The organism is Pseudomonas sp. NPDC087804, assembly GCF_044742965.1.
GTDB classification, from domain to species: Bacteria; Pseudomonadota; Gammaproteobacteria; order Pseudomonadales; family Pseudomonadaceae; genus Aquipseudomonas; species Aquipseudomonas rustica.
This window is the reverse complement of the sequence record NZ_JBIUVN010000013.1, coordinates 70798-125606: the sequence shown is the minus strand read 5'-3', so window position 1 is coordinate 125606 and position 54809 is coordinate 70798. Positions and strand designations below refer to the sequence as shown.

Annotated in this window: 53 protein-coding genes; 30 read left to right on the top strand and 23 right to left on the bottom strand. The window is 57.9% G+C overall.

Translation table 11 applies throughout. The annotated features are described in order from the left end of the window. A partial coding sequence (locus ACIOMO_RS17610; protein ID WP_401242422.1) for an ABC transporter ATP-binding protein occupies positions 1–616 on the top strand: 616 nt, incomplete at its 5' end. A gap of 224 nt (positions 617–840) precedes the next feature. Here ACIOMO_RS17610 and ACIOMO_RS17605 read toward each other — a convergent pair. Then, the gene (locus ACIOMO_RS17605; protein ID WP_053117967.1) at positions 841–1077 is read right to left on the bottom strand and encodes an acyl carrier protein; all 237 of its coding nucleotides are present in this window, start codon (positions 1075–1077) and stop codon (positions 841–843) included. Between the two features lie 347 nt (positions 1078–1424). On the opposite strand from ACIOMO_RS17605, the gene ACIOMO_RS17600 reads away from it, so the two are divergent. Genes ACIOMO_RS17600 through ACIOMO_RS17585 form a run of 4 tightly spaced genes read left to right on the top strand, consistent with a single transcriptional unit; the run spans position 1425 to position 3868 of the window. Continuing rightward, positions 1425–1727, top strand: a complete 303-nt coding sequence (locus ACIOMO_RS17600; protein WP_053117837.1) for a DUF2282 domain-containing protein — start codon at positions 1425–1427, stop codon at positions 1725–1727. Positions 1728–1752: 25 nt separating this feature from the next. Then, positions 1753–2640 carry a DUF692 domain-containing protein gene (locus tag ACIOMO_RS17595; protein WP_401242419.1) on the top strand — a complete coding sequence of 296 codons (888 nt, stop codon included), beginning with the start codon at positions 1753–1755 and terminating at the stop codon, positions 2638–2640. Further along, positions 2637–3395 (top strand): DUF2063 domain-containing protein, encoded by a 759-nt coding sequence (locus tag ACIOMO_RS17590; RefSeq protein WP_401242416.1) that lies wholly within the window; start codon positions 2637–2639, stop codon positions 3393–3395. The genes ACIOMO_RS17595 and ACIOMO_RS17590 overlap by 4 nt, the downstream gene beginning before the upstream one ends. Further along, entirely contained in the window at positions 3392–3868 is a 477-nt protein-coding gene (locus ACIOMO_RS17585) for a DoxX family protein (protein WP_400753879.1), read from the top strand. The genes ACIOMO_RS17590 and ACIOMO_RS17585 overlap by 4 nt, the downstream gene beginning before the upstream one ends. Positions 3869–3969: 101 nt before the next feature. On the opposite strand, the gene ACIOMO_RS17580 is transcribed toward ACIOMO_RS17585, so the two are convergent. Then, positions 3970–4884, bottom strand: coding sequence for a LysR family transcriptional regulator (locus tag ACIOMO_RS17580; protein WP_282354731.1), 915 nt, complete (start codon positions 4882–4884; stop codon positions 3970–3972). A gap of 104 nt (positions 4885–4988) precedes the next feature. Between ACIOMO_RS17580 and ACIOMO_RS17575 the strand changes: the two genes are divergently transcribed. The 3 genes from ACIOMO_RS17575 to ACIOMO_RS17565 all read left to right on the top strand — a co-directional run bounded on the left by ACIOMO_RS17575 (position 4989) and on the right by ACIOMO_RS17565 (position 8125). Further along, on the top strand, positions 4989–5588 hold the full coding sequence (locus ACIOMO_RS17575; protein ID WP_053117827.1) for a short chain dehydrogenase: 600 nt from the start codon (positions 4989–4991) through the stop codon (positions 5586–5588). A gap of 172 nt (positions 5589–5760) precedes the next feature. Next, positions 5761–6414, top strand: coding sequence for a COG3650 family protein (locus ACIOMO_RS17570; RefSeq protein ID WP_401242412.1), 654 nt, complete (start codon positions 5761–5763; stop codon positions 6412–6414). A gap of 97 nt (positions 6415–6511) precedes the next feature. Then, entirely contained in the window at positions 6512–8125 is a 1614-nt protein-coding gene (locus ACIOMO_RS17565) for an NAD(P)/FAD-dependent oxidoreductase (RefSeq protein WP_212545285.1), read from the top strand. Between the two features lie 110 nt (positions 8126–8235). On the opposite strand, the gene ACIOMO_RS17560 is transcribed toward ACIOMO_RS17565, so the two are convergent. Next, a complete protein-coding gene (locus ACIOMO_RS17560; protein ID WP_401242410.1) occupies positions 8236–9330 on the bottom strand; it encodes a PLP-dependent cysteine synthase family protein in 1095 nt (364 codons plus the stop codon). A gap of 251 nt (positions 9331–9581) precedes the next feature. Between ACIOMO_RS17560 and nhaA the strand changes: the two genes are divergently transcribed. The 3 genes from nhaA to ACIOMO_RS17545 all read left to right on the top strand — a co-directional run bounded on the left by nhaA (position 9582) and on the right by ACIOMO_RS17545 (position 12467). Continuing rightward, on the top strand, positions 9582–10772 hold the full coding sequence (gene nhaA / locus ACIOMO_RS17555; RefSeq protein WP_053117820.1) for a Na+/H+ antiporter NhaA: 1191 nt from the start codon (positions 9582–9584) through the stop codon (positions 10770–10772). Positions 10773–11008: 236 nt separating this feature from the next. Further along, positions 11009–12196 (top strand): S-type pyocin domain-containing protein, encoded by a 1188-nt coding sequence (locus tag ACIOMO_RS17550; RefSeq protein ID WP_401242407.1) that lies wholly within the window; start codon positions 11009–11011, stop codon positions 12194–12196. Between the two features lie 19 nt (positions 12197–12215). Next, positions 12216–12467, top strand: coding sequence for a pyocin S6 family toxin immunity protein (locus ACIOMO_RS17545; RefSeq protein WP_401242404.1), 252 nt, complete (start codon positions 12216–12218; stop codon positions 12465–12467). 71 nt (positions 12468–12538) lie between these two features. Here the strand turns inward: ACIOMO_RS17545 and ACIOMO_RS17540 are convergent, their stop codons facing one another. Then, positions 12539–13003, bottom strand: coding sequence for a glycine zipper 2TM domain-containing protein (locus ACIOMO_RS17540; RefSeq protein ID WP_401242402.1), 465 nt, complete (start codon positions 13001–13003; stop codon positions 12539–12541). A gap of 177 nt (positions 13004–13180) precedes the next feature. On the opposite strand from ACIOMO_RS17540, the gene ACIOMO_RS17535 reads away from it, so the two are divergent. Beyond that, on the top strand, positions 13181–13417 hold the full coding sequence (locus ACIOMO_RS17535; protein ID WP_401242399.1) for a hypothetical protein: 237 nt from the start codon (positions 13181–13183) through the stop codon (positions 13415–13417). A gap of 5 nt (positions 13418–13422) precedes the next feature. Here ACIOMO_RS17535 and pdxH read toward each other — a convergent pair whose 3' ends face one another. From pdxH to dinG, 5 genes are all read right to left on the bottom strand, one after another. After that, entirely contained in the window at positions 13423–14070 is a 648-nt protein-coding gene (pdxH, locus tag ACIOMO_RS17530) for a pyridoxamine 5'-phosphate oxidase (RefSeq protein WP_053117812.1), read from the bottom strand. 23 nt (positions 14071–14093) lie between these two features. Next, a complete protein-coding gene (locus ACIOMO_RS17525; protein ID WP_212550626.1) occupies positions 14094–15197 on the bottom strand; it encodes an OmpA family protein in 1104 nt (367 codons plus the stop codon). 113 nt (positions 15198–15310) lie between these two features. Further along, positions 15311–16456: a serine hydrolase domain-containing protein gene (locus ACIOMO_RS17520; protein ID WP_401242395.1), complete on the bottom strand. Its 1146-nt coding sequence runs from the start codon at positions 16454–16456 to the stop codon at positions 15311–15313. 191 nt (positions 16457–16647) lie between these two features. Beyond that, the gene (locus ACIOMO_RS17515) at positions 16648–19119 is read right to left on the bottom strand and encodes a beta-galactosidase (RefSeq protein WP_401242392.1); all 2472 of its coding nucleotides are present in this window, start codon (positions 19117–19119) and stop codon (positions 16648–16650) included. A gap of 95 nt (positions 19120–19214) precedes the next feature. After that, positions 19215–21359, bottom strand: coding sequence for an ATP-dependent DNA helicase DinG (gene dinG / locus ACIOMO_RS17510; protein ID WP_008085357.1), 2145 nt, complete (start codon positions 21357–21359; stop codon positions 19215–19217). 99 nt (positions 21360–21458) lie between these two features. Between dinG and ACIOMO_RS17505 the strand changes: the two genes are divergently transcribed. Continuing rightward, the gene (locus ACIOMO_RS17505) at positions 21459–21917 is read left to right on the top strand and encodes a CopD family protein (RefSeq protein WP_401242389.1); all 459 of its coding nucleotides are present in this window, start codon (positions 21459–21461) and stop codon (positions 21915–21917) included. A 143-nt stretch (positions 21918–22060) separates the two neighbouring features. On the opposite strand, the gene ACIOMO_RS17500 is transcribed toward ACIOMO_RS17505, so the two are convergent. The 4 genes from ACIOMO_RS17500 to ACIOMO_RS17485 form a co-directional block, all read right to left on the bottom strand. After that, positions 22061–22819, bottom strand: coding sequence for a collagen-like protein (locus tag ACIOMO_RS17500; RefSeq protein ID WP_282354794.1), 759 nt, complete (start codon positions 22817–22819; stop codon positions 22061–22063). Beyond that, entirely contained in the window at positions 22812–23093 is a 282-nt protein-coding gene (locus ACIOMO_RS17495; RefSeq protein WP_053117797.1) for a DUF1145 domain-containing protein, read from the bottom strand. The genes ACIOMO_RS17500 and ACIOMO_RS17495 overlap by 8 nt, the downstream gene beginning before the upstream one ends. 162 nt (positions 23094–23255) lie before the next feature. After that, the gene (locus ACIOMO_RS17490; RefSeq protein WP_053117796.1) at positions 23256–23978 is read right to left on the bottom strand and encodes an OmpA family protein; all 723 of its coding nucleotides are present in this window, start codon (positions 23976–23978) and stop codon (positions 23256–23258) included. 88 nt (positions 23979–24066) lie between these two features. After that, entirely contained in the window at positions 24067–24762 is a 696-nt protein-coding gene (locus ACIOMO_RS17485; RefSeq protein WP_053117794.1) for an OmpA family protein, read from the bottom strand. A gap of 199 nt (positions 24763–24961) precedes the next feature. Between ACIOMO_RS17485 and ACIOMO_RS17480 the strand changes: the two genes are divergently transcribed. The 4 genes from ACIOMO_RS17480 (at position 24962) to ACIOMO_RS17465 (ending at position 28983) form a co-directional block, all read left to right on the top strand. After that, the gene (locus ACIOMO_RS17480; RefSeq protein ID WP_401242384.1) at positions 24962–25459 is read left to right on the top strand and encodes a DUF6231 family protein; all 498 of its coding nucleotides are present in this window, start codon (positions 24962–24964) and stop codon (positions 25457–25459) included. 4 nt (positions 25460–25463) lie between these two features. After that, positions 25464–25943, top strand: coding sequence for a YchJ family protein (locus ACIOMO_RS17475; protein ID WP_401242381.1), 480 nt, complete (start codon positions 25464–25466; stop codon positions 25941–25943). A gap of 16 nt (positions 25944–25959) precedes the next feature. Continuing rightward, positions 25960–27627 (top strand): recombinase family protein, encoded by a 1668-nt coding sequence (locus tag ACIOMO_RS17470; RefSeq protein ID WP_401242378.1) that lies wholly within the window; start codon positions 25960–25962, stop codon positions 27625–27627. Between the two features lie 984 nt (positions 27628–28611). Then, positions 28612–28983 carry a Rap1a/Tai family immunity protein gene (locus ACIOMO_RS17465; RefSeq protein WP_401242375.1) on the top strand — a complete coding sequence of 124 codons (372 nt, stop codon included), beginning with the start codon at positions 28612–28614 and terminating at the stop codon, positions 28981–28983. Positions 28984–29266: 283 nt separating this feature from the next. Here ACIOMO_RS17465 and ACIOMO_RS17460 read toward each other — a convergent pair whose 3' ends face one another. The 7 genes from ACIOMO_RS17460 to ACIOMO_RS17430 all read right to left on the bottom strand — a co-directional run bounded on the left by ACIOMO_RS17460 (position 29267) and on the right by ACIOMO_RS17430 (position 36536). Beyond that, positions 29267–29842, bottom strand: coding sequence for a recombinase family protein (locus tag ACIOMO_RS17460; protein ID WP_401242372.1), 576 nt, complete (start codon positions 29840–29842; stop codon positions 29267–29269). A 130-nt stretch (positions 29843–29972) separates the two neighbouring features. Then, positions 29973–30191 (bottom strand): hypothetical protein, encoded by a 219-nt coding sequence (locus tag ACIOMO_RS17455; protein ID WP_401242370.1) that lies wholly within the window; start codon positions 30189–30191, stop codon positions 29973–29975. Positions 30192–31265: 1074 nt separating this feature from the next. Continuing rightward, positions 31266–32243 (bottom strand): hypothetical protein, encoded by a 978-nt coding sequence (locus ACIOMO_RS17450; protein WP_401242367.1) that lies wholly within the window; start codon positions 32241–32243, stop codon positions 31266–31268. A gap of 476 nt (positions 32244–32719) precedes the next feature. After that, complete coding sequence (locus ACIOMO_RS17445) at positions 32720–32998, bottom strand: hypothetical protein (protein WP_401242364.1); 279 nt, start codon at positions 32996–32998, stop codon at positions 32720–32722. After that, on the bottom strand, positions 32995–35226 hold the full coding sequence (locus tag ACIOMO_RS17440; protein ID WP_401242361.1) for a hypothetical protein: 2232 nt from the start codon (positions 35224–35226) through the stop codon (positions 32995–32997). The genes ACIOMO_RS17445 and ACIOMO_RS17440 overlap by 4 nt, the downstream gene beginning before the upstream one ends. A 351-nt stretch (positions 35227–35577) precedes the next feature. Then, positions 35578–35961, bottom strand: a complete 384-nt coding sequence (locus tag ACIOMO_RS17435) for a hypothetical protein (RefSeq protein WP_401242358.1) — start codon at positions 35959–35961, stop codon at positions 35578–35580. Continuing rightward, on the bottom strand, positions 35958–36536 hold the full coding sequence (locus tag ACIOMO_RS17430) for a hypothetical protein (RefSeq protein WP_401242355.1): 579 nt from the start codon (positions 36534–36536) through the stop codon (positions 35958–35960). Before ACIOMO_RS17430 ends, ACIOMO_RS17435 begins: the two co-directional genes overlap by 4 nt. A 1220-nt stretch (positions 36537–37756) precedes the next feature. On the opposite strand from ACIOMO_RS17430, the gene ACIOMO_RS17425 reads away from it, so the two are divergent. Next, positions 37757–38251 carry an LEA type 2 family protein gene (locus ACIOMO_RS17425; RefSeq protein ID WP_159815011.1) on the top strand — a complete coding sequence of 165 codons (495 nt, stop codon included), beginning with the start codon at positions 37757–37759 and terminating at the stop codon, positions 38249–38251. Further along, a complete protein-coding gene (locus tag ACIOMO_RS17420; RefSeq protein WP_008083915.1) occupies positions 38248–38457 on the top strand; it encodes an SEC-C metal-binding domain-containing protein in 210 nt (69 codons plus the stop codon). Before ACIOMO_RS17425 ends, ACIOMO_RS17420 begins: the two co-directional genes overlap by 4 nt. Positions 38458–38727: 270 nt before the next feature. Here ACIOMO_RS17420 and ACIOMO_RS17415 read toward each other — a convergent pair whose 3' ends face one another. Next, positions 38728–39285 carry a cysteine hydrolase family protein gene (locus ACIOMO_RS17415; protein WP_401242445.1) on the bottom strand — a complete coding sequence of 186 codons (558 nt, stop codon included), beginning with the start codon at positions 39283–39285 and terminating at the stop codon, positions 38728–38730. Positions 39286–39432: 147 nt separating this feature from the next. On the opposite strand from ACIOMO_RS17415, the gene ACIOMO_RS17410 reads away from it, so the two are divergent. The 11 genes from ACIOMO_RS17410 (at position 39433) to pdeM (ending at position 53501) form a co-directional block, all read left to right on the top strand. Then, positions 39433–40077 (top strand): glutathione binding-like protein, encoded by a 645-nt coding sequence (locus ACIOMO_RS17410; protein WP_053117786.1) that lies wholly within the window; start codon positions 39433–39435, stop codon positions 40075–40077. A 191-nt stretch (positions 40078–40268) separates the two neighbouring features. Further along, on the top strand, positions 40269–42719 hold the full coding sequence (locus ACIOMO_RS17405; protein WP_401242351.1) for a penicillin acylase family protein: 2451 nt from the start codon (positions 40269–40271) through the stop codon (positions 42717–42719). A gap of 161 nt (positions 42720–42880) precedes the next feature. Next, the gene (locus tag ACIOMO_RS17400) at positions 42881–43915 is read left to right on the top strand and encodes a ligase-associated DNA damage response exonuclease (protein WP_212549559.1); all 1035 of its coding nucleotides are present in this window, start codon (positions 42881–42883) and stop codon (positions 43913–43915) included. Continuing rightward, entirely contained in the window at positions 43912–45600 is a 1689-nt protein-coding gene (locus ACIOMO_RS17395) for an ATP-dependent DNA ligase (RefSeq protein ID WP_401242348.1), read from the top strand. Before ACIOMO_RS17400 ends, ACIOMO_RS17395 begins: the two co-directional genes overlap by 4 nt. 365 nt (positions 45601–45965) lie before the next feature. Then, the gene (locus ACIOMO_RS17390) at positions 45966–46748 is read left to right on the top strand and encodes a transporter substrate-binding domain-containing protein (protein WP_008083900.1); all 783 of its coding nucleotides are present in this window, start codon (positions 45966–45968) and stop codon (positions 46746–46748) included. Positions 46749–46804: 56 nt separating this feature from the next. Then, on the top strand, positions 46805–47533 hold the full coding sequence (locus tag ACIOMO_RS17385) for an ABC transporter permease (protein ID WP_008083898.1): 729 nt from the start codon (positions 46805–46807) through the stop codon (positions 47531–47533). Beyond that, positions 47530–48240, top strand: coding sequence for an ABC transporter permease (locus ACIOMO_RS17380; RefSeq protein WP_158832068.1), 711 nt, complete (start codon positions 47530–47532; stop codon positions 48238–48240). The genes ACIOMO_RS17385 and ACIOMO_RS17380 overlap by 4 nt, the downstream gene beginning before the upstream one ends. 28 nt (positions 48241–48268) lie before the next feature. Continuing rightward, on the top strand, positions 48269–49387 hold the full coding sequence (locus ACIOMO_RS17375; protein WP_212545300.1) for a succinylglutamate desuccinylase/aspartoacylase family protein: 1119 nt from the start codon (positions 48269–48271) through the stop codon (positions 49385–49387). 13 nt (positions 49388–49400) lie between these two features. Beyond that, on the top strand, positions 49401–50165 hold the full coding sequence (locus ACIOMO_RS17370; RefSeq protein WP_212549561.1) for an ABC transporter ATP-binding protein: 765 nt from the start codon (positions 49401–49403) through the stop codon (positions 50163–50165). A 193-nt stretch (positions 50166–50358) separates the two neighbouring features. Next, a complete protein-coding gene (locus tag ACIOMO_RS17365) occupies positions 50359–52848 on the top strand; it encodes a ligase-associated DNA damage response DEXH box helicase (RefSeq protein ID WP_401242342.1) in 2490 nt (829 codons plus the stop codon). Then, on the top strand, positions 52845–53501 hold the full coding sequence (gene pdeM, locus ACIOMO_RS17360; RefSeq protein WP_400652494.1) for a ligase-associated DNA damage response endonuclease PdeM: 657 nt from the start codon (positions 52845–52847) through the stop codon (positions 53499–53501). The genes ACIOMO_RS17365 and pdeM overlap by 4 nt, the downstream gene beginning before the upstream one ends. A gap of 118 nt (positions 53502–53619) precedes the next feature. On the opposite strand, the gene ACIOMO_RS17355 is transcribed toward pdeM, so the two are convergent. Both ACIOMO_RS17355 and dcd read right to left on the bottom strand, forming a co-directional pair. Continuing rightward, positions 53620–53829 carry a hypothetical protein gene (locus ACIOMO_RS17355; protein WP_053117770.1) on the bottom strand — a complete coding sequence of 70 codons (210 nt, stop codon included), beginning with the start codon at positions 53827–53829 and terminating at the stop codon, positions 53620–53622. Positions 53830–53936: 107 nt separating this feature from the next. Further along, entirely contained in the window at positions 53937–54503 is a 567-nt protein-coding gene (gene dcd, locus ACIOMO_RS17350) for a dCTP deaminase (RefSeq protein ID WP_053117768.1), read from the bottom strand. Positions 54504–54809 lie beyond the last annotated feature (306 nt).

Here is a 54809-nt window from a genome sequence, read left to right as displayed (position 1 = left end):
CGTGACCCTGATCGGCGCCACCGGTGCCGGCAAGTCCACGCTGCTGATGACGCTGTGCGGTTCGCCGCAAGCGCACAGCGGCAGCATCCGTTACATGGGTGAGGAACTGGTCGGCCAGGACTCGTCGCAGATCATGCGCAAGAGCATCGCGGTGGTGCCGGAAGGTCGTCGGGTATTCGCCCGTCTGACCGTTGAAGAAAACCTGTCCATGGGCGGCTTCTTCACCGACAAGGGCGACTATCAGGAACAGATGGACAAGGTTCTCGGACTTTTCCCACGCCTGAAAGAGCGCTTTAACCAGCGCGGCGGCACCATGTCCGGCGGCGAACAGCAAATGCTCGCCATCGGTCGTGCGCTGATGAGCAAGCCGAAACTGCTGCTACTCGACGAGCCGTCGCTGGGCCTGGCACCGATCATCATCCAGCAGATTTTCGACATCATCGAAATGCTGCGCAAGGACGGTGTGACGGTATTCCTGGTCGAGCAAAACGCCAACCAGGCGCTGAAAATCGCTGACCGCGCGTACGTTCTGGAGAACGGCCGTGTGGTCATGCAAGGCACCGGTGAAGCGCTGCTGACCGACCCGAAAGTACGCGAGGCGTACCTCGGCGGTTGATGCATTTCGCCCAACAAAAAAACGGCCTTCGGGCCGTTTTTTTATGCCAAGCACAAATCTTCAACCCAGCAAAAATCCCCTGTGCGGGCTTGCTCGCGAAGGCGGGGTGTCAGTTAGCAATGATGTCGACTGATACACCGCGTTCGCGAGCAAGCCCGCTCCCACAAGATCAACAGCTTAGAGAAGCCCTCAGTCGTTTGGTGTTCGCCAGACTTGAAATTGCTTCACACGTTGGCGCGAACAAAATCGACGATCTGCTGCACGGATTGAAATCTCTCGGCATCCTCATCAGATATTTCAATGTCGAATTCTTGCTCTATCGCCATAACCAATTCGACCGCATTTATTGAGTCCGCTCCTAAATTACCAATCACGTGATCTGCCCCCTTGAGCGTTGAAGAATTACCTTCAGGGATATTCTGTGCTATCACCGACCTCACACGCGTTTCTATGTCATCCATGTCAAACCTCATCTCGTTTTGAGTGGTAATCAGTGCTCTTGAATGAGGAATATAGAGCTCGAACGCTCTTCGCTCTACTGTCATAAATACCAGTTTTTTATACCCATTCACTATCAGCGCATCCTGCTTACTCCAAAAAATCAGATCTCTCTGTAGGAGCTGCCGAAGGCTGCGATCTTTTGATCTTGAAAGGCAAAGTCAAAAGATCGCAGCCTTCGGCAGCTCCTACAGGTGTCTGTGAAAAAGATTTGCACTTAAGCTGTAACGCATCGCCATGACCTTTCTCTAGAGGGTTAAGCAAGCGCAAAAACGCTTGTAAAAACCCTGACCGAAACTGGAGAAACACCATGACTGCTACCACCCGCACCCTGTCCGCTACCGCTTTGGTTCTGGCCCTCGGCTCTGCGCTGAGCATCGCTGCCGTTTCTACCGCCCACGCGGCCGATGACATGGAAAAATGCTTCGGCGTGGCCATGAAAGGCAAGAACGATTGCGCTGCAGGCGCCGGCACCACCTGCGCTGGCACCGCGAAAACCGACTACCAGGCCAACGCCTGGAAGCTTGTCCCTAAAGGCACCTGCGCCAAGACTGAAAGCAAAACCTCGCCGACCGGCTTCGGCCAGATGGAAGCTTTCAAAGCGAAGTCCTGATTCACGGCCTGCCTGAGTGACGATCATGTTCACACCTGACGACCATGCCCTCCCCCGCACTCAGGCAGCCCTCACCGGGCTCCCGCCCCGTGCCGGGCTGGGGCTCAAGACCGGGCACTTTCGTGAAGTGCTCGACACCCAGCCGGACATCGGTTTCTTCGAAGTCCACGCCGAAAACTACATGGTGGCCGGCGGCCCGTTTCATCACTTTCTCGGTTTGATTCGCGAACAGTATCCGCTGTCGCTGCATGGCGTCGGTTTGTCCATCGGCAGCGAAGGGCCGTTGGATACTCAGCACCTGCAACGTCTGGCCGAGCTGATCGAGCGCTATCAACCACACTCCTTTTCCGAACATCTGGCCTGGTCGAGCCACGGCCCAGTGTTCCTCAATGACCTGCTGCCCCTGGCCTACGACGAGCCGACGCTGAACCGCGTCTGCGCGCACATCGATCAGGTGCAGAACACTCTTAAACGGCCAATGCTGCTGGAAAACCCGGCAACGTATCTGGCGTTTCAGCATTCAACGTACGACGAGCCTGACTTCATCCATGAAGTGATCCGTCGCAGCGGCTGTGGGCTGTTGCTCGACGTCAACAATGTCTATGTGTCGTGCGTAAATCATCACCGTGATCCATTGGCGTATCTCGATGCGCTGCCCCTGCACGCGGTTGGTGAGATTCATCTGGCCGGGTTCGCCGAAGATTCCGACAACCTCGGCGACCGATTGCTGATTGACGATCATGGCGCGCCGATCGATCAGGCGGTTTGGGCTTTGTATTGGCAGACGCTGGATCGTATCGGGCCGATAGCAACCTTGATCGAACGGGACAATCAGGTGCCCCCGTTCAACACCTTGCTGGCCGAAGCGCAGCAGGCAGACGAAATGCTGCTGTGCGCCGGGAGTCGCCCATGAGCATGCAAAGCGAATTCAGCGCCGCGCTGCTCAATGTACGTCTGCCCTGCCCTGCCGGTTTGTGCAGCAACAACGGCGCCGATCCCGCCAGTCGTTTTGCGGTGTACCGCAACAATGTGCAGAGCTCGTTGATCAACGCACTGGCGGACGGTTATCCGGTGGTTGCGCAATTGGTCGGCGAGGAATTTTTCCGCGCCATGGCGGCCATTTTCGTACAACAGCAGCCGCCGCAGAGTCCGTTGATGAGCCGCTATGGCGAAGCGTTTGCGGACTTTATCGACGCCTTCGAACCGGCATCGAGCGTGCCCTATCTGGCCGATGTTGCGCGCCTTGAGCATTTACGCACGCAGGCCTATCACGCCGCCGACGCCGACCCCGTACGGCCAGAACAAATCACCGCAGCACTCGCCGCCCCGCAAGGCTTGAGCGATCTGTGCTTCACGCTTCATCCCTCCCTGCACCTCCTCCATTCGGCTTATGCCGTGGTTGCGATCTGGGCTGCACATCAGCAAGAACCGTCACTTGAAGGCATCGAAATCCATCAGGGCCAGCACGCGCTGATCCTGCGCAACGGACTGGAGGTTGAGGTGTTCGCCATCGATCACGGCGCCAGCGTGTTTATCCGCCATCTGATCAACGGCCAGCCATTGCTGGCAGCCGCCGAAAACAGCCCTGAATTCGATCTCAGCCAGACCCTGGCCTTGCTGATCGCGCGCAACGTCATCACCCACTTGAACAATAAGGTAACGCCATGAACAACCTGATCACTCGCGCCATTGCGCTGCTCGAGAGAATCCCCCAGAGCCTGATCGCTTTTATTGCGCGCTTCGCGATTGCAGCGGTGTTCTGGAAGTCCGGGCAGACCAAGATCGAGGGGCTGGCGATCGACCTGATCGACGGCACCTTTCAGCTTGGCTGGCCGCGTCTCGCTGATTCGACCATTCCGTTGTTCACCAGCGAATATCACGTGCCGCTGCTGTCGCCGGAGATCGCCGCGCACATGGCCGCGTTTGCCGAGCACTTCTTTCCGGTGCTGATTCTGGTTGGGTTTGCTACGCGCTTTTCGGCCATGGCGTTGCTGGGGATGACGTTGACCATTCAGCTGTTTGTATACCCGGATGCTTACCCGACTCACGGTACGTGGGCGGCGGTGTTGCTGTATCTGATGGCGACCGGGCCGGGCAAGATGTCGATCGACCACCTGATCGCCCGCCGTTTTTCCCGTTAAACAAAGATCCTTGTAGGAGCTGCCGAAGGCTGCGATCTTTTGCTCTTGAAAAGAAAGATCAAAAGATCGCAGCCTTCGGCAGCTCCTACAGGGGATCACCGTTAACGCTGGAGGCGATCCAGCGCCTCGCCGCTGCGTTTGAACCAGCCAATCAGATAGTCCGCCAGCACTTGCGTGCGCTTGGGCAAACCGCCCTGATACGGATGCACCAGGTACATCGGCATGCGCCGCGTCTGATAATCGCGCAGGAGCCAACGCAATCGGCCGTCAGCCAATTCCGCTTGCAACAGATAGGAAGGCAATCGCGCAATACCGGCGCCGCTGAGCGCGGCTTTTTTCAGCAAGTTGTAGTGATTGCTGGCAAACGGCCCGGACACGCGTACTCGCAACAATTCGTGCTGCTGGTGATACAGCCATTCTTCGCGGCCGCTGTAGTGGCTGTTGAGCAAACAACGGTGCTCGGCCAGCGCCTGTGGTGTCGCCGGTTCGCCGAATCGATCCAGATACGCGGGACTCGCACAGGTCATTTCCTGCCAGGCCAGCAACGGCTTGGCCACCAGTCGTTCGTCATTGGCCACTTCTGAACGGATCGCCAGATCAAAGCCATCGCGGGACAGATCGCGGTAGCTGTTGTTCAGCTCCAGCTCGATCTGCACCTCGGGATACTGATGCGAAAACTCCAGCAACAATCCATCGAAAAACGTTTCCCCCAGCGACACCGGAACCGTCATACGCACCGGGCCGGCCATGTCGTCCTTCAATCGCGCCAATGCCTGACGGGCTTTTTCGACCTGGACTACAAGCGCCTGCGCTTGCGGCAATAACGCAGCGCCCGCCGCCGTCAGGCTCAGGCGTCGAGTGGTGCGTTGTAGCAACACCACGGAAAACTGCGCTTCGAGCTGACTGATGCGTTTGGACAACTGCCCCTTGCTGCAGCCCAATTGCTGCGCCGCCAAGGTGAAACTGCCGGCTTCGATCAACACGGCGAACGCCGCCAGATCATCCATTTCGCTCATGGATTGTTTCCATTTGAAAACCAAAGGTTGCCTATTAGTGCGCTTATCCACAGAAAAAACCACTCTAGACTCAAACCTCGTTCACACACTTGAGGTACAGCTCGATGAAGATTCTGTTGATAGGCGCTGGCGGCACCATCGGTTCGGCCGTGGACAAAGAACTGTCGCAACGCCACGAAGTGATTCGTATCGGCCGCACCAGCGGTGATTTCCATGTGGATATCAGTGACAGCACGTCGATCCGCAAGCTGTTCGAGCAGACCGGCAAATTCGACGCACTGGTCTGCGCCGCTGGCAACGTCACCTTCGCCCCGCTGGGCGAGATGAGCGAAGACAGCTTCGCCCTCGGCCTCAAGGACAAGTTGATGGGCCAAGTGAATTTGCTGCTGATCGGCCGCGAATTCGCCAACGATGGCGCCTCGTTCACCTTCACTACTGGCGTGCTCAGCCACGATCCGATTCGCAGCGGTGCGTCGGCAGCGCTGGTCAACGGTGCGCTGGACAGCTTTGTGCGGGCAGCGGCCACTGAGTTGCCGCGTGGCCTGCGCGTTAACTCGATCAGCCCGACGGTGTTGCTGGAAGCAATGGGCAAATATGCGCCGTACTTCCGTGGCTATAAGCCGGTTCCTGCGGCGGATGTGGCGTTGGCCTACGCGAAAAGTGTTGAAGGGCTACAGACCGGGCAGACGTTTCACGTGGGGTGAGATCAAGAGATCGCAGCCTGCGGCAGCTCCTACCTGGGAATGTCGGGGTTGCGATGTTTTGCATTTTGCCGGCGGGCGGCGTAACTCGGTGTAGGAGTTGCCGCAGGCTGCGATCTTTTGCATTTGACTGACAGGCTGCGTAACGTGGCGACACTTGTCTGGAGAGCCGAAGATGCGTGTTGCCCGTTCGTTAGTCCTTGTTGCCCTGCTGCCGTTGTTTGCGGCGTGCCAGTTGTTCGATGGCCCGCGTGAAAGTGCCTCGCACGTCGGGCAAACGCGGATGCAGGGGCAACTGACCGCTGCTGACGGCAAACTGGTGTTCCAGCCGTGTCAGGATCAGCGCCAACTGGTGGTCAACGACATCGGCGGCACCAGCGTGCTGCAAGAAGCCGCCACCCTCGCCGACGAGCAAGGCAAGCTGTTCGCCGATGTTCGCGGCAAAGTCTCCGGTGATCGTCTCGATCTGACCCAGTTGTATCGCGTCGAACGTTCCGGCATCGCGTGTGATGATCCGAATTTCAAACTGCTGATCCTGCGTGCCGCCGGCCATGGCCCGGAGTGGAACGTCAAGGTTAGCGGCAAAGGTATGGTCATCGACCGTGAAGGCCAGCCGCCACTCGCCGTGCCATACATTGAAGATCAATTGGGCGATGGCCGCTTCAACCTCAGCAGCGAAGCCAATAACCAACGCATTGAATTGTGGGTCGCGCCGCAGCGCTGCATCGACAGCAACACCGGCAGCGTGCAGCACATGAGCGCCGAGTTGCGCATCGACGGCAAGGTGCAGCGCGGTTGCGGGTATTTCGGCGGATCGCGCAACGACTGAGCGTTTTAGCCTCACCGGATCCGGCCTTTGCGGCTTATAATCGCGGCCTTCAAACGCCCTGGCGCAGTTGTGCGCCCCGCGAACCCGGATCCTCGCCATGTTACGAATTACTGAACTCAAGCTGCCAATCGACCATCCCGAAGAAGACCTGCGCCCTGCCATCGTGCAGCGTCTGGGCATCGCCAGCGATGATTTGCTCGATTTCACCTTGTTCAAGCGCAGCTACGACGCGCGCAAAAAGTCCTCCGAACTGTGCTTCATCTACACCATCGACCTCGAAGTGCGCGACGAGGCCAACGTGTTGGGCAAGTTCGCCGACGACCGTAACGTCAACGTGGCGCCGGATGTCAGCTACAAATTCGTCGGCGAAGCGCCGAGCGACCTGAACCAGCGCCCGATCGTTGTCGGTTTCGGCCCGTGCGGCATCTTCGCCGGCCTGCTGCTGGCGCAAATGGGCTTCAAGCCGATCGTCCTCGAACGCGGCACCGAAGTCCGCCAGCGCACCAAAGACACCTGGGGCCTGTGGCGGAAAAGCGTACTCAACCCCGAGTCCAACGTGCAGTTCGGCGAAGGCGGCGCGGGCACGTTCTCCGACGGCAAGCTGTACAGCCAGATCAAGGATCCGAAGTTCCTTGGCCGCAAAGTCCTGCACGAGTTCGTCAAGGCCGGCGCGCCGGAAGAAATTCTCTACGTCAGCAAGCCGCACATCGGTACGTTCCGTCTGACCGGCATGGTTGAAAACATGCGCGAGCAGATCCGCGAACTGGGCGGCGAAGTGCGCTTCCAGGAACGCGTCACCGACGTGCTGATCGAAGACGGCCAACTGGTCGGCGTCGAACTGGCCAGCGGCGAAACCCTGCATTCGAAACACGTGGTTCTGGCCCTCGGCCACAGCGCCCGCGACACGTTCCGCATGCTCCACAGCCGTGGCGTGTTCATGGAAGCCAAACCGTTCTCGGTGGGTTTCCGTATCGAACACCCGCAATCGCTGATCGACCGTGCGCGTCTGGGCAAATACGCCGGCCACCCGAAACTCGGTGCCGCCGACTACAAACTGGTGCACCACGCCAAGAACGGCCGTTCGGTCTACAGCTTCTGCATGTGCCCGGGCGGCACCGTGGTCGCGGCGACCTCCGAGCCAAACCGCGTAGTCACCAACGGCATGAGCCAGTACTCGCGTAATGAACGCAATGCCAACTCCGGCATCGTCGTCGGCATCACCCCGGAAGTCGATTATCCGGGCGGCCCGCTGGCGGGGATCGAGTTGCAGGAACGCCTGGAATCCCACGCGTTCATCCTTGGCGGCAGCGATTACAAGGCGCCGGCGCAACTGGTTGGCGACTTCATCAACGACATTCCTTCGACCGAACTGGGCGAAGTCGAGCCGTCGTACAAACCGGGCGTGGCGCTGGGCGATCTGTCCCTGGCATTGCCGGAATTTGCGATTGAAGCGATTCGTGAAGCCTTGCCGGCGTTCGAGAAGCAGATTCGCGGTTACTCGCTGCACGATGCGGTGTTGACCGGGATCGAGACGCGTACCTCGTCGCCGCTGCGCATTACGCGTAACGAAACGCTGCAGAGCATGAACGTGAAAGGCTTGTTCCCGGCGGGTGAAGGCGCGGGGTATGCGGGCGGAATTCTGTCGGCGGGTGTGGACGGGATTCGCATCGCAGAAGCCGTGGCACGCGACATCCTCGGCCTGACTGACTGACACAAAACCTTGTAGGAGCAAGGCTTGCCCGCGAAGACGGATTAAGATTCAACATTGAGTTGACTGATCTGTCGCCTTCGCGGGCAAGCCTTGCTCCTACAGGGGCTGTGTCAGATATTGGCGCGAAGGACTGAAGTCGGCAGCGGCTCACCGCGCTCGGCACTCGCCGCCACGGCGTCGATCAAATCGGCCAACTCGTGACCCTGCATCTTCAGCCAATCCTGATCGTAATACGTGTCGGCATACCGCTCGCCGCCATCGCACAGAATCGCCACGATCGACCCCGACTCCCCCGCCGCTTTCATCTGCTGCGCCGCCATCAACGCGCCGATCAGATTGGTGCCGCTCGACCCACCAACATGCCGGCCCAGACGCTGCGCCAGATAATGCATGGCCGCCAGCGACAAGGCGTCCGGCACTTTGACCATCGCATCGATCACCTTGGGCAGGAACGACGCTTCCACCCGTGGCCGGCCAATGCCTTCAATCCGCGAGCCGCAATCCAGACGCAAAGTCGCGTCGCCAGTCTGGTAGTAATCGAAGAACACTGAACGCTCGGCATCGGCGCACAACACGCGGGTGCAATGCTGGCGATAGCGCACGTAACGGCCGAGGGTCGCGGTGGTGCCGCCGGTGCCGGGGCTGGAAATCAGCCAGCTCGGTTCCGGGTGCCTCTCGAAACGCATCTGCTGGAAGATCGATTCAGCGATGTTGTTGTTCGCGCGCCAGTCGGTTGCGCGCTCAGCGTAGGTGAACTGGTCGATGAAGTGACCATCGTGTTCACGGGCCAGACGCTCGGATTCGGCGTAAATCTGCGTCGGATCTTTTACCAGATGGCTTTTGCCGCCATAGAACTCGATCTGGGCGATTTTTTCTTTCGAGGTGGTCGCCGGCATCACCGCAATAAACGGCAAACCGAGCATCCGCGCGAAATACGCTTCGGAAATCGCCGTCGAACCGCTCGACGCCTCGATCACCGGCGCGCCGGGTTTCAGCCAGCCGTTACACAGCGCATAAAGGAACAACGAACGGGCCAGGCGATGTTTGAGGCTGCCGGTCGGATGACTGGATTCATCCTTGAAGTACAGCTCGATGCCCGGAAAACCCGGCAGCGGCAAGGGGATCAGATGGGTGTCGGCGCTGCGCTGGAAGTCCGCTTCGATGATGCGGATGGCTTCGCGGGCCCACTGTCGGTTGTCGCTCATGGTCTGTGTTCTCGTTGAATCGGGCAGGAGATTGGCCTCCTGAAAAGGTTCGTACGTCAGATTAGGATTAATCCTATATTCCGCACAGATACAGCTGAGTCTCAATATGTCAGGCAACTGCTAGGCTCACCGTGGCTTGAGCCAGAAAGCCTGTAACGACATATAACAAAAAAGAATATAACTTTTGTTTTAACAACTAACAGTACGGGTTAGGGTGTTCCACCTTTTTGACGATTCGATGGAGAGCGACCTTGCCTCTGCGTAGCACTTTCACGCGTTTCTTTCAGCTGGAAGCTGCCAGCGGTCTGTTATTGATCGCCGCGGCCATCCTGGCTCTGATTATCAACAACTCGCCACTGTCGTGGCTGTACACCGGCCTGCTCGACACCCCCGTGGTGGCGCAGATCGGTGCGTTGAAAATCGCTAAACCCCTGCTGCTGTGGATCAATGACGGTCTGATGGCGATGTTCTTCCTGCTCATCGGCCTGGAAGTAAAACGTGAAGTCCTCGACGGTCAGCTGTCGAAGCCGTCGCAAATCGTCCTGCCCGGCGCCGCAGCCATCGGCGGCATGCTGGTGCCGGCGCTGATCTACTGGTTCCTCAACCGCGACAACCCTGCGGCCCTCAGCGGCTGGGCGATCCCGACCGCCACCGACATCGCCTTCGCCCTCGGCGTACTGGCCCTGCTCGGCAAGCGTGTACCGGTATCGTTAAAGCTTTTCCTGATGACCTTGGCGATCATCGATGACCTCGGCGCCATCGTCATCATCGCGATCTTCTACTCCGGCGAACTGTCGACCCTGTCGCTGGGCCTCGCGGCCGCGTGCATTGCGTCGCTGGTGGCGATGAATCGACTCGGGGTGGTCAAGCTCGGGCCGTACATGATCATCGGGCTGATCCTCTGGGTCTGCGTGCTCAAAAGCGGTGTCCACGCGACGCTGGCCGGCGTGACCCTGGCCTTCTGCATCCCGCTGCGCACGAAAAACGCCGAGCCGTCGCCACTGCTGACCCTCGAACATGCGCTACATCCGTGGGTCGCCTACGGCATCCTGCCGCTGTTCGCTTTCGCCAACGCCGGCCTGTCGCTGAGCGGCGTCACCGTCGAAAGCTTCACCCACGACGTACCGATGGGCATTGCGGTCGGCCTGCTGCTCGGTAAAACCGTCGGCGTCTTCGGCCTCACCTGGCTGGCCGTCAAAGTCGGCATCGCCGCCCTGCCGCAAGGCGCCAACTGGGGCCAGGTCATGGGCGTGGCGATCCTCTGCGGGATCGGCTTCACCATGAGCCTGTTTGTTGGTTCGCTGGCCTTTGAACCCGGCGTGAGCGACTACGCCGGGATGGATCGAATGGGCATTCTGACCGGCTCGATTCTGGCGGCGCTGATTGGTTATGCGGTGACGGCGGCGGCGAGTCGCCGAAACACATTACCGAATCCTGCGTAGAACAACTGTGGCGAGGGGATTTATCCCCGATGGACTGCGCAGCAGTCCCATTCTTTTGGGGCCGCTACGCAGCCCATCGGGGATAAATCCCCTCGCCACAAGTCCCGCCATACTGATGCACAGCGACTAATCCCTACGTCTTTAGAGACGCGTCCTACAGCCACAATTTTCCCGCTTCGTTAACGTTGCGCAGGCCCTTGCGAGGGGCTGTCGATGGATGAACGAAAGGACGATCAGTGGCTGGTAACAAAGACATTCCCCGGGTTCCCAACCCACCGCAAGGCGACGGGCATCACGTTACCTACCGCTACATGACGGCCAGAGAATTGGCTGACCGCGACGCCAGACAAAATGCTTACGACGCCATGCTGGCCCGGCAAGAGGCTTTTGAGCGCGGTCGCGAAGTGACGGCGAAAAAGGACGATGTCGTTCGGGCCGGCTGCGTATTCGCCAAGTCCTGCAAATTGCCGGATGCGATCATCGACTACACCAATCCTTCGGGGATGGTACCGACTGACAGTTTGAAGGACTACGGTGAGCTGATTTTGCTGGGCGCGCGTGAGGCTGATGATAGCGGCGGCGTCCCGCTCAAGAAAATCGGTGCAACCGCCATTCCGGCCGGGTTTGGCAGTCTGGCGTTGGCGGGTTCGGTGTTTGAAGCCCTGCCCGCAGTGGTATCCAGTGCGGCCGTTGCGCCTTTGGTGGGTTTGGTCGCGCTGTTCATGCCATCGAGTCTTGACGACAGCGCGCTGTATACCGACGAGCAGTTGCGCGGACTTGAGCAGGCGCGAACTCGCGTTCGGTTGAGAATCGAACAACAAGCCGACGGCAGTCTGAAAGGTTACGGTTTCTACACCGGCAAGAATCGCGATTGGGAAATGGTTGATGTCGTGCAGTTCACCGCGCGCGGTAGCCAGTTTATTGCGGATCTGGGTGAAGGCGTCGAACTGATCTGGACGCCTGCTGTGGATGGCTCCGACATTCTCGGTATTCCGGCGCTGGAGGCTGCACCGCAAGCGCCGCATATCTGGGTGTATCCACCGACGAAAGCGGCGGACGGGATTCTGGTTAATCCGGTTTATCCGCCGGAGTACCGGGATTTCATTTTGGTTTTTCCCGCGGGCTCATTGGTTCAGCCGGTTTACATTGTTTTAAGCAAACTCCCAGACCATAAGTATTACGACGATCCAGACACGCTTCCCGCATTCCCTGACACGAAAAGGGTGAAGTCAAAAGCTTCAGTGCAAGGAGGAGGAAAGAAAAGAGCCCGCTGGCTTGATCGAAAGAACCGGATATATGAGTGGGACTCAAAAAGCGGTGCTGTCGAGATTTTTGACAAATTAGGAATACACCTGGGAGAGTTCGATCACGTAACCGGAAGGCAGACCAAAAAAGCAAAACCGGGCCGTACGACTCCAAAATGACTCAACAACGAGAGAAGTTATGCGCTACTTATCCATTACTGGATTCTTGCCTGACGAAGCACAAGACGATTCACTGCAGTTCGAGCTGCTAATAAAAGACTACGAGCTTAACCAAGCATTAGCACAGATCACAGAATCCAAATCCCTTGAAGATCTGGAACCAGGCGAACTGGAAATGAATGATGCTCAAATCAGGCAAGCCGCGAAGCTGTTGGAAACTGAGTTCCCCGAAGGCCTGGAATATTTCATTGGCACCCGAGCCGGGTCTTGACTTGAAGATGTAAGAAAGAAAAACCCCGACCAGTCACCTGATCGGGGTTTTCTTCAACGACTCGCTATCGCTTAGTGCGAAACGCGGCTCGTCCCGTCAACAGTCGAAATCCGTACCCGCTCGCCAACACGGAACACTTCGTTCTCCTGAACCTGCTGCACATAAGCACGCATGCTGCCGTCATCCTCACGCACGGTGATTTCCACGCCCTGAGTACGGGTCAAACCTTCTTCCGTGGCCGAACCAATCAAACCGCCCGCCACCGCACCGATGACTGCGGCAACGATGCTGCCCTTGCCGCCGCCGATGGCGCTGCCGCCGACGCCGCCGACTGCTGCACCGGCGAGGCCGCCGATCGGGGTTTTGGTGCCTTCGATTTTGACCGGGCGCAGGGATTCGATGGTGCCCATGCGAATCGTCTGCACGCGACGCGCTTCGTCACGGGAGTAGGAGTCACCGGTCAGGCTCGATTGGCAGCCGGTAAGCAACATCGCCATCGTGGAAAAGGAAGCAACCAGCAGAACAGACTTACGCATAGCATCAACTCCAAAAGAACATATATTCATTAAACTCCGCTGCTTGACGCCTGTCACGGCGCAGCCCGGACAAATTTGCTTTCATTCAGGCGAGGTACAGACGCCTGCACGTTTCCTTCTAGAGCCCTACAGTAGCGCCAAATTACGGATTCTGCGCCACCGCCCCCAAGGAATTTCATGGATTACTTCATCATAGTCGTCACAACTATCGCCGGGCTGTACTTCCACTGGTGGCTGTACGTACGGATCAAACGCTGGATGGATCGCGACCTGGCGCTGTCGCTGGCCGGCAAGGATGAAGGTAAACGCGCCTACATGCTCGAGCAACTGGCGAGCGCTCGGGCGCAGAAGATCAAGCGCCGCGATCTGCCGCAGTGGCTCAATGCCGCTGCGGCAAGCTATCTCGCTCGGTAGACTGCTTAAGGTGCCAGACGTTCAACAGACCATTGGCCGGTCTGCAGACGGTAGTTGAGGCGATCGTGCAGACGGCTCGGACGGCCCTGCCAGAATTCGATGCGCTCAGGCAGCAAGCGGTAACCGCCCCAGTGTTGCGGGCAATCTGGCTGGCTGTCGGAGAAACGTTGTTCAGTCGCTTTGAGCAAGTCTTCCAGTTCACCACGGCCGTTGATCACCCGGCTTTGCGGCGACGCCCAAGCACCGAGACGACTGCCCAGCGGACGCACCTGATAATACGCGTCGGACTCTTCAGGCGTGACCTTCACGACGCGCCCCTCGATGCGCACCTGGCGCTCTAGGGTTGGCCAGAAGAACGTCATGGCCGCATACGGATTCGCCGCCAGATGCTGGCCCTTGGCACTTTCGTAATTGGTGAAGAAGGTGAAGCCCTGCGCGTCCAGGCCCTTGAGCAGCAGAATGCGGCAATGCGGACGACCGTCCGCATCAACCGTGGCCAGGGTCATGGCGTTGGCTTCCACCGGTGCCTGCTCGGTTTTCACCGCGTCGGCGAACCACTGGTGGAACAGCGCAAACGGCTCGGCCGGGGCTTGCGCCTCGGACAAACCATCCCGGGTGTAATCACGACGCATATCTGCCAGAGCCTGGGTCATGGCGCATTCCTTTCGTTAGCGAATCACTTTTTGGTGGTATCGGTCGCCGCGACTTTCTTGTCGGTGGTCGACGCTTTGGCTGGCGTGGTTTTCTTCGCCGGTGCCTTGGCCGGGGCTTTTTTCGCAGGCGCTTTGGCAGCGGCTTTTTTCGCCGGGGCTTTTTTGGTGGCCGGTACAGCGGCTTTCTTCGCGGCCGGAGCCGGAGTTACCGGTTTGGCCACTGGCTTGACGTCTTGCGCCGCCACCATGGTGACGGGTTTCGGTGCTGGCATGTTGTACTTGCTCAGCAGGGCAACCATGGTGTTTTGCGGCGTCACCAGCATCTCGACGCGACGGTTCAGGGCGCGACCTTCAACGCTGTCGTTGGCCGCACGCGGTGCTTCGGAACCCATGCCGCGCAGCATCAGACGATCACGCTGCAAACCGCTGAGGCGGAAAATCGCCGCGATGGCTTGTGCACGTTCCTGGCTCAGCTTGACGTTGGCTGGCGCGGAACCGCTGGTGTCGCTGTGACCGAGTACCAGCACAGCGGTTTTCGGATCGGCTTCGAGGATTTTAGCCACGCGAGTGAACGGGCCGAGGGTGACCGGCAACAGCATGGCCGGGCGATCCGGGTTGAACGAACCTTCTACCGGTGCGGTAACGACCAAGACGTTTTCACGGCGCTCGAGTTGCAGGTTGCTGTCCTTGACCGCTTCGCGCAGGCGCGGCTCGTAATCGTCGAGCCAGGCCTGGGTCACTTTCGGATCTGGCATCGGCACGGCTTTAGGGGTTTGATCGTCCTTGGCGCCGAACGGCCACCACCACTTGGCGCCCGAATCGGCATCAGCCTTGGCCACGGCGACCGGTTTTTTCGCTTCAGGCGCGACTTCGGCCTTCATGTCAGCCTTGACGGCTTCGTCATCGGAACCGAACGGCCAGTACCAAGGGTTGCTGCTTTCAGACTTGGCAACCGGCGCGGTTGCGGCAGGTTTCAACGGGGCTGGAGCTGGCTCTTTGGCCGCGACTTTGTCGGAGGAACCGAACGGCCACCAAGTGCTGGTGCCTTCCGCATCGTTTTTTGGGGTCTGTGCGCAACCGGTGATCGCTACACACAGGGCCAGGGCGAGGGTCTTTTTAGATGACATTGAAAATCCACAAAATAAAGTAATGAAAAATCAGAGCACTTTCGCCCGGATAAACTGTCGCTTTGAATCGAAAAATTGCACGAGGTTCCGATGTAGAGACCTCGGGTGTTGCTTTATAGACAAGTGGCAAGCACCCGCGCGAGCTTCTGCGCGCGCGGATCCATCAAAACGTAAGGCCCAAGGGTATTTGTCACAAAACCAAACGCGACATCGTGCTCAGGGTCAGCAAAACCGATCGATCCGCCCGCGCCCGGATGGCCGAACGCCCGTGGGCCGAGGCCGTAGGTGGCGTTAGGCACATCGGGTTGGTCGAGCATGCAGCCCAGACCAAAACGGGTGCGGGTCAGCAGGGTTTTATCTTCGCCGAGGCTGTGTTCGCGGGTCAGCTCTTCGAGCATGTCGCTTTCCAGCAGGCTGCCGTCGAGCAACCCGGCATAGAAGCCGGCGAGGCTGCGCGCATTGCCGTGACCATTGGCTGCCGGTTGCTGCATGCGTCGCCATTCCGGTTTGTTGGTGCTGGTGAGCACCGACGGCGGATTGGTAAAGGCGCGGGTGCTCATGGCGGTCGGTTCACGCATGGTCACTTGCAGCAGACGTTGCGCGGCGGCATCGCCGGGATTGCCTTTGCCGCGCGCGATATGCGCCACGCGATGGAATTCTTCGTCAGCCAGGCCAACGTGGAAATCCAGCCCCAACGGCTTGGCCACGCGGGCGACAATCGATTCGCCCGGGCCGCGACCGTCGGCACGTCGCAGCAATTCGCCGATCAGCCAGCCATAAGTGATTGCCGCGTAACCGTGGCCAGTGCCCGGCGTCCACCATGGCGTTTCCGCCGCGAGGGCGTCGACCATGGTCTGCCAGTCGTACAGGGCTTCCGGCGCCAGCAATTCACGCAGCGCCGGCAGACTGGCCTGGTGGCAGAGCAATTGGCGCAGGGTGATGGATTCTTTGCCGGCGGCGGCAAATTCCGGCCAGTAGCGGGCGACCGGCACATCGAGTTGCAACTTGCCTTCGGCGACCAGTTGCAGCGCGGTGACGGCGGTGAAGGTTTTGGTGCAGGAGAACAGGTTGGCGATGGTGTCGCTGTGCCAGGCTTCGGCGCCGTCCTTGTCGACGGTACCTGACCAGAGGTCGAGGACGGTTTCTCCGCCGACCTGAATGCACAAGGCTGCGCCGCGTTCCTGGGGATCGTCGAACAGTGCAGCGAAAGCATCGCGCACCGCTTCGAATTGAAGTTCGTAATGTCCCTGAATCTGCACCCGCAACTCCCCCGCGAAAACGCTCTACAAAGTGGCCCGCATTGTTCCAGCCCTTGAGGGATTTGGGAACAGCTGCGGGCTAGACGGTTAAAAAGCCAAATCAAAAGATCGCAGCCTGCGGCAGCTCCTACATGGGATTGCGTTCCTTTGTAGGAGCTGCCGAAGGCTGCGATCTTTTAGCGTTTCAAACCTTAATGACCATTCCCCGAATGCCCACCCGCATGCCCGGCCCCCGCGCCTTTGCCGGCCTCGCCTTTGCGGCCACCTTCAGCTTCATGCACCGGCGCTTTCTGCGCCTGCTGACCCAACTGATCCATCGCCTGCAAATTGCTCTTGCGCACGGTTTCAACAAAGCCCTGATACGGCAGATCCGTCACGCCCACCAGACCAAAGTGGCCATTCTCGCCATCGAGCAGACGCCCGGTCACCGGTTGATCCAGATACTGGAACCAATGCACGCCGACGATCGACGGTTCACTCAGCGCCTGTTTGAGGAAATTGGCATATGCCGGCCCGCGATCTTCTTCCTTGCTCAGTTGCGTCACGCCGCCCCAGAACGGGCCGCGATCAGCCGAGCCAAAGTTGAATTCGGTAATTAGCACCGGTTTGTTCAAAGCTCCCAGCGCAGCGAAGTCATATCCATCCTGCGGCTTGAGCGTGTACATGTTGAAGCTCAGCACATCGCAATACTGCGCGCAGGACGCCACGGCTTCCGGGGTGCTGGTGGCGAAGCGACCGCCCAACAGCATCTGGTTGGGCGCGTGCCATTTCAGCGAATCGGAGATGGTCTTGAAGTAGGTGTCGGCGAAGACTTTCTGGAAATATTTGAAGTCGGCCTCGATTTCCGGGTGCTCGGGGTTCGGCAATGGCGGCACGAAACCCGGGTCTTCCATCAATTCCCACGCCGGCAGATCAATGCCCCACGCCTTCGACAAGCCCGCCTGATTGCGATACTTGTCGCGCAATTGCTTGAGAAACGCACGTTTGGCCGGCACGTCGGTGGTCATTTTCAACGTACCGTAGGCCAGCGCGTAACGGGATTTCGCATCGTCGCCCGGGCCGGCCCAGGCCAGTTCGTTGTCGGCGTAGTAGCCGATCAGCCATGGATCGTCGCGGTGATCGCGAGCAGCGATGGCCACGGCACGCTCGGTGGCCATGGCGAAACGCGGGTCGAACGGATCGGGCATGCCGCCCCACCAGTCGCTGCCGGTGCTGATGCTGGTGTAGTCGCCGACGATCGACAGCGGCAAGGTGTACGGCACGCGCTCGGCGTCACTCAGCGAATCGGCACTCCAGTTGCCGACCGTGTTGAAGCCCCAGGCTTGCAGGCGATCGAGCGTGTGGTTGGCCCACTGTTGCTCATCAATAGTTGCTTTGCACGGCGCGGCAGCCTTTTCAGTGGCCACTTGCACGGTTTCAGTCTTGGCCGCTTCGGCGACGCCTGACTTCGGCTCTGCCGGTACAGCGGCAGGTTCTGCGGCTTTGACGGCGGCGGTTTCAGTGGCTTCAGCCTTCGCCGCAGCAGCGACGCCGGATTTGCCTGCGCTGTCCGCTTTGCACGGTTCGCCGTACACACGCTGCAAGTTGGCGCCGTAGAAATCGTACCAGCGGCCGTTGCCGTAGCCTCGACCTTGATCAACACCATTGCCGCCACGGTTGTCGCCTTCACCAAAGTGGCTGGCCAACGGCTCATCCGGTTTCGGCAAGGATTCGAACATGAACTCGCGACCTGCCACGTACGTCTGGCTGACGTCGGGGCTGACGGTGTTGACGCCCAGGGAGTAGAACGGATGCCCCTCAGGCGTGACCAGATACCAACGACCGTCACGCTTTTCAGTACGGAAGAAGCCGCTGGCCTTGAACGCCGGGCCTTTGTTCCAGCCACCAAACTTGTCCAGCGAGGACTTCTCGCGCTCGGCCAGCCAGGTTTTCAGCTGTTGCTGTTCCTTGGCGGCGGCGGATTTCAGTTGTTCGTCGCTGGTGACTTTTTCTGGCCATTTGCTGCGGGTCGATTGCCCGTAAGCGTCGACCAGATTGCCGTACACCGCTTGGCTGACCGACTCGCCGTCCTGCACGCCGAAACGCTCAAGCAGCAAGCTCTGCGCGACTTTCGGCTGATCCATCGACAGGCTCACCGATACCACTTGGCTGCGATCAATCTCACCGCTGCTCGCGGCCAGCAAAATGCGCTGACCGTCGACGGTCATCGGCATCGGCGGCCCGGCTTTCATGCCTTGGCTCAGCGGCGTCGACGCCACCAGCGGCACCAGCAAGGTCTGCGCAGGGCCGGCCGGCAGGTCGACGCGGCTGACCAGTGTGCGGCCGTCATTGCTCTGGATTTGCACATAGACCGTCACGGCCCAGTTCATCGCGCTCTGCAGACGCAGGCTCATCATGCCCGACTGCGACCAGTCCCAGGCACCGGTCTGCGGGGTCAGACGCAGGGTCGGACGGGCCACCGGGTTGAACGTCACCCGGCGCAGCACTTCGCCTTCTGCGGTTTGCTCAGCGTTGGCTTGGGGCAGATCGGCGTTTTCGGTGGTGACTTTGACCACGTCCGCCGGGCGGACAAAGTTGAACAGGGTCTGCTGACCGGCAGGCGCTGCCAGCAGAGGGGCAGCGAAGATCAAGGCGAAAACGGCAGGCAGCGAACGGCGGATCATAAGAACGGAGTTCTCCCTAACGACCAATAATGGCCAATGGAAAAGCGATGGCAGAGAGATAGACAACACGGCGGGCAAAACTGCCCACCGATGTCTCAGGATATTTCACGACGGAATGGCGGCAACGCATTGAGGATCGCCTTGCCGTAGCGCTGAGTGACCAGGCGCCGATCCAGCAAAGTGATGGTGCCGCGGTCTTCTTCGGTACGTAGCAGACGACCGCAGGCCTGAACCAGTTTCAGCGAGGCGTCGGGCACCGAGATTTCCATGAACGGATTACCGCCACGGGCTTCGATCCATTCCGACAGCGCCGCTTCGACCGGATCGTCCGGCACCGAGAACGGAATCTTGGCGATCACCACGTGCTCGCAGTAAGCACCCGGCAAGTCGACGCCTTCGGCAAAACTGGCGAGACCGAACAACACGCTGGAATCACCGCCATCGACCCGCGCCTTGTGCTTGTTCAGGGTTTCCTGTTTCGACAGGTTGCCTTGAATGAACACTTGCTTGCGCCAGTCGCGGTCGAGGCCGTCGAACACGTCCTGCATCTGTTTGCGCGAGGAGAACAGCACCAGCGTGCCGCGCGATCCTTCGACCAGATCCGGCAGATCACGAATGATCGCGGCGGTGTGCGCGGGAGCATCGCGCGGATCGGCTTTCAGATCCGGCACCCGCAGCACGCCGGCATCAGCGTGATGGAACGGGCTCGGCACCACGGCGGTGACGGCTTTTTTCGGCAAACCGGCGCGCATGCGGAAGCGGTCAAAAGTGCCCAGCGCGGTCAGCGTTGCGGACGTAACGAGGCAACCGTAGGCGACGTTCCACAAGCTGCGGCGCAAAGTTTCGGCGGCCAGAATCGGGCTGGCGTTGACCTCGATGTCGAACAGCGAGCCGCTTTCGGCCAAGGTCAGCCAACGCGCCATAGGCGGGCTGTCTTCCGGGTCTTCGGCGGTGAAGGCCGTCCACAACTCCCAGTTGCCGGAGGCACGGGACAACAGACTGCCAAACAGCGGATACCACTCTTCCGCCTGATTGCTGGCGATGCCGATGTTGACCTCGCCGTCCATGCCTTCCTTGAGCAGGTCGGTCAGACGCGTAAACAGATCGTTCAAGCGCGAGAAACCTTTCTTCAGCTCGATGCCCATCTCGCGCATGTGCTCGGGAATCACCCCGGCGACGAACCGATGACGCGGGCGCTCACGGCCCTCGACGTCTTCGCCGGGTTTGAAATCGGCGACCTGTTCGCAGGCGCTGAACATGAACTGCTGCTGCGCCTTGATCTCCCGCGCCAGTTCCGGCACTTGCTCGATCAACTTGCCGAGATCACCCGGCAGCGGATGCTGGGCGAGCAGTTTGGTGAGGTTCTTGGCGGTGGTTTCCAGCCAGTCGGCGGTGGAACGCAGCCGCGTGTAGTGGGCGAAGTGGCCGATGGCCTTGTCCGGCAGGTGGTGACCTTCGTCGAACACGTAAATGGTGTCACGCGGATCGGGCAGTACCGCGCCGCCGCCCAATGCCAGGTCAGCCAACACCATGTCGTGGTTGGTGACGATCACGTCGACCTTGCCCATGCCTTCGCGGGCCTTGTAGAAGGCGCACTGGCCGAAGTTCGGGCAATGACGGTTGGTGCACTGACTGTGATCGGTGGTCAGACGCGCCCAATCGGCGTCTTCCAGCGCATTCGGCCAGCTGTCGCGGTCGCCGTCCCATTTATTGCCGGCGAGTTTCTCGATCATGCTGGTGAACAGCTTCTGACTGGCCTCGTCGACCTCAATCTTGAAGCCTTCTTCTTCGAACAGCTGGGCAGTGGCGGTTTGCGCGTGGCCTTCCTGCAAGAGCATGTCGAGCTTGGACAGGCACATGTAGCGGCCACGGCCCTTGGCCAGGGCGAAAGTGAAATTCAGCCCGCTGTTGCGCATCAGGTCGGGCAAATCCTTGTAGACGATCTGCTCTTGCAGCGCGACGGTCGCCGTGGCGATGACCAGACGCTTGCCGGCGGCTTTCGCCGTGGGGATCGCCGCCATGCTGTAGGCCACGGTCTTGCCGGTACCGGTGCCGGCTTCCACCGCAACAATTGCGGGGTCGCCACTGCGCCGGCCTTCGTCGTCGGTGTCGATATCCCCGAGGACTTTGGCGATTTCAGCGATCATCAGGCGCTGGCCATAACGCGGCTTGAGGCTCTTGGCTTCAAGAAAACGCGAGTAGGCGCCCTGGATCGTGGTTTTGAGTTCAGTGCTGATCATTGAGTGTCGGGCGCAAAAAACGCTGGATAAATTTTCAGTGGTTTGGATCGGCGGCTATCATACCCCGCGAATCGATCCTGCGCAGAACGGAGTAACCCAATGACACTTTTTAGCCTCGTCTACCCCCTGCATGTCCTGTCCGCCCTGGTGTGGGTCGGCGGCATGTTTTTCGCCTGGATGGTCTTGCGCCCTGCGGCCGTAAAGGCCCTCGACGGCCCCGCCCGGCTGACCTTGTGGGTGGAAGTGTTTCAAGGTTTTTTCCGCTGGGTATGGATCGCGGTGATCCTGTTGCCGATCAGCGGCGTGGGCATGTTGCATTTGCAGCAGGTCGGGTTTGAAACCGCGCCGAAATATGTGCAGGTGATGATCGGGTTGTACGTGGTGATGACGGCGCTGTTTATCCGCATCCAAGGGCTGATGCTGCCGGAATTGCGCACGGCGGTGGACGCCAAGGACTGGCCGACGGGTGCGGCGGTGTTGGGGCGGATTCGGCGGGTGGTGGGGATTAATTTGATTGTCGGGTTGGTGCTGGTGGCGATAGCGGCGGCGAGGCCGTGATCGTTCCCACGCTCTGCGTGGGAACGCCGCAAGGGACGCTCCGCGTCCAGTGACGCGGAGCGTCACGGGCTGTGTTCCCACGCAGAGCGTGGGAACAATCAGCCATGGATAGCGTGAGTCACCTCTGGGGTGAGGGTCTGCTTTTACAGGCGCTGAACAGTCACAGCCCCCGCCGCACCCACTGGCCCAGGCTGTCCATCCGCCCCGGCCTTGCCGTTCTTGCCGCCATCGGCGCGATACACCAGGCAACCCTTGGACTTGCCGCCCTTGCCTGCCTTGCCGCCGACACCCGCCGGGCCACCGTTGCCACCGGTCACATTGACCTTGATCAGTTCAGCCGGAAATTCACGCGGCACTTCCAGTCGCACCAGCGCACCCGGTGCACCCGGCTGGCCGTCAGCGCCGTCACTGCCATCAAAACCGTGGCCGGCCGAACCATAAGTGCAGCCCGGGTCTTCACCGTTGCCGCCATCCAGACCGACAAAACCCGGCGCCCCTGTACCGCCACGGGCATCAACCAACAGTTGCGGCGCGTTCAACGCTTTGAATTGCAGATTCAGATTGCGCCCCGCGCGCGCGGCTTTTTCGTAAGTACCGGGAGCACCGCGTGCGGTGATCTGGCTGCCTTCGCTGAGTTCAGCGCGCGCCACTTTCATCTCCAGCGCTTGTTCCGCCGGGACGATGGCGATGCGTGCTTCATGACCCAGACGCAATTCGCCCACGGTCAGTTCGGTCACATTCGATGGAATCAGCAACGTGCCGTAATCGGCCACGTCAAGACGTTCAAGTTGCAAGGTGCTGGTAGTGTTGGGCAGGCGCATCAGCGAGTTGGTTTCAACCGTCACCACTTGGGCGCAGGCCAAAGGGCTGATGAATGCAGCGAGCAGGCAAAGTTTACGCATGGGAAGAAGCCTCCGGAGCGGCCGGGGCCGGGATGGTTTGCAGGTGGAATACGCCGAACAACAGGATGCGGCCACGGTCACGCCAAGGGTGCGGACGCCCCTTGAGGCTGCGATTGCACAGCAGCACTTCGAGCACGTGGATCAGCAACAACAGACCGCCAGCCAGATTGACCAGCAGATGCAGCGGATGAACGAATGGCACCAGTTGATTCGCCAGCACCACGCAGCAGAACAGCAGGGTCAACAACCGCCCCAGCCCCCAGAACACTTTCATACGCTCCCCCGTGTTGCGAATTATTCTTTGGACGCACAGTAACGGCTTCTGCGGGGGATAAGCCAGAGGGGAAAAGAAAAAATCCAGACAAGTCGCCAAATGGCCGCCGGGTCTTCGATGATCGAAGACCGGCGGCTCTAGCCTGCGCCCTACAGACGCGTCCTAACGATTGATGTGCAATTCCACGCGACGGTTTTTCGCGCGGCCCTCATCGGTTGCGTTGTCAGCCACCGGTTCACTCTCGCCACGCCCTTCACTGGTGAGTTTGTTCGGCGACAGACCCTGACTCAGCAAATACGAAGCGACACTGCTGGCGCGACGTTCCGACAGCGCCTGGTTGTAAGCGTCCGAACCTTTGCTGTCGGTATGACCGATGACCTTGATGCTCACCACGTCGGCATTACGCAGTTTGTCCATCAGCGTATCGAGTTGGGCTTTGGCCGAAGGCGTCAGGTCAGACTTGTCAAAATCGAACAAGACATCGCCGGCATCGCTGAGGGTGATGACTTCCGTTTGCGGCACAGGCTCCGGTGTTTTTTCGGTGACCGGATATTGCGGCAACGGGCAGCCACGGTGATCGACCGGGGTATTGGCCGGCGTATCGGGGCAACGGTCGCGGCGGTCGAACACGCCATCGTCGTCTTCATCGCCATCCTGGGCGTAACAGATCAGTCCGCCGGCAAGAATCCCCAGCGCTGCGCCGCCACCGGCCCAGCCGCCACTTTCAATGGCGCCAAGACCGCCACCGACCAAGCCGCCAAGAAGGCTGCAGACCGGCCACGTACGTTGATTGAGGGGTGCAGTGCCATCGCTGTGCGTGGCGCAACCGGTGAGCAAACTGCCTAGCAGCAGAACCGGCAAGACGGACCTTGAGAAAACACTCATTTGAAAGCTCCTGTGTCACCGGCCCATACCGGTTACACAGGAGTAAAGACCCGCATCCGCGACTGCACAAGCCGCGGATGCGAGGGGGCTAGCGTTGGATTTTGATTTCGGTGCGACGGTTTTGTGCGCGACCGTCTGCCGTTTTGTTGTCAGCGACCGGCTGGCTTTCACCCAGACCCGACACCGAAACGAAGCTGGCACGAGGCACACCCTGCTGGATCAGGTACTCCACCACCGAGTGCGCACGGCGATCCGACAGTTTTTTGTTGTAGGCATCGCTGCCCACGCTGTCGGTGTGACCAGTGACGGTCAGTTGTGCAGTCGAGGATTCCTGTTTCAGGCGCGTCGCGACTTTATCGAGCACCTGTTTGTCAGGGCTGGTCAGCGTGGCTTTGTCGAACTGGAAGTGCACATCACGAATAACGATGGTTTCTTCTTTGACCACTACCGCTTCTTCAACCACGGGGGCTGGAGCCGGTGGTGGGCAGCCGTCAGCATCGACCTGCACGCCTTTTGGAGTGCCCGGGCACTTGTCGCGGCTGTCCGGCACACCATCGCCGTCTTCGTCGCCATCACCATGTACCCAGCAATACGCCGCTGCCGTACCGCCTACGATCAGCGCGCCGTAGCCCGCCCACGCCGAACTTTCCGTCGCGCCAAGACCGGCCCCGACGACACCACCGACCGCCGCACAGGTCGGCCAGTCGGTTTTCTGCAAACCTGCGCAACCCGTCAACACACTGGTTAGCAGAATCAAAGGTAATGCTGTCCGCACTATGCTCATCTGGTTTTCTCCTGAGGGATCGGCTTGAAACCGATTCAGGGAGTAAAGACCGGAGTTTTAATCTCCGCCAGCAATAGGCCACTGCTGTTTGCGACCGTGTTCACAGGACTTCGCCGCAATTGCCGCAAAGTCGCGGGACAGGGCTCTTTGCGGGCGTGATCAGGCAGGCTAGTCTTGGCGGTCTGATTGAGGAGCTTCGATGAACGTCGCCATTTCTTCCCGCACGCCGCAACAGGCGTTGGCCGCTTTGCTGGATCGCTACGCGCCGGCGCGTTTGCTGTTGCTCGGCGCCAGCGAATTCCCGGCCCTGACTGCTTTCAAGGAGGCGCACCCGGATTCCGTTGTCGCCCACGCCGCCCCCGGTGCGTTGCCCGCCGAACTGGCTGCGCAGCGTTTTGATCTGGCGCTGGTGGTCGATTGCCTGGAACATTTGCCCAAGCGCGATGGCCTGAATCTGTTGGGCGGGATTCGAAATTTAAATGCCAGCCGCATCGCGGTACTGGCAGATCTGTCGGCTTGCGGCTGGCAGGAAACCGATTTCTATTCGCTGGCCCTGCAAGCCAGCGAACGTTTTCAGCGCGAAGATCAAGTGTTGACCCTGTTCACTTACGATCTGCTTGACTACAAACAAGTCCCCGACTGGCTCAACGCGCGGTTCTGGGCCAATCCGGAAAATTTCGGGAAATACTGGTGGTAATGCAATGAGTACAGCCATTTGCCCGTGCGGCAGCGGCAACCTGCTGGATGCCTGCTGCGGCCATTATCACGACGGCCTGCCGGCGCCCTGTGCCGAAGCCTTGATGCGTTCGCGCTACAGCGCTTATGTGCTGGGCCTGATCGACTATCTGGTGGCGACCACCCTGCCCGCTCAGCAAGCGGGTCTGGATCGGCAGTCGATCAGCAACTGGAGCGCGCAGAGCACCTGGCTCGGCCTGGAAGTCGAGAGCTCGGAAGTCTTTGGTGGGCAGCCGGAACACGCCTTCGTCACCTTCACTGCGCGCTGGCACGACGATCAGGGTGAGCACAGCCATCGCGAGCGTTCCTCGTTTGTGCAGAACGCCGGGCGCTGGTATTTCATCGACCCGACAGTGCAATTGAAACTGGGGCGCAATGACAGTTGCCCATGCGCCAGCGGGCAAAAGTTCGAGAAATGCTGCTACAACTACCTACAAGGAAATTGAATCAGTAGGTAGCACGATGTCCAAGGTTTTCTCGTACATCAGATTTAGTAGCGCGAAGCAGTCAGCGGGAGACAGTGAAGCCCGCCAGATGAGAGCCACGAAGGAGTTCGCTGTAGAGCGCGAGCTTCAACTCGCAGACCCAACTGAATACCTGTTCTTCGACCGTGGTCGTTCCGCCTACAAGGGTAAGCATCTAGACGACACAGGCGAGTTGGCGCGATTCCTCGCCTTCGTAGACGACGGCACGATTCCGCCCGGTAGCTTCTTGGTGGTTGAATCGCTGGATCGTCTGTCACGTGAAAAGGTGGGGGAAGCCCTACCCCGCTTCCTTACTCTGCTCGCCAAGGGAATCAACGTCTACACCAGCATAGACAAACGCTTATACACCCGAGACTACAACGAACTTGACCTGTTCATTTCGATAATCAGCATGTCGCGGGCGCACGAAGAAAGCGCCACGAAAGGAAGCCGGGTTTCATCTGCGTGGCGGAAGAAACAGGCTGATGCCCGTGCTACCAAGAAGCCCCTTGGAAAACTCAGGCCGCTTTGGCTAGATGTCACTCCGGCTGGTTACGTTCTCAACACTGACCACGCTCAAGTGGTGCGACGGATCTTCGATCTCTCAACGCAAGGGCACGGATCACGCAATATTGCAGCCACGCTGAATCAGGAAGGCATACCGGCGTTCTCTGCGGGCCGAAAGAACTTCTCCGGCCTCTGGGGATTCAGCACCGTTCGCCATATTTTGGATTCCCGCACCACGTTAGGCGAGTATCAGCCCCACATCTTCATCGACGGCGTCAGGACGCCAGATGGCGAACCCATCAAGGGCTTTTTCCCGCCTGTAGTGGATGAAGAAACCTTCTACCGGGCACAGGCTGCACGAGGCTCCCGGCGACTACACAAGATCACCAAACAGACGACCAACTTCAACGTAATGGCGGGCATCTTCTTTTGCTTCGACTGCGGGGCTGCCATGCACCTGCAAAGCCAGAGAGGCCACAAGTATTACAAGTGCAGCCACAGCATCCGGGGAATGTGCAGCGCGGGAGTTGTCAGCGCCACACGAACAGAAACAGTGTTCCGGGAAATCCTCGCGAAGCTGGATTCGCTGAGCCTCGTTCAAGGTAGTTCAGGGGCCATACGCAAGAAGCTGGACGTTGCGGAGGGTCGTAGTGAAGAACTACGGGCCAAGTTTGCAGCCGCTGAGGATGCACATAACGAATATCCCAGCAGGACAACGGCGAAACTGCTGCACGAGCTGGAAAGCCAGCTCGCAGCCGTGGGCGTAGAGAAAGACACACTTCGTCAGCAAATGGCGGTTGACCGAGTGGTGAGCAAATCCGATTTCTTCGAGAAGTTAGACGTAACATCATTCGAAGGACGAGCAGCAGCGAACAACCTGACTAAACGGCTAGGCACGAAAATATTTGTTCGCAAGAACGGACGCTGCAATGAAATGTATCTGATCAGCGTCACCGCTGCTGATGGATCAGAGCCGTCGGTCATTGGGGCTATCACCCACAGGAACAGCAAAATACGGATCGAAAGTGCATCGGAAACGTTTGATGACCTGCAAAAGCTGCACGGCGATTCGCCGAAATGGAAGCGCACAACTAATAAGCACTGGATGAGAGAAATCAAAGTCCCTGCCCTACCAGAACTGAAACGTCAGCTCCGCTGAAAGCAAGAATTCTTGTGATAGCGTTCGCGCCCTTAAAAACTTCGCGAACGTTTTCTATATGCGAAAAAACAGTGATAAACGGTCTGGCTCAACAAGCTCGCGGGTTACACGGGAATTCCGTGTTTCTTACACAATTTACGCATAGGTTTATCCACAGGCAGTACGTTGCAATCCGCCCCTGAAACGCATTATCTTGTAGCACGGCACGAAAAAGGCCCTACATGTAGGGTTTTGTCGTAGATGGAAGACCGTAATAGGTCTGTAGAAGGGAAATGCTTGCGAGTGGTCACGCGAAGTTTGGCGACAGAACGTGATCCACCCGCACCACCCCCGATACACACGTTTCAAAAAACGCATGAATCTGGGCAGGCGGTCATTAAGCCAACAGCGTGACCGTCACGTCAACAACACTTTGTGTGTACGTTGTCACGCCCAGAGGATTGCACCACAGCAATCTCTCTAAAGGCTCCATTTCTCATGGCTAGACGTCCCCGTCACCGCTCGTCGTCTCAACGCACCAAAAGCGTTTTCGTCCACGATTACCCCCGCTGGCGTTTTGGGCGGTGGGAGCACGTGAGGCAGCATTTCCGTAGCCCGCCTTTCCAGTATGTCCTCGACCTGTAATTGATGAAGATGAATCACCAACTTGAATCAGGTTGGTGATTCCCTATCGCACGAAACAAGGAGCAAAAGATGACTACAGAACACGTCAATTGCAGTAAGTGCGGGTCTACCCTCTCCATCCGCAGCATCAAGCTTCGAGTGAGAGATAAGGACGAATTGTACTGCCCTGTGTGTGGCGACCAACTCAGAAGCTGGAACGAAGCGAAGATGTGGGTAGCGGAGGTAATTAAGCGGGCGGACAATCATTTACCGAAGCAATCCAACGATATTCCCAGTTCCTGGCCTAATGAGTGACGTGATAGCACGGTGCCCAACGAGACTGTAAGCTCAGTCGATCACACATGCGTATAGAGAGTTGTCATGAAAGCAGGGATAGCAGCAGCGCTTGCACTGTTGGGAATGTTTGGCTGTTGTCAGGCGATGGCGGGCGACGGAAACCAACTACTCAGCACTTGCCAAGTGGTTATCAAGTTCATCGATGGCGACAAGAACGTAGACCCTTTCGATGTCGGCTACTGCACCGGGATCGTTGAAGGCGTCGAGGGAGCGTTATTCATTCTGAACGACTCACTTCCGGCCAGAATGCAAACATGCTATCCAACCGCAGGAATCAACAACGGCCAGAAGGCGAGAATCGTTGTGAAATTCCTATTAGAGAATCCCAACAAACTCCAAATGCCTGCTGCGGGCTTGGCAATGCTCGCATACAAAGCGGCATACCCCTGCAAGTGACCCACCGTCAGTAGAGCCGAAGGGACGATATTGGCCAATCCCATTTTTCGCCGAAAATTTCGACCACTCAGACAAATGCTCTGGCTACACGACCGGATTTTTAGCAAACCGGCAGCGCGGCTAAGCAAGAGGAAACCGGGGCCATCGAAGCCCCGAGCTTTCCCAAAATAACCTACTCAGTTGTTAAAGAGCGGTGTTGCATTGCTGGCCCTGTACGGCGCCAAACGTGCATACGTCATCTACTGCACTCCCAAGGTGCTACACCCACTGATACCACGCTGTATCAGGCGTTAGTGCGGTTCCAGTGGCGTTTAACTGTCGCAATCCCTATACCCAGCTCAGCAGCCACCTCTGCCTGTGACTTGTTGTTGCCCTTCCAGAAGAGAACCCTCTTCGTGGTGTCCATCGCCTCAGGCCGACCCAGCTTTTTACCCTCAGCTTTTGCACGCTTCAAACCCTGCTGAGTACGCTCGATCAGCAAGTCACGTTCAAACTCCGCTACAGCGCTCAGCACCTGCATGGTCATCTTGCCCGCTGGGGACGTTAGGTCTACCCCACCCAACGCCAGACAGTGAACACGGATACCGTTCTCAGCCAAGGTCTCGACGGTCTGGCGCACATCCATCGCATTACGTCCCAGACGATCAAGCTTGGTGACGATCAACACGTCCCCACTCTCCATACGATCCAGTAGCTTCTGGAAGCCGGGGCGTTCCTTGGCGGCGACACTGCCCGATATGGTTTCCTCGATCACCCGGCTCGCCTGTACATCGAAACCAGCAGCCTTGACCTCTTGGGTCTGGTTCTCGGTGAACTGGCCTGAGGTCGAGACTCGGGCATACAGGAACGTACGGGACATGGGGGCTTTTCCTTGGCATCGCTTAACGTGGGATCACCATAACTCAGCATCATCAAATCCACCAAGCTATTTTTATGATACCCGGCAGCGGGCCGACAGACGGTATCGTTTAACGGTCGTTTGATGATCCCTACACCTGACGAAGCTGGTAGATCGCGTCAGTGAGTGTTCGAGCGTGTGAGTCCAGTCCGTGCAGCGCTGCTAAAGCATTGTCGGCGGCGATGTCGCCTCCTTGGCTCTCAACCCAATGAATGAGTTCTTCCAGCGCTGCGGCGATTCCGTGTTGGTTGCGCAGCAAGATCGTAAGCGCATCCGCTGTAGCGATGTTGGCACTTGTGTTGTGTGACATGGCATTCATCCTTGAGGGGTGGTGCAGGAATCGTAGCTCAGCCATTGGTAGGCTGAGACTGGAGAGCGTGCTTTTGCAGAAATCGGTGATTCCGGCTCAAAACTACCGTTTTGGCGAAGAAACCTCGGATTGAAGCGTTCTCACCGTTGCCAGCTTATCCATTGAACACGGGAAGGCCCGGAAATGCTGGCCCTCAGAACAGAGCGTACTAACTGGGTGAGTTCTTATAACCATGATTAGGAGCAGTTTCAGCAGGGATATTCTGGGTTATGGCGGAGGTTTCGCCCTCCCACTACAGCCCTGTCACCAACTTACTGAGCCTTGAAGGAATGTCCGTTGCAGTGGCTCAGAATCACCACAATGAATTACACAAGACACTTCCTTCACCTTGGCGCTGATAGTGGCTTCGTAAACTTCCATATAAGCATACGTCTTAGCCTCGGCAGTTCTCCCACCAACTGAAAAGACTTTCGTTTTCGTCGATCCAACTTCGTGACAGTCCGTCCATCCCCACTGCTCAAGGATTTCGTCGAAGACCTTACGGGTTTCATTAGTGGTGTTCTGTTTCAAGTCAAACGAAAGCAGCACGTGAGTATGCATATCAATTATCTCTTGGTTCGGCGTTTTGGCGGTTTGAACAAACCTTATACCCAGTTCCGAAAGGCTGCAAACTTATTTTTCAAACAACTTGCTCGGCCATAGTAACTATGTCAACACCCAAACCGTTACTTATGATCAACTGGCGACATAGTTGTTTTGATATAGTTATTACTGCCGAACTCGAATAATGATTATTCAGATGATGGGGACTACCTGATACGCCGGGGTCAATCGTTGGCCTCGCCAGATGGGGATAATCATTATAGCTACGCTATGGCGCAATCTCAGTGCTCTAGGGCTAGCTTGGGGGCGGTGTTTCTTACCCACGAATTTGACCCGTTGCGAGCGTCTAACTCAACGGTTCTGGGTGAATGGGATCAACTTTTGACGACATGTAAAACTAGAGCAATGGGTGTGGTGTGCGGACTTTTCCCCGCGCAAAAGAAAGCCCCACCATCTCTGGCAGGGCTTGGGTTACGCAGCACGTTGAGACATTCTTTGACTACGAGCCTCAACTTGTTCTGGTGCAAACGGATCATAGACATCCACCTTGTCGAAGTTCTTCATCTTGGCTGTTGAGATTGTCAGCGCCTCAACAACGATATCCGCCAGCTCTGCCAGCACCGTATCCGTAACGTCGATACCGTGCAGAATGTCAAAGAAGAACCCTTCGACATCGTCTATGACAAAGCTGTCATGTGTGAAGTACCGAGCTGTCTGCTCAATCTGTTCCAGCGCCTCTAACACCGGAGCAAGGTCTGGACGGTACTGCATGACACGGCCAAATTCCGAGAGCATCAAGTCCATGGGTGACTTGTATCCACGATATCCAAACAAGAACACTTTCTTCTCAGTCAGTGATTCAAGCACCGCACGTAGTTCATTCGCCGTTGAACGTGGCTCATCGAAGACTTTCAGGTACTGACGGTGCGCTGGGTCGTCGCGGCTCAGAAGAGGCATCAACAGGTCTATGTAGGACTGCTTCGTACTCGGCTGTAGTTTGGCTACCTTGTTGAAGGCATTCCACTCCTGCTGACCGATGCACTCAATCATGAGCTTTACGATCTCAGCGTCAGACATCCAACTTTGCACATCGTAGCGATTCGTCTTGTGTGCCGGACTGATGAAGTCCCCACCACCGAAGTAACGGTTACCGTGCTTCCGGTTCAACGTGCCGTTGCCAAGGACAAGGTTCTGGGGCGTGAACTTGCCGATGTGGGGCATTCCGTGCGCTGGATAGATGTGACAGAAGTGATAGTCGGCGAACGGTCTAGACGCCGCACCGTTGGTAGTCATTTGCAGCTTGTGCATCCACAAAAGTTCTAGCAATTGCTCAGCGGTAATGTATTGAACAATCTGCACCGTACCAGCTTGTTTGGCGTGACGGAGTAGAAGTTGAACGAATACGTTGCTGACGGGGAACGGCTTAGGCTTACGTTTCTTGCGGCTCACTACCCTGACAGACTTATTACGTCTTGCTCGTTTGCAGTCATCACTGCATGTCAGCGTGTTCCGGTGTACAGGGAGAAACTTTGCTCTACAAACGGTGCATGTCTTACGTGCGTCTCTTTTATTGGATGTTCTTACCGGTGCTGCTAGCGCCATCTAGGTACGCTCCCGTTTCTGGTTTATTGGTGCCATGAATGGCAATGTATGAATGTCGGCAAGCCGAACCACAGAACGCTGTGGCTTTGAAAGTTAGAAAACCATTACCGCAGTTACGGCAGTGGCAAGTACGCTGGTTACGTAGTCCGCGACTCATGCTGTAAGCTCCTGTAGTGCGTCGTGGGGATCGCTATCTAACGAGACAACCCAGACTGTAGCTCCGCGCTTATCCACACCCATATGACGCCATACTTGACGCCTCAGTAGTTTGGACAGCTCGAAGGCAACTTTCATTGCCTCCGCTGCGTTAGTGAAGATTTGTTTCATTGTTTGTGTTCCTTGGGAAGTTGAGAAAGTTTCAAGTCAATCCGTTTATCAATCCATGTATGAAGGCTTTCACGTTCTTGTGAGCGCTCCAACTGGAGTTGGTTATATCGCAAACGAAGTGCCTCATCTGTGTAAGCGTTGGCGTTACGCTCTGCCATTTGGGCATACTGCAACGCCATATCGTTGTTGTGGTTGAAGAGCCAGAAAGTAAGACCTGTGGCAACGGCAAGCTGTACCAAAGTACCAAGTGCAATAGCGCGGATGATGGCTTTCATTCCACCTCCGTCTGGTCGGCACGGGCTGCACGCAGCATCTGGCTAAGTTTTTCATCAACCTTTTCAGACACAGCATCACCGATAGCGTTACCAAGCTCTCTACCATTTGGATCAAGTGCATTAACGGTCACGTCCACTTTGATGTCTGTGTGCATTGATTGATCAACGTTTCCAGTTGGCTTATTGATCACGCCGCTATTAGGGTCAGATGGCAACAACCAATCACTTGGCAGCAACGTTTGTTTGCGCTGCTGTTCTGATGCCTCCATGATGTCTGCTGCTGTATATACAGGAGGCATTCTGAACTGACGCATCTGCCCTGTTTCATCTGGCGGTGCAACTCCAAACTTGGACATGTCCAACGGCGGAAACTTGAGACCCGCCACACTAGTAAGTGTCCAATTCAACATAGGTGCCTTAGCTGGCCCTTCGGAGTAATCTGGTTGATTGAATAGCCAGCGATAAAACCTATCGACGGGATCTTTCGCTTTCTTACCATCTCCCGGCGCTGGAGAACCCATCACACTTGGATCAATGGCAACCCCCTCAGGGAATCCAGCACTACCAACATCTTGAGCACGCTGTTCTGGAGTTTTATCTGTATTGTCGGCGTTTCTACCGGCCAATAGACGAAGAATCCCAGTTTGAATTTTTACAAGGCCGGTATCAAAGTTACGGAAAGACTCAGACAATCCCTTAGTGCTGGCAATCAATTCTCTCTCAGCAGTTAGACGAAGACCCAGCGCCTCGATCAACTCGGGATCTTTGTTCACTGACTCATTCTGCAAGTATCGATCATTCTCTACTCTCACAGCTTGAGCATCCAATGAACGTTTATGACGCTCAAGGAGTTCAGGAGATTGGGCGACAATGTCACGCAGCCCTTGCTGAACCATTGCACCGTTTACTTTGCCGTCGTGCTGAGCCTCAAGAACGAAACCAGCAAGCTTGTTCTGATCACCCTTGTAACCAAGCGCTTTACCAATTGCTCGATACAGGATCGTAGTTAGGCGAGTACCGAGAGCGTCAGTTAGTGGGCGTAGATCTTGGCCCATGAAGCGATCTTTTGAATAACCCTGATTGAGTTGCAAGGCAGCACTGTACTGTTGCGTCTTGTCCAAGTTACCGATACGGAACACGGCGGCTTGATCTTTCTGCAACTGGATAGCTTGTTCAAGCGACTTCCCTTGAGCACGGAAACCTTGAATCATGTTGCTGTAAGCAACGGCGGACTCACGATCAATCTTCATTCCGTACTCTTGGCTATTGTCGATATACGCCTGTTTAATCCGTGCTCTTTCGGCGTCGTTATTCCCAGCGGCCAACAGGGTGTTATCGAACTGTTGATTGTCCGATGCAACTTCCTGACGCTTGGTAATGCGCTCATTCAGGTAGCCAAGCCCTTTAACAAGGCCATACACCGCCGCTGACGCTGCCGAAAAGCCCACGGCAAGACCACCGAACCCGGTGCTTTCAGGTTGAGCCTGTTTGGCTTGCCAAGCGGCATGGCGCTCTGCTGAAAAATCAAAACGCTTAGCTGCTCGATCCTGTGTCATCTGGGCGCGGGCTTCACGAGCAGCGGCTGCCAGCTTGGAAGCCTTGTGACGTTCCGCCTGTCTGACACCACTGGCACGGGCACTGCTCAGCGCCAGTTCTGCACGCTGGTACTTGGTTTGGTGCATTGCAGCCTGTTGCTGTAGTCGTACAGTCTGAGCCTGACGTTTTAGCAAAATGTCTGCGTAACGAGCTTGGCGAATTTGCGACTGTTCCGACGCGGCTTGAACTTTGTGCTCACCCAACTTTGTTTTCAAAAGCTCCTGCTGCACCTTCTGTTGTTTAGCAGCGAGGATTGCCGAAGTAACTTGCTGCTTCAAAGATGCACTCTGTAGGAACGCTTCTTCTTTTTTGCCTGTGGCAACTAGTCTTTGAGCACTGAGGGCGGCAGTATTCTGTGCATGCTGCATTCTCGCAAGCTTCTGTTTAGTCGCCATCTCTTTTTGTAGTGACTTCTCGATAGCACCATCAAGTTTCGCTCTATCAGCACTAGTTGTAGTGATACCAAATTTACGACTGAGCTTGCGTTGAAGTGCGTCCGCCTGTCTTCCAAGTTGAGTCATTTGACGTTCGGCAGTTCGCATCATCGCCGTGAAACGTTGCAAACCACTTGGATCAACGTTGAACCTAAGGACGCCAATCAGTTGAGCGATTACATCTTGATGTGAACTCATCGGCTACTCCCCCGTCCATGACGGCCATGAACTGGGTGAAACAGTAGCGCGACATCTCGTTCAAACTCCGAGTGCCTATGACCGTAATGTTCAACATGAAATACAACTCCCCGATGGTCGAGGTATGCCGCAAATGCACTCAGGATGGAACGGGTTCCGGTGATTACATAGAACAACGCTCCATTTGCATGTCTCGTCCACGTATAAACAACTTTGACTGTGTGTCCGTGCCAACGATTAGCGTAATCCAGAAACTGTGACATGAAATCACGCGTAGAGATTGCTGCGGCAGGGTGTACTGTGAAAATTGCGTGGTACTGGTGGGAGGCTTTATTCAGCCTTGTAACGGTGTTACTTGTTTGATCCATTAGTTTCCTCAGGGTATTCGATAAACACCCAGCTTCCGGCTGGGATGCCTTCATAGGTGCTAGGTAATTGGAAGCTGTTACTCATCTCTTCGGGATGAGCCTTGTTAAACTCAGCGCAAGCCTTAGTAATAGTAGCGTCGTCATACTCGGTAGAATCCAACACAACAGTAACCACACCAATGCGACCACTTGCAAACTTGTGCGTGACCTCCTGAGCGCTTACAGGAGACGCCGTGTTAGTTTGTTTATGCGTATGTGGCGACTCATGACTAGAAACGCTTACAGGAGCTTGTAGAGGCTCTTGGAGAAGCGGGTTAGTAGGATCGTAGCGCTCTAACAAAATGCGTGTTGTACCATCGATTGTCATGCTGCACTTCCGTCGGCGTTCAACTTTCCAGTTTTAATCAATTTCTCACGAAGCTTTGCACGGGAAGCGGCGAGTTCATCACGAACTTCTTGTTCACGGTTCAAGCGCTGTTGTTGTTCGGCCTGTAGGCGGTCACGTTCATCTTTAGCCAGTGACATTGCCACTTGACGATCAATCTCAGCATTCAACGCCGCTTCAAGTTCTGCCTCGTAATCTTTCCGCACCTGTTTGCAAATCTTAGCGAGGTCGCGCTCTTGGTCATGCTCGGGCTTGGTCAAGTACAAAGTAGTGAACTGCGCCAGTGGGCTTTCAAAAGTTGTTGCTGTCGGCAAACCTGACTTCGGTGACTGCGCTGTCCAGCCTATTGAGCGGTATTGGTGGTACACTTCAAAAATCTCATCGAGAGTACCGTTCCCAATAAATTCAACGATGGCGCCAATAATTCCCTCGGCAGGTTTTTCAACTCGGTTTTCGTAAATGATCTTTGCGTCTTGGCAGCGTGAGCGGTATTCCGATTCGCTGAATGCAAACTGCATTGGTACTTCTGTTGTTACTTGTGTTGGTTTGTTACTCATGGTGTTGTTTCCTTCTGTTTTTATGGTTGGTGTTGCGTTTTGTTTTTCTTGTCGGTGATGCTGCATTCTGCACTTGGTCGAGCAGAACCTAGCGTGTGGTGCTTGGGGTCTAACTGCAAACTTGGTATTGCACACAGCACAGGGCTGGTAGGTAAATCTCGCCATATTGGCTCCTTGGGTCTGGTTGTAGGGCATATGCTGTTACGCGGTATATTCCGGATATTAAAAAGGCCAGAATTTTTAGGCTCTGGCCAGAGGGTTGCAACACCGCTTGAAATTCGAGCGTCTATTACCGTAGCTACTCGGTTTAACGTTGTAGACGACAACGGCGCGAAAAGGACTTTAAACTTTCGCTCAACTCGTGGGCCATCGGAGTTGTCACAATGTGAAGTGCCTTCCTTGGGGAAGAGCGCCCAGTTTGATAGAGAATTGACCCACCGCCCTATCAGCCAGTGTCATTGGACTCTACAGCCCCGGTCTACGAGTGTTCGGCCACCAATCCCAGACTCGTGGCTGGGTGATAGACATGGAGGATGCCTTGGCCTACAGCGAACGGAACACCGTCAGTGCGGGTTCAGTTTGATGTTCGTTGAAATCTTAAACGCCGGGAACGACAAAACCGAACTCAGCTTGGCGGCTGGCCCGGTTGGATGTTCTGGAATTTGGGTTGAAACTGGAGAGTCGCAGAAGCTGAGAAAAACAGCTCCCCTTCCCGATACTATTATAGCAGCACATCGCCAGAATTGCAAGCACTTTCCGTGCCAACCCTGAAAATACTTTCAAACGATCGTTCGATTTTCCGCTGCGTTTCCTCATCTGTACGTGCTAAGTATACACCCGAAAGCTAGTTTTGTCAATAGACACTCATCAAAAGTCAATAGCCGTTCGTCCTTGTCGTCGCATATGTGACTGCGGATGTCGCGCTGTCGTACGTTACGTCAAACTGATCCGAGGACGCGAGCGGTGCGGACTGCTCCTACCCGGCTTCAACCGGCTATGCTTGCACCCAGATCACCCGCACGGCGAAACGTAATCCCAATTTCTGGTAGTGTTTTGTTGCAACACTTCAAGAAGTGCTGCGCGGGGTATTTCGGCGCTTGAGGTTGAAGATCAAAAGATCGCAGCCTGCGGCAGCTCCTACGGGGGACGCGATCTCCTGTAGGAGCTGCCGCAGGCTGCGATCTTTTAGCGTCTAGACTGGCACCAAAGGGAGTTAAACCATGCTCGGTCGTCGGCGCACATTCCAATTCTTGATCCTCACGCTGTTCCTCAACCTCGGCGGCTGTGCCTCGTGGTTCAGCGACGACAGCGTCGATCCCGCCGTGCACTTGGTGAACGTCGAAGTGGTGCGGGCGAAACTGCTCGAGCAGAAATTCATCCTGCACTTCCGTGTCGACAATCCCAACGACAGCGACCTGACCGTGCGCGGCCTCGAATACCGCATTCATCTGGGCGATATGCTCTTGGCTGAAGGCGAGCATGAACACTGGTTCACCGTCGGGCCGAAGCACAGCGCGTACTTCAAGGTACCGATCCGCACCAACCTGTGGCCGAAGGTCAAAGACGTGGTGAAACTGCTGAAAAAACCCGACCAGCAGATTCCTTATCGATTGCAGGGTGAAATGGAAACCGGTTTATTCATCGCCCACTACGTGCACCTTGAGCGCAATGGCGTGATAATCCCCGCCGATTTTATTCCGGAGCAACACCGATGACTCAGCAACCTCATGTCCATGGCCCTGACTGCAACCACGATCATGATCATGACCATCACCACGATCATGACCACGGTCACGTACACGGCCCGAACTGCGGCCACGCCCACCAGGAACCGGTGCGCAACGCCCTGAAAGACGTCGGCCGCAACGACCCGTGCCCATGCGGCAACGGCAAGAAATTCAAGAAGTGCCACGGGGCGTGATGCTCTGGGCGGAGAGCTTCTTCGCCTGATCTGACGCCTTCGCGAGCAAGCCCGATCCCACAGTTGACCGCGTTCCTTCATTTGGAATGCATTTATTGTAGGAGTGAGCCTGCTCGCGATTGCGGTGTGTCAGGTGATGAATTTGTTACCTGACAAACTGCTATCGCGAGCAGGCTCACTCCTACAGTTGACCGCGTTCTTTCTGCTGAAACGCCATTAACTGAGGGAGCGAGCCTGCTCGCGAAGAGGCCCGCACATTCACTACAGATTTCAGCCCGCCGCCAATACCTGCGCCGCACTGACCACCGTCGCATACTCCCCCTGCAAATTCCCCAACGACATCCCGTGCACTTCTTCAGCCGTCCGCAACGTGCCGAAATAATCGGCCTTGTCGAAGGTAAAGCACGCATCCTCTGCCACCCACGTATCAAACCCCAGATTCCCCGCCGAACGCGCCGTCGATTCCACCGAGTTATTCGTCGCCACGCCAACAATGACCAACTGCCCAACCCCCGCCTCACGCAAACGCGCCGCCAGTCCGCTGGCACAAAACGCATCCGGCACTTGTTTCTGAATCAGCCATTCAGCGTCCTGCGGCAAGAACCGTTGCTGAAACTCCACGCCTTCCTGCTCAGGCCAAAACACCGAGTCCGGTTCGCGCGACAGATGCTGCACATGAATCACCGGCCCTCCGCGGTGCCGCCAGAACCCCAGCAGATCAACAATTCTTTCTTCCGCCTGAGGATTATTCCGTCGCCCCAAACGTGGCTGCAGGATGCCTTTTTGCTGGTCGATGATGATCAGTGCTGCGTTGGCCTGAAGCTCCATGGCGATTTTTCTCACGGGCGGGTCATTGAATTCTGCGTAGTTCAGCATCACCTCCTGATAACAGGCAAGCTATCGAACGCACACGGGATCACCTGACGCTGGCGTTTGCTGTCCGCACGTAAGCCATTTTCTGATTTGGAGCTTTCCATGATCGACCTGTATTACTGGACCACCCCCAACGGCCACAAGATTTCCCTGTTCCTCGAAGAAGCCGGCCTGCCCTACAAGGTTCACCCGATCAATATCAGTCAGGGTGAGCAATTCCAGCCCCACTTTCTGAAAATTTCCCCGAACAACCGCATCCCGGCGATCGTCGATCATCAGCCGGTTGATGGCGGCGAGCCGTTGTCGGTGTTTGAATCCGGGGCGATTCTTTTGTATCTCGCAGAAAAAACCGGCCAGTTCCTGCCCAAGGATCTGCGCGGGCGGCAAACCGCGTTGCAATGGCTGTTCTGGCAGATGGGTGGTTTGGGGCCGATGGCCGGGCAGAATCATCACTTCAGCCAGTTTGCGCCGGAGAAAATTCCTTACGCGATCAAGCGCTACATTGATGAAACGGCGCGGTTGTATGGCGTATTGAACAAGCAATTGGCGGATAACGAGTTTGTTGCTGGCAGTGAATACAGCATTGCCGACATGGCGATTTATCCGTGGATCGTCTCGCACAAATGGCAGAGCCAGAACCTGGAAGACTTCCCGCATGTGCAGCGCTGGTTCAACCACATCAAGGATCGCCCGGCGACGGTGAAGGCCTATGCGCTGGTGCAGAAGATCAATCCGCCGAAATCCTGATTGAAGATCAAAAGATCGCAGCCTGCGGCAGCTCCTACATGGGAATGAATGCCTATGTAGGAGCTGCCGAAGGCTGCGATCTTTTCCATTCGACAGAAATACACAAATAACCCCCGCACCCGCTTGCGCGGCACCCTCCTGCTCACTAACGTAGCGCCTTTACTGACGCTACCCCCCGCAGGAGCTTTGCCATGGCCTCGCCAGCCCTTACTCATTTTCTTCCCCGGTTCGGCGTTGCCGCAGCAGTGGCCGGTGTTTTGGGCCTGTCCGGTTGCCAGACCTGGAACGCTCAGGACACTCTCCCGCCGACCTCCGGCGTGCAACCGCTCAAGGGCCTGGCGCAGAATGTTTCGGTGCGACGCAATGCCATGGGCATGCCGTTGATCGAAAGCAACACCTTCCATGACGCACTGTTCAGCCTCGGCTACGTCCACGCCAGCGACCGGATCAACCAGATGGTCACCCTGCGCCTGCTGGCTCAGGGCCGTCTGGCAGAAATGTCCGGCGCCTCGATGCTCGACGCCGACCGCTACATGCGCGCGGTCAATCTGAAGAAAAGCGCCGCCGAGCTGTACAAGGCCTCGTCGCCACGCCTCAAGCGTTTCTTCGAAGTCTATGCGCGGGGCGTCAACGCTTACCTGTTCCGCTACGCCGACAAACTGCCGGGCGACCTCGCCTCCAGCGGCTACAAACCCGAATACTGGAAACCGGAAGATTCGGCGCTGATTTTCGCCCTGCTGAATTTCAGCCAATCGGCCAACCTGCCGGAAGAAATTTCCTCGCTGGTGCTCGCGCAAACCGTGACCACCGACAAACTCGCCTGGCTGACGCCGTCGGCGCCGGACGAAAATCTGCCGCTGGCCGAGGCCGACAAGCTGCAAGGCCTCAAGCTCAACGGGCAGATCCCCGGCCTGACTGAACTGAGCAGCGCCAGCCAGCAACTGTCGACGCTGAACCTGCTCGGTGCGACGTCTTCGAACAACTGGGCGATCGCCCCGCAACGCAGCCGCAGCGGCAAAAGCATTCTCGCCAGCGACGCCCATGGGCCGCTCGCCGCGCCGTCGCTGTGGAGCTTCGTGCAGATCCGCGCACCGAAGTATCAAGCCGCCGGTGTCACCGTTGCCGGTTTGCCGCTGGTGCTCGGTGGTTTCAACGGCAAAGTCGCCTGGAGCATGACCAGCGTGCTCGGCGACAACCAGGATCTGTTCCTGGAAAAAATCCGTCGTCAGGGCAGCAGCCTGACCTACGAGGTCAACGGCAAATGGCAGCCGCTGGGCGTGCGCAACGAAACCTACTTCGTCAAAGGTCAGCGACCGATTCGCGAAGCGGTTTACGAAACCCGTCACGGTGCGTTGCTCAACAGTGCACAGGCAGCGGCGCAAGGCAGTGGCTACGGGCTGGCTTTGCAGACGCCGAGCTTCACCGACGATAAATCGCTGGACGCTTTTTTCGATCTGACCCGCGCGCAAACCGTGGAACGTGCTTCGGACGCCAGCCGTGAAATCCGCGCCATCGCCCTGAATCTGGTGTTCGCCGATGCGAGCAACATTGGCTGGCAAGTCACCGGACGTTTCCCTAACCGTCGCGAAGGCGAAGGTTTGCTGCCCTCGCCGGGCTGGGAAGGTCGTTACGACTGGGACGGTTACGCCGACCCGATGCTGCACCCCTACGATCAGGATCCGGCGCAAGGCTGGCTCGGCACCGCCAACCAGCGCGTGATTCCTCACGGTTACGGCATGCAGCTGTCCAATTCCTGGGCCGCACCGGAACGTGGCGAACGCCTGGCCGAACTGGCCGGCAGCGGCAAGCACGACAGCCGCAGCGTGATCGCCATGCAATACGACCAGACCACCACGTTTGCCGCCAAGCTGAAGAAAGTCTTTGAAGCGCCGGGCATGAAGCAGCCGCTGAAGCAGGCGATCGATGGCCTGCCGGAAGCCGACCGCAGCAAGGCCCGCGAGGCGTTCACACGATTGATGGCGTTCGACGGCAAGCTCAGCCCGACCTCGGCGGACGCGGCGATTTATGAGCTGTTTCTGCAAGAAAGCATGAAACAGATCTTCCTCGACGAACTCGGCCCGGAATCCAGCCCGGCGTGGAAGGCGTTTATCGCCAACGGCGATTTGTCCTACGCGGCGCAGGCCGATCATCTGTTGGGGCGTGAAGACAGTCCGTTCTGGGACGACATCCGCACACCGCAGAAAGAAGACAAAGCGCTGATTCTTGCCCGCAGTCTTGCGGCGGCGATCAGCGCTGGCGACAGTCAGTTGGGCGGCGATCACCGGGCCTGGCAGTGGGGCAAGTTGCACAGCTATGCCTGGAAAAACAGCAATGGTCAGACCGTGCGCGGCCCATTGGCGGCGGGCGGCGATCACACCACGTTGAACACGTCAGCATTCGCTTGGGGTCAGGACTTCAACACCACGCGCGCGCCGTCGATGCGCTTTATCGTCGACTTCGGCCAGACCGAACCGCTGATGGGGCAAAACGGTACGGGGCAATCGGGCAATCCGCTGAGTCCGAATTACCTGAACGGGATTGATCAGTGGTTGAAGGGGCAGTACATCGGGTTACCGATGCAGCCGCAGAACTTTGAGCGGGTGTATGGCAAAACCCGTTTGACCCTGACTCCGGGTAAGTAAACGCAAGATCAAAAGATCGCAGCCTTCGGCAGCTCCTACACAGATCAATGTAGGAGCTGCCGAAGGCTGCGATCTTTTGCTTTCAAATCGGCGAAAAGTCGATAGAACTTCCAGCCCAGCGCCAGCCTCATAGCTAACAAGCCCCCCATTGTGGTCACGCCATGGACCTTGTTATTGCGCGTCCCGAAGGTCTTTATTGCCCTGCGGGTGATTTCTACATCGACCCCTGGCGCCCCGTCGAGCGCTCGGTGATCACCCATGCCCACGGTGATCACGCCCGCACCGGCAATCAGCATTACCTGTCTAGCAGCGCCAGCGAAGGGATTCTCCGCGCGCGTCTGGGTCAAGACATCAACCTGCAAACCCTCGACTATGGCCAACGCCTGACCCACCACGGCGTCACCCTCAGTTTCCACCCGGCCGGCCACGTGCTCGGTTCAGCACAAGTGCGCCTCGAATACGGTGGCGAAGTCTGGGTCGCGTCCGGCGATTACAAGATCGAACCGGACGGCACCTGCGCCCCCTTCGAACCGGTGCGCTGCCACACCTTCATCACCGAATCGACCTTCGGCCTGCCGATCTATCGCTGGCAGCCGCAAGCGCAGGTGTTCAGCGAAATCAATCAGTGGTGGTCAGCTAACATCGCCGCCGGCAAGGCCAGCGTGCTGTTCTGTTACTCGTTCGGCAAAGCCCAGCGAATCCTTCACGGCATCGACGAAAGCCTCGGCCCGATCCTCAGCCACGGCGCGGTCGAGCCGCTGAACCGCGTTTACCGCGAGGCCGGCGTATACCTGCCGCCGACGATCTACGCCGGCGACGTCAGCAAAAACGATCCGCTCATGCGCCAAGCCCTGGTCATCGCCCCGCCTTCTGCTGGCGGCAGTAGCTGGATGCGCCGTTTCGGTGATTTCAGCGACGCCTTCGCCAGCGGCTGGATGCGCTTGCGCGGCACCCGTCGGCGGCGTGGTGTCGATCGCGGTTTCGTTCTTTCCGATCACGCCGACTGGCCCGGCCTGTTGTGGGCGATCAATCAAACCGGCGCCGAACGCGTGATGGTCACCCACGGCTCAATCGGCGTGCTGGTGCGCCACTTGCGTGAGCAAGGCCTCGACGCGCAAGGCTTCAACACCGAATACGGCGATGACGAGGAAGACAACATCGCCGCCGAACCCACCGTCGCCGAGACTCCGACATGAAAGCCTTCGCCGAGTTGTACGCCGAGCTCGACGCGACCACTTCCAGCAACGCCAAACTGGCCGCGATGCAAGGCTACTTCGCCCAGGCTGCACCGCAAGACGCGGCGTGGGCGGTGTATTTTTTGTCCGGCGGACGGCCTCGGCAATTGGTGCCGGTGCGGATTCTGCGCGAGATTGCCGTGGAAATGTCGGGCCTCGAACCGTGGCTGTTCGAGGAAAGTTATCAGTCGGTCGGCGATCTGGCGGAAACCATTTCGCTGGTGCTCCCGGAAAATCCGCACAGCTCTGAAGCCGGCCTCGCCGAATGGATCGAAGAAAAGCTGCTGCCGCTGCGTGGTGAAACACCCGAGTTTTTGAGCAGGCAACTGCCAACGCTGTGGGCGCAACTCGATCGATCAAGCCTGATGCTGTGCATCAAACTGATCACCGGCAGCTTCCGCGTCGGCGTGTCGAAATTGCTCGTCACCCGCGCGCTGGCCTCAATGGCTGGCCTGGACAGCAAACGCGTAGCGCAGCGACTGGTGGGTTACACCGACCTGTCAAACCGCCCGAACGCCGCCAGTTACCTGAAACTGATCGCCCCAGAATCCGCCGACGAGCACGCCCAGCGCGGCGGCCAGCCCTACCCGTTTTTCCTCGCCCACGCGTTGTCGCAACCGGTTGAAGAATTTGAAGCGCTGATCGGCCCGGCGAGCAATTGGCAGATTGAATGGAAATGGGACGGCATCCGCGCGCAGGTGGTCAAACGCGACGGCAAATTGTGGGTGTGGTCGCGCGGCGAAGAATTGGTCACTGAACGTTTCCCCGAGCTGGATGTGCTGGTGCACGGCTTGCCCGACGGCACGGTGATCGACGGTGAAATCGTCGTGTGGAAAAGCACTCACCCGACCACCGAAGACGCCTTCGATCCGCAATCGACAGAGCCGCCAGCGGTGCAGCCGTTCGCCCTGCTGCAACAGCGCATCGGCCGCAAAACCCTCGACAAGAAAATCCTCGAAGAAGTGCCGGTGGTGGTGCTCGCCTACGACTTGCTCGAATGGCAGGGCGAAGACTGGCGCAACCAGCCGCAGGCCAAACGTCGCGCGCAACTTGAAGAGGTCATTGCAAGGTGTAACAGCCCGGTGTTGCTGCCCTCCCCCGTGCTGACCGGCAGCGACTGGTTCGACCTCGCCCGCCAGCGCGAAGCCTCTCGGCGACTGGGTGTGGAAGGCATGATGCTCAAGGCGCGAGATTCGCTGTACGGCGTCGGACGCACCAAGGACATGGGCGTTTGGTGGAAATGGAAGGTTGATCCGTTCAGCGTCGACGCGGTGTTGATTTATGCGCAGCGCGGGCACGGTCGGCGCGCCAGTTTGTACAGCGATTACACCTTTGCCGTGTGGGACGGCCCGCCGGAGTCGAGCCAGCGGGCGCTGGTGCCATTTGCCAAGGCGTATTCGGGGCTGACGGATGCGGAGATGCGTCAGGTCGACAGCATTGTGCGCAAGACCACGGTGGAGAAATTTGGGCCGGTGAGTAGCGTGAAACCGAGTCTGGTGTTTGAGTTGGGGTTTGAAGGGATCGCGTTGTCGCGGCGGCACAAGAGCGGGATCGCGGTGCGCTTCCCGAGGATGTTGCGCTGGCGGCAGGATAAAACCGTGGAAGAAGCAGATAGCCTCGCGACCTTGCAAGATCTGTTGGCCTGATTCATTGCCCGGTGACAACGCAAAACCCTGTGGCGAGGGGATTTATCCCCGATGGGCTGCGAAGCGGCCCCCTGCAATTCTCCCTGAATACCGTGCATTCAGGTTTTGCGACTGCTGCGCAGCCGATCGGGGATAAATCCCCTCGCCACAATAGCTTGTTGCCATGACGTCGAACCAGGTTGGTGCAGCGTTATTCATGTGCCCATTTCCGGGCATTCATTCGCCCTCATCCCTCCCCGCCCAACCTTTTAAAACACTTGTTCGGGACTATGGTTCGGAAATTGCTACTTTCTATAGGTCGTACGCGTTCCAGTAACAATAATTCTGCGCCACAAGCGCTCATATTGGTTCTTAGGGATTGAATAATGAAAAAAGCATTGCTGACCCTTTCTGCACTGGCGTTGTGCATGGCCGCTGGCTCCGCGCTGGCCAAGGAATACAAAGAGCTGCGCTTTGGCGTTGACCCTTCGTATGCACCGTTTGAGTCGAAAGCGGCCGACGGCAGCCTGGTGGGCTTCGACATCGACCTGGGCAACGCGATTTGCGCCGAACTGAAGGTCAAGTGCAAGTGGGTCGAAAGTGACTTCGACGGCATGATTCCGGGTCTCAAAGCCAACAAATTCGACGGTGTGATCTCGTCGATGACCGTGACCCCGGCCCGCGAGAAAGTCATCGACTTCTCCAGCGAGCTGTTCTCCGGCCCGACGGCTTATGTGTCGAAAAAAGGTTCGGGGATCACCGCCGACGTTGCATCGCTGAAGGGTAAAACCGTTGGCTACGAGCAAGGCACCATTCAGGAAGCCTACGCCAAAGCCGTGCTGGACAAGGCCGGCGTGAAAACCCAGGCCTATCAGAACCAGGATCAGGTGTACTCCGACCTGACGTCCGGCCGTCTCGACGCCGGTATCCAGGACATGCTGCAAGCCGAACTGGGTTTCCTGAAGTCGCCACAGGGCGCCGACTATGACGTCAGCAAGCCAGTCGACAACGAATTGCTGCCAGCCAAAACCGCTGTCGGTATTAAGAAAGGTAACACTGAGCTGAAGGCGCTTTTAGATAAAGGTATCAAAGCGTTACACGATGACGGCAAATACGCCGAGATTCAAAAGAAACACTTTGGCGATCTGAATCTGTACAGCGGCAAATAATGCCTCGGCGCCCATCTTCGATGGGCGCCTTTTCCATCCGCTCAGGTTGCTGATTTATGTTCGAAACCCTCCTGCAAAATCTGGGGCTCTCCGCCTTCAGCCTCAAGGGCTTTGGTCCTTTGCTGCTGGAAGGCACCTGGATGACCATCAAATTATCGGCGTTGTCGCTGCTGGTGGCCGTGTTGCTCGGCCTGCTCGGCGCCAGTGCCAAACTGTCAAAAATCAAACTGGTGCGCCTGCCCGCTCAGCTCTACACCACGCTGATTCGCGGGGTGCCGGATCTGGTGCTGATGCTGCTGATTTTCTACAGCCTGCAAACCTGGCTGACATCGCTGACCGACTACATGGAATGGGAATACATCGAGATCAACCCGTTCAGCGCCGGGGTGCTGACTCTGGGCTTCATTTATGGCGCGTATTTCACCGAGACTTTCCGAGGCGCGATTCTCGCGGTGCCGCGCGGTCAGGTTGAAGCTGCGACCGCCTATGGCCTCAAACGCGGTCAGCGCTTTCGCTACGTGGTGTTTCCGCAAATGATGCGCTTCGCCCTGCCGGGCATCGGCAACAACTGGATGGTCATGCTCAAAGCCACCGCGCTGGTGTCGATCATCGGCCTCGCCGACCTGGTCAAAGCCGCACAGGACGCCGGTAAAAGCACCTATCAACTGTTCTACTTTCTGGTACTCGCCGCGTTGATTTATCTGCTGATCACCAGTGCTTCGAACTTCATCCTGCGCTGGCTCGAACGCCGTTACGCCGCCGGTTCCCGGGAGGCCGTACGATGATCGAACTTCTGCAGGAATACTGGCGCGCCTTCCTTTATACCGACGGCCAGAACATCACCGGGCTGGCGATGACGATGTGGCTGCTCACGGCCTCAATCGTTATCGGTTTCCTTGTGTCGATTCCGTTGTCGATCGCGCGGGTGTCGCCGCACTTCTACATTCGCTGGCCGGTGCAGTTCTACACCTACCTGTTCCGGGGCACGCCGCTGTATATCCAGTTGCTGATTTGCTACACCGGGATCTACAGCCTCGCCGCCGTGCGTGCGCAGCCGATTCTCGACAGCTTCTTTCGCGACGCGATGAACTGCACGATCCTCGCTTTCGCCCTCAACACTTGCGCTTACACCACGGAGATTTTCGCCGGGGCGATCCGCAGCATGAACCACGGCGAAGTCGAAGCAGCCAAGGCCTATGGTCTGACTGGCTGGAAGTTGTATGCCTACGTGATCATGCCGTCGGCCTTACGCCGTTCGTTGCCTTACTACAGCAACGAAGTAATCCTTATGCTGCACTCGACCACGGTGGCTTTCACCGCGACCATCCCCGACATCCTGAAAGTCGCGCGGGACGCCAACTCGGCGACCTTTTTGACCTTTCAGTCGTTCGGCATCGCCGCGCTGATCTACCTGACCATTACCTTTGCGCTGGTCGGCCTGTTCCGCCTCGCCGAACGCCGATGGCTGGCCTTCCTCGGCCCGACTCACTAGGACCGGCCCCAGAAAAAAAGAGATGCCAATGCGCCACCTGATCCATGACTTGCTGGCCCCGCTGCCGGGGACTGCGCGACAGATTCACAGCTTCCACTTCGGCCCGGAGCAGGCCAAGGGCAAGGTTTACATTCAGTCTTCGCTGCACGCCGACGAACTGCCGGGCATGCTCGTCGCCTGGCACCTCAAGCAGCGACTGGCTGAGCTGGAAGCCGCCGGCCGCCTGCGCAGCCAGATCGTGCTGGTGCCGGTGGCCAACCCGGTCGGCCTCGAACAAGTGCTGATGGACGTGCCGCTGGGCCGTTATGAACTGGAGAGCGGGCAGAATTTCAACCGCTGGTTCGTCGACCTCAGTGAAGAGATCGGCAACGCCATCGAGGGCAAGCTCAGCGACGATCCGCAGCACAACCTCGAACTGATCCGCAGCCATCTGCGCGACGCCCTCGCCCGCCAGACCGCCACCACGCAACTGCAATCGCAGCGCCTGACCCTGCAACGCCTGGCCTGCGATGCGGACATGGTGCTGGACTTGCACTGCGATTTCGAATCGGTGGTGCACCTCTACACCACGCCCGAAGCGTGGCCGCAGGTCGAACCGCTGGCGCGCTACATCGAATCCCAGGCGAGCCTGTTGGCCACCGATTCCGGCGGCCAGTCGTTCGACGAATGCTTCACCCTGCTGTGGTGGCAACTGAAGGAACGCTTCGGCGAACACTTCGAGATTCCGCTCGGCAGTTTTTCGGTGACCGTCGAGTTGCGCGGTCAGGGTGACGTCAATCACCCGATGGCCAGCCGCGACTGCCAGGCGCTGATCGACTACTTGATTCAGTCCGATGCCATCGTTGGTGAAACCAAACCGCAACCGCCGCTGCCGTATCCCGCTACGCCACTGGCGGGTGTCGAACCGGTGACCACGCCGGTCGGTGGCTTGCTGGTGTACACGGCAGTGGCCGGCCAATACCTGGAAGCGGGGCAGCAGATCGCCGAAATCATCGACCCGATCCACGACCGCATCACTCCAATTCATAGCTCGACTGCCGGGCTGATGTACGCCCGCTCGCTGCGCCGCATGGCCACCGCGGGCATGGTCATCGCCCACGTGGCGGGCGCCGAAGCCTATCGCAGCGGCTACCTACTTTCGCCTTGAGGATGTCTGTCCCATGTACAAACTGACCGTTGAAGGCCTGCACAAAAGCTATGGCGACCATCAGGTGCTCAAAGGCGTTTCGCTCAAGGCCAAGACCGGCGACGTGATCAGCCTGATCGGCGCCAGCGGCTCGGGCAAAAGCACCTTTTTGCGCTGCATCAACTTTCTCGAACAACCCAACGACGGCGCCATGAGCCTCGATGGCCAGACCATCCGCATGGTCACCGACCGCCACGGCATGCACGTCGCCGACGCCGATGAACTGCAACGTTTGCGCACGCGACTGGCGATGGTGTTCCAGCATTTCAACCTGTGGAGCCACATGACCGTGCTGGAAAACATCACCATGGCCCCGCGCCGGGTGTTGGGTTGCAGCAAGCAGGAAGCCGATGATCGCGCGCGGCGTTATCTGGACAAGGTTGGCTTGCCGGCGCGGGTGGCGGATCAGTACCCGGCGTTTTTATCCGGCGGTCAGCAACAGCGCGTGGCGATTGCCCGGGCACTGGCGATGGAGCCTGAGGTGATGCTGTTTGATGAACCGACGTCGGCGCTTGACCCCGAGTTGGTGGGGGAAGTGTTGAAGGTTATTCAAGGTCTGGCCGAAGAAGGCCGCACCATGATCATGGTCACCCACGAGATGAGTTTCGCCCGCAAAGTCTCCAGCCAGGTGCTGTTCCTGCACCAAGGCCTGGTCGAAGAAGAAGGCGCCCCCGACGACGTGCTCGGCAACCCGAAAAGTGAACGCCTGAAACAATTCCTCAGCGGCAACCTCAAGTAACCCCGTACGCCGTCCCCCTGTGGGAGCGAGCCTGCTCGCGAAAGCGGTGTGTCAGTTAAGAAATTGTTGGCTGACACACCGTATTCGCGAGCAGGCTCGCTCCCACATTCGTTTTTCATCGTCTATAAAAATCAAACTTGTCCGCCCGCGCCGTGGTCTCTGGAAGAACCCCTCCAGAGCGCGCGCAGCCGGCATGGCGAAATCTCTCGACCTCGCAAAAATCTGGTTCAGCGCCCGCGACTGGAAGCCCTTCGCCTTTCAGAAACAGGTGTGGGCGGCCGTCAAAAACGGCGAATCCGGTCTGCTTCACGCCAGCACCGGCGCCGGTAAAACCTATGCAGTGTGGTTCGCCGCCCTCAATCGATTCGCCAAAACCCTTCCCGTCGATGCGCCGCCACGCAAACGCAAACAACCTGCCGAACCACTGACCGTGTTGTGGATCACGCCGATGCGCGCCCTCGCCGCCGACACCGCGCGCGCCCTGCAAACACCCGTCGATGAGCTGCAAATCCCGTGGAGCATCGGCCTGCGCACCGGTGATACCAGCAGCAGCGAACGTGCGCGGCAGGGTCGACGTTTGCCAACCACGCTGATCACCACGCCGGAAAGCCTGACCCTGCTACTGGCCCGTGCCGACGCACAGACTGCGCTCGCTTCACTAAAGATGATCGTCGTCGATGAATGGCACGAATTACTTGGCAACAAACGCGGCGTGCAGCTGCAACTGGCGCTCGCTCGTTTGCGCCGCTGGCAGCCTGATCTGATCGTCTGGGGGGTGTCCGCCACGCTCGGTAATCAATCCCACGCCGAACACGTGCTGATCCCACAGGGCGGCGGCGTGAGTATTCAGGGACAAAGCGAAAAAACGCTGAAGGTCGACACCCTGATCCCACCGTCCATTGAGCGTTTTCCGTGGGCCGGGCACATCGGTCTGAAGATGCTTGCGCAAGTCGTCGCCGAACTCGATGCCTGCGCCAGTACGCTGGTGTTCACCAACACCCGGGCGCAATCGGAAATCTGGTATCAGGCATTACTGGAAGCGCGGCCGGACTGGGCCGGACTGATTGCGTTGCACCACAGTTCACTGTCTCGCGACACCCGTGACTGGGTCGAAAAAGCCTTGAAGGATGGTTTGTTGAAAGCGGTGGTCTGCACGTCGAGTCTGGATCTCGGTGTGGATTTTTTACCGGTCGAACGCGTGCTGCAAATCGGCTCGGCCAAAGGCGTTGCGCGTTTGATGCAGCGTGCCGGACGCTCCGGTCACGCACCGGGACGCACCTCGCGGGTGACGCTGGTGCCGACCCACAGTCTTGAACTGATCGAAGCCGCTGCCGCGCGCGACGCCGTCGAACAACGGCGCATCGAACCGCGCCTGTCGCCACATCAATCGCTGGACGTGCTGGTACAGCATCTGGTCAGCATGGCGCTCGGTGGCGGATTTTTACCGGATGAGCTGTACGAAGAAGTCCGCACGGCGTGGGCTTATCGCGATCTGACGCCTGCGGATTGGGCGTGGGCGCTGGCTTTCGTACGGCATGGCGGGATGTCTCTGACAGCTTATCCGGATTATCGCCGGGTCGAACCGGATGAGCACGGTGTGTGGCGCGTGCCCGATGCGCGATTGGCGCGGCGGCATCGCATGAGCGTCGGCACCATTGTCAGCGATGCGAGCATCAACCTGAAATTCTGGAGCAAGGGCGGCGGTGGCAAGCAGCTCGGCAGCGTCGAAGAAGGCTTTATCGCCCGACTGAAACCCGGTGATGGTTTTCTGTTTGCCGGGCGTTTGCTGGAATTGGTGCGGGTGGAAAACATGACGGCGTACGTCAAACGCAGCACCGTGAAAAAAGCGGCGGTGCCACGCTGGAATGGCGGGCGGATGCCGCTCTCCAATGAACTCGCGCAAGCGGTGGTTGCACGGTTTAGTGCAGCCGCCGAAGGTGAGTTCGTCGGCCCGGAAATGCAGGCGCTGCGCCCGCTGCTTGAGACTCAGGCACGTTGGTCAGGCTTGCCGACGGTTAATAATCTGCTGGCGGAGGTACTGAAATCCCGCGAAGGCTGGCACCTTTTCCTCTACCCGTTCGCCGGGCGGCAGGTGCATCTGGGGCTGGCGAGCCTGTTGGCGTGGCGCGTCAGCCAGCGCCAACCGGTGACCTTTTCCATCGCGGTGAATGATTACGGGCTGGAGCTGCTCAGTGCCACGCCGGTGGATTGGTCGCAGCACCTCAATGCCGAGCTGCTCGACCCTGCGGATCTTTTGGCTGATGTGCTCGCCAGTCTCAATGCCGGCGAATTGGCCTTGCGCCGTTTCCGGGAAATCGCCCGAATCGCCGGTCTGGTATTCGCCGGCTATCCCGGCGCGCCGAAAAGTACCCGGCAGGTGCAGGCTTCCAGCGGATTGTTTTTTCAAGTGTTCAAACAATATGACGCCGACAACCTGTTGCTGGCCCAGGCCGGGGAAGAAGTCCTACGTGAAGAACTGGATATTCGTCGGTTGGAACATACATTGGAGCGGATCAACGGGATGAAACTCGATGTGCATCAAATCAAACGTCCTACGCCGCTCGGGTTCCCGCTGCTGGTGGAACGCATGCGCGAAAGCATGAGCTCGGAAAAACTCGCCGACCGAATCAGGCGCATGGTCGGTGATCTGGAGAAGTCTGCCGACAACGGTAAATCGTCATGAACGCGGCGTATCCCGTGCGTTTGGCCGGCGAGGAGTTGTGGTTACTTCCGGAAAAGGCGCTCTACTGGCCAGCACAAGAAGCGTTGTTGATCGCCGATGTGCATTTTGGCAAGGCAGCGGCCTATCGCAGCCTCGGACAACCGGTGCCCCAGGGAACGACGGCGAGCAACATTGCGGTGATTGACCGATTGTTGGCCGTGCTGCCGTGTCGGCAACTGATCTTTCTGGGGGATTTCCTGCACGGGCCGGGCTCGCACGCGGTGGGTACGCTGAATGCGCTGGCGCAATGGCGTGAGCGTCATGCGGATCTGCCGATGACGTTGATTCGCGGCAATCACGACAAACGCGCAGGGGATCCACCGGCGTCGCTGAACATTCGCGTGGTGCCGGAGCCGCTGCTCTTAGGGCCGTTTGCGCTTCAGCACGAGCCTGATCCGCACCCGGAGCGGCATGTATTGGCCGGCCACGTCCACCCGGTTTACCGGTTGTTTGGCAAAGGGCGGCAAAGTTTACGATTAGCCTGTTTCAGACTGGGCGAGCGAATCAGCCTGCTACCGGCATTCGGAGCGTTTACCGGCGGCTATCCGGTCGAAAAAGATGAGCAATGCCGAATCTTTGTCACCGGCGACAACGAAATCTGGCCCATCAACTGATCACACCCTGCCTTGTAGGAGCAGAGCTTGCTCGCGAAAGCGTTCGTCCATTTCACACAAATAAATCAGACAGATCGCTTCGCGAGCAAGCTCTGCTCCTACAAAAGGAGGTAATTAATCAGGCAACTGGCGCCGGTGGTGGCTCGTCCGGAAGCGTTGGCTCGCCCGGCTCGGTCGGTTGCTCATTGGGGGTATCTGGATCAGGCTGACCAGGAATTCCGCCGGCCATGTTGATAGGCGGGTGTGCCAACAAGGACCAGGCCAATACGCCAATCTGATTGGGCTCAAGCCTTGCCAGTTCGGCAGTGATATGCGGATCGATCTTCATAAAGCACTCCTCGGCGAAGGCCCGCATTTGCTGAAACAAAAACGGGCAGTACACCCCATAGAGTGTCTGCCCGCCAAAGAATTCCCGGCATCCGCCGGATGGACGAATCAGGTACGTGGCAGCGTTACGCCACGTTGGCCCTGATACTTGCCGCCGCGATCCTTGTAGGAAACTTCACATTCTTCATCGGATTCGAGGAAGAGCATCTGTGCCACGCCTTCGTTGGCGTAGATTTTCGCCGGCAGGTTGGTGGTATTGGAGAATTCCAGCGTCACGTGACCTTCCCACTCAGGCTCGAGCGGCGTCACGTTCACGATGATGCCGCAGCGTGCGTAGGTGCTTTTACCCAGGCAAATGGTCAATACGTTGCGCGGAATGCGGAAGTATTCAACGGTGCTGGCCAGGGCGAAGGAGTTCGGCGGAATAATGCAGACATCACTGTGGACGTCGACGAAGCTGCCCGGATCGAAGTTTTTCGGATCGACGATCGACGAGTTGATGTTGGTGAACACCTTGAAATGATTGGTGCAGCGCACATCGTAGCCGTAGCTCGAGACACCGTAGGAGATGACCCGGCTCTCGTCGCTGCCGCGCACCTGGCGCTCGACGAAAGGTTCGATCATGCCGTGTTCCTGCGCCATGCGGCGAATCCACTTGTCCGATTTGATGCTCATGGCGGGGTGTCCTGAATAGCGAGGTGGAAAAATTCTGTCCGGCATCTTACCGGGCGCGCCGCCCTCTTCAAAGTGCGCGCTGCAATTCTCGCCGAACACCCCGTATTTACGCGCGCTGGCGACGAACTGTCACACCGCTGGTCCCTAAATCTTAGAAACCTTCGCAAGAAGCATTGGCACGTTCCGGAAAAAGGGTTAAGGTGGCGCCACTGTGCTGCTTGTGTCACTGAGAATCTCTACACGATATGTTGAATTTCGATCCAACCATCTACAAGAATTTTTCCTGCTCTTTGCACTCAGTCTCGG

Coding starts and splice junctions, on each gene's coding strand:
- ACIOMO_RS17605 (WP_053117967.1), bottom strand. CDS start 1,077: ATGGATGACATAGAAACGCGTGTGAGGTCGGTGATAGCACAGAATATC.
- ACIOMO_RS17600 (WP_053117837.1), top strand. CDS start 1,425: ATGACTGCTACCACCCGCACCCTGTCCGCTACCGCTTTGGTTCTGGCC.
- ACIOMO_RS17595 (WP_401242419.1), top strand. CDS start 1,753: ATGTTCACACCTGACGACCATGCCCTCCCCCGCACTCAGGCAGCCCTC.
- ACIOMO_RS17590 (WP_401242416.1), top strand. CDS start 2,637: ATGAGCATGCAAAGCGAATTCAGCGCCGCGCTGCTCAATGTACGTCTG.
- ACIOMO_RS17585 (WP_400753879.1), top strand. CDS start 3,392: ATGAACAACCTGATCACTCGCGCCATTGCGCTGCTCGAGAGAATCCCC.
- ACIOMO_RS17580 (WP_282354731.1), bottom strand. CDS start 4,884: ATGAGCGAAATGGATGATCTGGCGGCGTTCGCCGTGTTGATCGAAGCC.
- ACIOMO_RS17575 (WP_053117827.1), top strand. CDS start 4,989: ATGAAGATTCTGTTGATAGGCGCTGGCGGCACCATCGGTTCGGCCGTG.
- ACIOMO_RS17570 (WP_401242412.1), top strand. CDS start 5,761: ATGCGTGTTGCCCGTTCGTTAGTCCTTGTTGCCCTGCTGCCGTTGTTT.
- ACIOMO_RS17565 (WP_212545285.1), top strand. CDS start 6,512: ATGTTACGAATTACTGAACTCAAGCTGCCAATCGACCATCCCGAAGAA.
- ACIOMO_RS17560 (WP_401242410.1), bottom strand. CDS start 9,330: ATGAGCGACAACCGACAGTGGGCCCGCGAAGCCATCCGCATCATCGAA.
- ACIOMO_RS17545 (WP_401242404.1), top strand. CDS start 12,216: ATGCGCTACTTATCCATTACTGGATTCTTGCCTGACGAAGCACAAGAC.
- ACIOMO_RS17540 (WP_401242402.1), bottom strand. CDS start 13,003: ATGCGTAAGTCTGTTCTGCTGGTTGCTTCCTTTTCCACGATGGCGATG.
- ACIOMO_RS17535 (WP_401242399.1), top strand. CDS start 13,181: ATGGATTACTTCATCATAGTCGTCACAACTATCGCCGGGCTGTACTTC.
- pdxH (WP_053117812.1), bottom strand. CDS start 14,070: ATGACCCAGGCTCTGGCAGATATGCGTCGTGATTACACCCGGGATGGT.
- ACIOMO_RS17525 (WP_212550626.1), bottom strand. CDS start 15,197: ATGTCATCTAAAAAGACCCTCGCCCTGGCCCTGTGTGTAGCGATCACC.
- ACIOMO_RS17515 (WP_401242392.1), bottom strand. CDS start 19,119: ATGATCCGCCGTTCGCTGCCTGCCGTTTTCGCCTTGATCTTCGCTGCC.
- dinG (WP_008085357.1), bottom strand. CDS start 21,359: ATGATCAGCACTGAACTCAAAACCACGATCCAGGGCGCCTACTCGCGT.
- ACIOMO_RS17505 (WP_401242389.1), top strand. CDS start 21,459: ATGACACTTTTTAGCCTCGTCTACCCCCTGCATGTCCTGTCCGCCCTG.
- ACIOMO_RS17500 (WP_282354794.1), bottom strand. CDS start 22,819: ATGCGTAAACTTTGCCTGCTCGCTGCATTCATCAGCCCTTTGGCCTGC.
- ACIOMO_RS17495 (WP_053117797.1), bottom strand. CDS start 23,093: ATGAAAGTGTTCTGGGGGCTGGGGCGGTTGTTGACCCTGCTGTTCTGC.
- ACIOMO_RS17490 (WP_053117796.1), bottom strand. CDS start 23,978: ATGAGTGTTTTCTCAAGGTCCGTCTTGCCGGTTCTGCTGCTAGGCAGT.
- ACIOMO_RS17485 (WP_053117794.1), bottom strand. CDS start 24,762: ATGAGCATAGTGCGGACAGCATTACCTTTGATTCTGCTAACCAGTGTG.
- ACIOMO_RS17480 (WP_401242384.1), top strand. CDS start 24,962: ATGAACGTCGCCATTTCTTCCCGCACGCCGCAACAGGCGTTGGCCGCT.
- ACIOMO_RS17475 (WP_401242381.1), top strand. CDS start 25,464: ATGAGTACAGCCATTTGCCCGTGCGGCAGCGGCAACCTGCTGGATGCC.
- ACIOMO_RS17470 (WP_401242378.1), top strand. CDS start 25,960: ATGTCCAAGGTTTTCTCGTACATCAGATTTAGTAGCGCGAAGCAGTCA.
- ACIOMO_RS17465 (WP_401242375.1), top strand. CDS start 28,612: ATGAAAGCAGGGATAGCAGCAGCGCTTGCACTGTTGGGAATGTTTGGC.
- ACIOMO_RS17460 (WP_401242372.1), bottom strand. CDS start 29,842: ATGTCCCGTACGTTCCTGTATGCCCGAGTCTCGACCTCAGGCCAGTTC.
- ACIOMO_RS17455 (WP_401242370.1), bottom strand. CDS start 30,191: ATGTCACACAACACAAGTGCCAACATCGCTACAGCGGATGCGCTTACG.
- ACIOMO_RS17445 (WP_401242364.1), bottom strand. CDS start 32,998: ATGAAAGCCATCATCCGCGCTATTGCACTTGGTACTTTGGTACAGCTT.
- ACIOMO_RS17440 (WP_401242361.1), bottom strand. CDS start 35,226: ATGAGTTCACATCAAGATGTAATCGCTCAACTGATTGGCGTCCTTAGG.
- ACIOMO_RS17435 (WP_401242358.1), bottom strand. CDS start 35,961: ATGACAATCGATGGTACAACACGCATTTTGTTAGAGCGCTACGATCCT.
- ACIOMO_RS17430 (WP_401242355.1), bottom strand. CDS start 36,536: ATGAGTAACAAACCAACACAAGTAACAACAGAAGTACCAATGCAGTTT.
- ACIOMO_RS17425 (WP_159815011.1), top strand. CDS start 37,757: ATGCTCGGTCGTCGGCGCACATTCCAATTCTTGATCCTCACGCTGTTC.
- ACIOMO_RS17420 (WP_008083915.1), top strand. CDS start 38,248: ATGACTCAGCAACCTCATGTCCATGGCCCTGACTGCAACCACGATCAT.
- ACIOMO_RS17415 (WP_401242445.1), bottom strand. CDS start 39,285: ATGGAGCTTCAGGCCAACGCAGCACTGATCATCATCGACCAGCAAAAA.
- ACIOMO_RS17410 (WP_053117786.1), top strand. CDS start 39,433: ATGATCGACCTGTATTACTGGACCACCCCCAACGGCCACAAGATTTCC.
- ACIOMO_RS17405 (WP_401242351.1), top strand. CDS start 40,269: ATGGCCTCGCCAGCCCTTACTCATTTTCTTCCCCGGTTCGGCGTTGCC.
- ACIOMO_RS17400 (WP_212549559.1), top strand. CDS start 42,881: ATGGACCTTGTTATTGCGCGTCCCGAAGGTCTTTATTGCCCTGCGGGT.
- ACIOMO_RS17395 (WP_401242348.1), top strand. CDS start 43,912: ATGAAAGCCTTCGCCGAGTTGTACGCCGAGCTCGACGCGACCACTTCC.
- ACIOMO_RS17390 (WP_008083900.1), top strand. CDS start 45,966: ATGAAAAAAGCATTGCTGACCCTTTCTGCACTGGCGTTGTGCATGGCC.
- ACIOMO_RS17385 (WP_008083898.1), top strand. CDS start 46,805: ATGTTCGAAACCCTCCTGCAAAATCTGGGGCTCTCCGCCTTCAGCCTC.
- ACIOMO_RS17380 (WP_158832068.1), top strand. CDS start 47,530: ATGATCGAACTTCTGCAGGAATACTGGCGCGCCTTCCTTTATACCGAC.
- ACIOMO_RS17375 (WP_212545300.1), top strand. CDS start 48,269: ATGCGCCACCTGATCCATGACTTGCTGGCCCCGCTGCCGGGGACTGCG.
- ACIOMO_RS17370 (WP_212549561.1), top strand. CDS start 49,401: ATGTACAAACTGACCGTTGAAGGCCTGCACAAAAGCTATGGCGACCAT.
- ACIOMO_RS17365 (WP_401242342.1), top strand. CDS start 50,359: ATGGCGAAATCTCTCGACCTCGCAAAAATCTGGTTCAGCGCCCGCGAC.
- pdeM (WP_400652494.1), top strand. CDS start 52,845: ATGAACGCGGCGTATCCCGTGCGTTTGGCCGGCGAGGAGTTGTGGTTA.
- ACIOMO_RS17355 (WP_053117770.1), bottom strand. CDS start 53,829: ATGAAGATCGATCCGCATATCACTGCCGAACTGGCAAGGCTTGAGCCC.
- dcd (WP_053117768.1), bottom strand. CDS start 54,503: ATGAGCATCAAATCGGACAAGTGGATTCGCCGCATGGCGCAGGAACAC.